Consider the following 57,671-nt stretch of genomic DNA (forward strand, 5'->3'; position numbering starts at 1 on the left):
GCGTGTGCGGGGCGAACGACGGCAACGGCCAGTACTACGGCGGCGGCTACGGATCATCCCCGCGTGTGCGGGGCGAACGCCTTGGCGGCGTTGAGGTCGGCCTGCGAGGTCGGATCATCCCCGCGTGTGCGGGGCGAACGACGGCAACGGCCAGTACTACGGCGGCGGCTACGGATCATCCCCGCGTGTGCGGGGCGAACAGGGTCAGGCGCTCCTTGAGGCGGATCGCGACCGGATCATCCCCGCGTGTGCGGGGCGAACCATGCTCCAACGCAAAGCCTACGCCGCCGGAGCGGATCATCCCCGCGTGTGCGGGGCGAACAGTCTGATTTTATGCCGAAATGGCGACTGCTTGTTCACTGAAAAAATCGATTCGCACAGTCGTTTCCTGTCAGCTCCGGCAACTCAATATTCAATACGCAATGCTCAGCTCAATGCTCAATACGTGATGTATCCAACATATCAACAAACGCGCCGTCAGCGTCCGAACCTGCGATACCGGGACGCCTTGCTCCATCCGGTTTTCCGTGCTCCGTTCCGCCGTTGCTGCTGGCTTGTATTCGGTCGCATAATCAATTCCAATCCCTCATAGTCCACTGGCTCCCATTCCTGACCATGGGTACGGAACTCCAACCCCTGTTCATTATCGGACGGGAAGACCATTATGGCCCGACCTGTTCCGATATTGTCCAGAATCTGCTCCCACAGCAGCGATCGAACGCGCGCGGTCACCTTGCCCACGTAAACGCCGGGCGAGATCTCAAACAGCCATCGAGTCAAATGCCCGCGCAATTTGGGCGGGGCAACGGTCAATACGATGACTACCATTCCACCTCCTCGTGGAATTCCTCATATGCGTCATATACGTCCATGTCATCGCCGTCGCTGGCGTCACCGGTCGACTGCGGTTCCGAAGAGTAATTCCGCCCGCTTTCCCGATACCCGGAAGCTCCCGCCCACAACTGCGTAGTGATATCCTCCACCTCCAGATGGTCGGTTTCCTCCTCCTCGTCAGTCAGCAACAATGAGCGGACATCCTTAACGCATCTTTGCAGGAATTTCCCGTCTTTCATCCGATCTCGCACACCTCGGCGGGCTGCGGTGGAGACATCCGCCACTTGGTCGGCCACCAGATCGAATGCCAAGGGAATCGTGATATCGACCTTGTACAAATCCGCGATGTCGTATACGAAACTGCGTTCGTTTCTCGCATGGACAAAGCCCAATCCCGGTGAACAGCCCAAGGCGACGATCACCGCATGAACCACACCGTATAAGGCGGTGTTCGCGGCGGATAGCGCCCTGTTCACCTCATCGGCGTCATCGAAATCGGTCACCTTGTATGACCGGCCGCTCCAGGGAACTCCAGTTCTCGCCGACTCACGCTCATACGCACGCCGTACGCGAGTGCCCTCCTTTCCCAGCAACTGCTGCATGGTAAGACCATCGGTCTTCTCATCGGGAAAACGCATCGCGTACATACGTCGCGCCACCTTGACGCGCGACCGCTCCGATGACACCAAACGGGCCTGAGCTTCCAGCAATCGCGTCGATTGGGCGAGAGACACCCCATGACAGTAGTAGCGGACCCCACGCTCTCCGACCCATATGCAGGTCGACCGTGATTCAGCCAACAGGCAGATGGCAGCATAGGTGATATTGCTGCCGGGGCCGAGCATCAGCACGCTCAACGCGGCCGCCGGCACATGTACGGTGCCCCGCGAATCGGTAATCGTCACGGCATTGTCCGCACGGTTCACCACGCAATGTTCCGCGTACAGGAACGTCAATCGGTCCTGTACGCGGACCAACGACGGCAATGACGGCGGCCGTACGCCCGGCACGGCGGTCACATCCTTGCCTCTCCACATTGATTATCGGCCAACGGGACCAAGGTCATCAATCCGAATCCATATCCCTTCGCCCTGCCGATGCCTTCGACGAGCGCACGACGCAACAGATCCGGATCATCAACGACAAGGACTCCGTCAAACGTCGCCGACGCCAACGTCACCGAGGATCCCTTGCGGTTGAACCGTATTTTGCGTGATTCCCGTACCACCACCTCAGGCATTTCCAACCGATTGATCGGCATGTGGAAACCCGCTCGTCGCGCCTGTTTGAACAGCCACTCCTGCTGATCCTCGATGTTCAGGATGCCTTCGCGTCTGCCACGCTGTCCATGTTGACCGGATGGTTCGGAATGGGTTGGATTCGCCTTGAAGCGGAATCCCCATTCCTGCCCGGTTTCCAGTCGTTCAAGAAAAGGTTCATATGAGCATGTCGCGATGGAGGATGAAGGTACGCCCAATTCCTCGGACAACACCTGCTTATCCGGAGCGACCGAGGCGACGATATACATCCTGCTCAGGGATCCATTCCGTCCCGCATCCAATCTCCACAGCACCCTCGAGGCGCCCGTCCGATCCGGATCGACGGAACGGGCCACGATGGCATGCAGTCGTTCCAACGACGCCATCGCATAGGCGGCACGTCGGTGCCGGGAATCGATGATGATCCTGCTGAATTCGGTCATAGCTCCTCCGTATCCGCACCCGTGTCCACGCCGCTGACCGTCTCGAAAAACATGTCATCGTCGAATGCCGTGTTCCGCACCTCGCCTGATTCCCGCTCCTCAGACGACCCAGACGGCCCAGACGGCTCACCGTCGGCGACATCGATATGAACCGTCGGCTGAGGCGGAATCCCACCACCAAGACGCATATATCGACGTAATGTCCAATCGCGTCGTCTCGGATCGAAGCTGACCGGTTGGTCGCGCAACTCGTCCACGAACCCGTTGGCTGTTCCCTCTTCAACCGTCGGCTCGACCACGATGGACAACATTCGGAGATTCCCAAGACCGCCACGCCGCAGTACCGAACGCTGATAGCGTTCCGACGCACGCCACGGCGCATGACGCAACGCATCCTCCAGACCTTCGTCCGTCAGCCACGTCTGAATCGGCCCGTCAGGTGGGCATGACCGGCGCCCCAGGAAGAGCTGATAGTAGGGAGCGGCCAGCGCCTGTCGGTACGATTCCAATTCCTCTCCGTCCGCGCTTTCCAATGCGACGAGGAACACTGCATCCTGCAAGTAGTACCGTCGCGACAACGGAAGCATGTCCCCGTTATCCATACGCGCCGTCTGGAAATCGGACATCAGCGTACCAGGCTGATCGATACGCACACCGAACCGCAATCCCATGAAACGTTCCAACGACTCGTCCCGTTTGACGCCCAACGCGGCGGCGACCATGCCAATGACGCCGCTTTTGGTCGGGCACATCTCGGTCTCACGTCTGGTGAAACGGCTGCTGGACCCCCAGGACTGCATGGGAGCCGCCAATCGCATCAGCAATACCGGCATGGCTCACTCCTGCGTCGAGCGATCCTGCGTCAGTCGATCGCTCACGACCTGTTCAACGTCCGCGACCAGTTCCCTCAGGGAGATGGGCCCCTCCCCTTCACCGAGCAGTTCATCCGCGGCCGCGGTAGCGTCTCCGACGCGCACGACCCACGTATGCACCGGATTGATGCCGTAAGCCTTATCCACGTCCTGCTCCCGGCGAACCAACGCCTCGGTCGCATGCTGAACGTAGCTGGGAGCAACAGGCCGTTCGAACGCCCCGACCAGATTCACCGCCTGGGTGTCACGCAGGTTGACCACTACGAGATCAGGCAGCGTGCCGTGCGCGAAAGTATTGATCTTGCCTTGCGGCATGCTGGTGATGAATGCCTGGACGAAAGCCGCGACCGCCTTGGCCGTCGCCGCTCCATCACCCAAAGTGTCATACAGACGATCGGCATCGACGTTCGCGTACCGGTAGAAGGTCGCGGCGTTGAATTCGATCTGCCCGATCATCGCGGCTCCGGCGTCACCGGCCTCGTCCTCGCTGCGGGTTTTCCTGTCGTCCACGGCGGTGAAGAAATCCGATTCGGAATCGACCGCCTGCACGCTGATCGCATGGGCGACCTGAGCGCAGGCGTCAACGTTCAGATCGGCATCGTCGGCGACCATGCGGCCGAACAACGCCACGTCGATGGATCGATCGTCGGAGACGATAGCCTTGATGGCCTTCCTGTCTCCCTTGATGGCCTTGGCGGCGTCTCCCGTGTCCAACGCCTTGACTGCCAGATCGGCCAGCCGATCGTATTGACGATTGCCGAGAAACAGCAGATACTGCGACTGCTTGGCACGATCGTCATCCGAATCATCGGCGCTCTTCCTTCGGGGTTTTTCCAGTTTGATGCCGGCTCCGTTGTGCAGAACGTTTTCGGCGAGTTCATTTGCCTGCGCAATGTCCAGCTCCGGGCGACGCTGCACGATGCGTCCCGCCAGCTCTTCGACGACGTGTTTCGTGCGCACGCCCAGATCCTTCGGATCGACCAAATCTTCGAATAACTTGCGCGTGGGACGCTTCCACGCCTGACTGGAGACTCGCGCCCGGGTCACTCCACCGTATTCAACCGTTTTGGGACTGCCGGTATCGTCGCGGTTGAGATTGCCTGCGGCGGTCGTTTCCAGCGCGTGGATTTCGATGATGGTGCGGTTGCCGATAGTGGTCATGATTCTTCCTTCCAATGCTGTCGCAACGATTGGTTGTTGCCATCGTTTAGTTGTTGTAGTTGTTGCCATCGTTGATTGTGTCGTTGGTTTTCTGCGCTCCTACATACCCGCGTTGGAAGTCGCGCCCCCACCGCAGCCGGACCCGATTGGCGGATTCCCTGCCGGACCGCAATCCCAGCAGATCCTGCGCGAACATCCCGTAGTTGATGGCGATATGTTCACGCTTGAGCAAACTGATCAGATCCCTTGCGTGCCGGATGAGTTCCTTCCACCCATTCGAGGTCTGCAGCTGAGCGAATCGGCTGCGGATGCCCTTCTCATTGAAGTTCCCGTATGCCATACGCCCTATCGCGTATCCGAGGGAGACGTTCGACTCCGTATACATCGGCATATCGTGGATCGATTGCTGATGCGCCGCGAACAAGGTGATCGCCGCATAGGCCGCACGTTCACGAGCAGTCGGCTCCCCAGTGGCAGAAGATCGGGAACCGACGATATCGGGATCATCCGTTTCGGGCAATGTCCATGCGAGAAGACTCGGATCGTCGCCGATTTCCCGTCCGACACCATGGCGCAGCTTCGCTATCGCAGCGGTTGCAAGGGGATCATCACCCATATATCCCTTCCGACCGCCGCCCGATGATGGCTGACGACCAGTCATCAAGGTGACGACCTGTCTGGAAACCCAACTTCCGAAAGGTGTCAGTCTCGTTTCCCGTGACCGCTCCCGGCTTCGTTGTTCGATGTCTTGTCGTTCCATGGATCATTCTCCTTCGTTGGGGACAACCGGAATAAGCCTGCGGATCTTGTTCCTGTACCAGTTCTCCGCGGCGGCCACGCTGTAGTATGTCGTGGTCGCGACGCCGGTTTTGGGATTCTTGAAGGTGACGGCGCGACCCACAATCGCCTGTGATGGCGCCGCCGCCGCGAGCCGGCCGCCGAGCTCCAGCAAGGTGCGACGTGCGGTCGCGTTCCATTCCCGCTCCGCGCTTTCCGGATCCTTCCCGGAATCGAGGCCGCCCACCCATTGGCGGAACACGGTATCGAACGTGGCGTACCCCGCCTCCCCTGCCTGACGGCGGAACGGTTCCGAGGGAAGCCCCGCCGCGTTGGCGATGTTCCCCGCCAGATTGCACAGCTCCCTGATGCCGTCGTCCACCATTGCCACCGCCTGACACACCGCCTGCCCCAGCTGCGGAACTTGTGAGGACAACACCAGCAGATGCAGATCGAGCACGTCGTCCACCGTGGCGTCGACCACGGCTTCGTTGCTGCCGTACTCGACGCCGAAGGCGTGCAGACGAACCGGCAGATCATTGATACGAACTTTGTCGGACAGCCATCGTAGCGTCAGCGGGCGCAAAGTTTCGGCAGGCCCATCGCCATGTGCTTGCTCGTACTGTTCACCGATGACCAATGTGGGAAGTCCCCTCCACAGCGCCCGTTCGGGATCATGTTTACGGGGCATATACACCACCGGCATCTTCAATGCCTTCTGCTGCGGCTCACTTCGCCGCCACGCGGTCATAGTCTCATCCATGTTGGCGTTCTGCGGTTTCAGACGATCGCCGTTGCAGATGAGCGCACCAGTGACGGTCTCGCCATCGTGCGCCAGCAGCATGCGTCGCGACTGCCAGGTCATCAGTGTCACAGGGCCATGGAAGTAGGAGGTGCCCCCCGTCCTTTCCTGCGGCTGGTCGTATCCGATCTCAGCCGATTCCGACAACGTCGGACGCTCCCATACCGGTACATCGAGCGCGTCACTCCACCCGGCATCGGGGTTATCGATGCCGAACACCTCGGAACCCACGTAGTTCAATATCAGCGTCTGCCACAGGTTCTCCCCCTCAACCAGATATCCGCCCAGATGCCCGGACCAGGCCACACCGATCGGATAGCCTTTGCCTCCCTTGACGCGAGGATCACCGACGGCGCCCGATTTAATGCCGGAAGGGTCAAACGCCTGATCGGTCACCAACCATCTGGCGGCTTCCGCGGCGCCCATCGTCGAAAGCCCCGTTCCACTGCGCGTGGTGAAGAACGGCGCCCCGGACGGGGCATCCAGCACCAGTCGCTCCAATCCGAACATCTCGTTTTTGGCGGTATGCAGCCCCGCCACCTGGTAGAACGGCGCATCGTCGTCGAACAAATCGAAACGATGCCGGTATGCCGAGCAATACTCCGACAATGCCTCCTGTACCGAGGAATCACGAGGACCGGCATCAAACAACGCATACCATTGGTCGACCGATGGATTATGGCCGAACGTCGCGTATACGATGGCGATCAGCAATCTGGTCAGCGCGAAACGCTGCAGGGGCATATCCCCGTCAATGCCCCGAATCAGATCAGCCTGCTCGAAGACCTCCCTGATCGACAGTTGCCGATGCGACCCATCGGTCATGACGACAAGAAGCCATGGCCGATCCATGAGATTGAATGAAACGTCAGTTGCGGACATCCGCCTGCCATCCTTTCTCCTTCGAATAGTGAATGGTCAGTGCCGTATAGTTTATTATGTCACCGCCATCATTCTTTTGGGGGATTTCATAGGCGGCACTTCCCTGATCGTCCAATGCGACCAACAGTTGGCCCGCAAGACCGCGGTCGGCCTGCATGTAGTCGTACCAGCGTTCGGGAACGGCCGCCTCCATGGCGCCGATCACCGAATCAAGATTCAGATAACCCAATGAGGTTCGACTCAACGCGATCGAGCACGAGAGGATGTCACGCACCTGACGGCGGCTCAGAGACGCCACTCCGTTGGGCAGCGGCTCTTCGTCGGGGAAATCTCCCCATGCCGGCAACGACAGTTCCCCGTCGTGCTGCTGCAGCACGATGACCTCGAACGAATCCTCTCCTTCTCGCACCCCGGCGCGTGCGGCGCGTTCCGTGCCGGTTCCCGGAGCTTCGGGATCGGATACGCCCTCGCGCAGCCAATTGTTCAAGTCGAATGGCTGATCGGCGTATTGGGGCTGGAAGATCCTGAATCGGCTCGCCGTGTTCCGGCTGCTTCTCATGTCCTCCTCCATTGCCGCCATCGACTCGATCTCACCATGCCGACCCTGCCTCCATGATTCCCGACAAATCGGATCGCGGCCGTATACGGTCTGCACCAACCGGGGTATGTCCCCCGGTACGTTCACCTGTCGAGTCTTGCCGGGTTCGACGCCCAGCGCCGATAGGGAACGCAGCAACAGACACCGCTGATAGACATTGCATATTCCAGAGGCAAATTCCGGTGGATCGCCCGAACTCCATTTGGCGATTCCGGTGATGGCGAGTGCGGCTTTGCGCAGCGGCTCCGGCCGGTCGCATTCCCCCTCACCTCGATGATGGCGATGCAGACGCCCGGCACGCTGCAGAATCAGATCGATCGGGGCGATATCGGTGATCATCAGATCGAAATCCACATCCAGCGACTGCTCGACGACCTGAGTCGCCACGACGATGCCGGTTCGCGATGACTGCGAACCATGTTTGCCGTATCGTGCGAGCAGTTCGCGGTCGATGCGCGCACGATCGCAGGCGAGGAACCGGGAATGCGCCAGCATGATGTCGACATCGCGCCCCATCTCCTGCCGCAGCATCTGATAAGTGGACTGGGCGCGGGAGACCGTGTCGCGGATGACCACCGCACAACCACCGTCGCGCAGCTTTTCCCTGAGTGTTCGGACCAGCACATCATCGTCATCCGTCAGCATCGACACGTCGATGTCGATGGCGCGGCCCGACGGCTTCGGCGTCGACGGCTCATGCACCCGAGATGCCGTCGCCAACGAGATCAGCGGATATCGCAGATCGACCGCATCGGAGCCATCCACCGGCGTCTGCACGGTTCCTTTCCTCGGATGGTCACGATGCGGCAACGTCGAAACGCGGCCTCTCGAAGGCAGCCGTGATGGCAGTCTCGATGGCAGTCCTGAAGAACGTTTTGGAGACAACTCAGGTTCGGTAGCCGCGTTGTCCGTCCTTGCCTGTGTCATTCCAGAGTCCATGGACTTCACGGCATTCGCGGCACGCGCACCATCGCGGTATGCCCGCAGGAATTCCTCGCGCCGCTCCTGCGGCAACGTCGCGCTGAGCATGATGACCGGAACTCCGTATGCGCCCAACCACGAGAGCACGGTCGTCATATAGACGTTCATATATGCGGTGTTGGAATGAATCTCATCCAGAATCACGACCTTGCCGGCGAGCGCAAGATGCCTGAGCACGACATATTTGCTTTTCAGTCCGGTCATCAATATCTGGTCGATGGTGCCGACGACAAAGCAGGAGAGATTGCCTCGTCGTCGTCCCGTCAGCCATGAGTTGACAACCGCCTGCAAGGCGGCGTGGCTGACATACGCGCTGTCGTGGCGGCCATGGCCGGGATCGTTATCATCGGTGTCGACGATTCCGATGGAAGGCACGTTCCAGACGGGATCGTCATCCAGACAACCGCCATCGTCGAACCATTGCTCGCGAAGCCGCTCGTAGTCGTCGTTGAGTTCGTTCTTGCCGTGCGCCAGATACAGGGATGCCGTTCCCGGCCGATTGTCGACCGGGAGCCGACTTATCCACGAGAGCACACGCGCGAACATGGCGTTGACCGTCGCCTGGCTCGGCAGGGCATAGTAGATTCCGCCGCAATGGAACCGGTTCGCGAGAATCTCAGCGGCGATCAATGCCGCTTCGGTTTTGCCCTCACCCATGTTGGCTTCGACGATCATCAATCCGGGGGATTCCATGGTTTGTGCCAATCGCGCGGCTTCTCGCTGCACCGGGCGCAGACGAGCACCGGGTATGACGAATCGGTCGGCGAACATCTCGTCCGGGGAGAGTTCTGGCGTATGCGCATGCCACGGCTCGGGAAGACGCAGCATCCGCCATGCACGGCCCGCACGCCGAACCGGGTCAAAGGACACTTCGTCCGACATCCCCTCGTTCAAGGGGAACAGACGGCTGTCGCTGGCGATCCAGTCGGCCACGACCACCAGCGAGGTCAGGATGATCTGCGTCCGTCTTCTCATTGGACGGTTCTGAAGCGCTTGCAACGTCGGGATCGCACCCGTTGTGTCCGCCACCCAGTCCAGCAGTTCGTTGCGCACTGTGTTCCACGCATCATCGCCGATGAACTTGGCCATGCGATAGCTCGTTGAAGGATCCACAAGGTCCTTTTTCTCGTCTGTCAACGAGGTGCCGTGATGCCCTGCCACGACACACGCCATATCGTAGGCGAATGTTCCCGGCGCGACCGGGAATCCCTGTCTGCCGAACCATTCCAAAACAGCTACATACCCCACCAGTTCGTGACGATACGACGACCGCTCCCGGTCCACGGCGACGATCGGATCGATACGCAGTCCCGTTCGCCTCGTCTCGTCCGCGAACCTTTCGCTTTGCACGACGAACGCCGGCGAGGCTTTGCCGATGTCATGGACCGAGGCGATGAACCGGTATAGTTCGCGGGCCGCCTGCCGACTGCCGATATCGTCTGTCAGCATGGCTTTGATGTCGTCCGCGACGAACTCGTCCCACACGTGCAACGCTGTTTCGCCGGTGTCACTCAGATGCTGCGTCAGCCGCAGATACCGGTCATCGTCCACTTGCCCGCGATAGACCGTCTTCGCCCAGATGGATAACGCGCGTCGTGAAAGTCCTGGGCGCCCTTGAGGAAAATGCTTCGTCATACGCTCAACTCCGCCTCAATTGTGCCGCATATTCATCCAATACCCCCAGAATGCCTTTATGCTCCCATACGACGTTACGGCGTCCTCCCGTACTTTCTACGAGTACCCCATGCCCTGTAAGCGTTGTGAGGGCACGACCCGCCGTCATCGACGAGATTCCCAACGTGCGTTGCAGATATGCACGATTAATGATCGGCTGCTCGATCAGCTTCGGCAAGACTCGCCAAACTGCGGAATCCTTACGTACCCCTTGTAGCCGCTGACGTGCCTTATCCAGTTCGACTTCCAAAGCGTCGATCAGTTTGACGCCCGTCGTTCCCGCATAACGGCATGCATCGGCGAAACATTCCACTATAGGACGGGCATCACCGGTACGATACTCTTGCAGTGCCTTGAAATAGCGTGCTGTGTCAGTCAGCAGTCCCGCCGATACCGGTGGCGTGGTGTGTGTAATCAACCCTTTGTTACGCAATACCGCATGCACCAAGGCACGACCGACTCGTCCGTTGCCGTCGACGAATGGATGAATCGTCTCGAATTGAGCATGTGCGATGGCACATTGCATGACGATAGGTAGATCGTCCCGCTGCAGAAAAGCCAGAAGATCGTCCATGCAACGAGGAATCAACTCAGCTTGAGGAGCCACATGGGTGGCGTCACGCGGACTTCGACCGCCCACCCATACCAATTGATCACGATACCGTCCGGCATATGCGGAGAATCCGTCCTGTACGGATAGCAACGCTCGATGCATGGCAAGCAGATGAGACTCACCAAGATCCTTGGCGAAATCCAACGCCGTTTCCATGGCATGAACATTGCCTACCACCACACGAGCGTTGCCGCCACGACTTTCGCCTTCACCCAATTCCTGCAAAGCGAGTTTCTTCGCCCCAACAGTAAGGTTCTCGATCTGTGAGGAAGACGTGGATTCCGTACGCAGCAAAATGGACGCCATCGGACTCAGCTCGCGATCCGTTGATTCGAATTTGGTTGCCGCATATGCATCAAATCGGCTCAGGGCTGAAGCAGCCTCCTCCAGATTCGCACTGATATCAGCGGGCACATCGAATAGATAGCCAGCGATCGTCGTCGGTATAGTTGAGTCATATGCTCCGGTTTGTCGTTTCCGTTCGGTCCTTGACATATACGAGTCGAACGCCGGATGCCAGATATGCGTCTCATGTCCTACTGGCGGCACTGTCAGAGGTGCTGCATCATCTGTTACTGCCATATGTCTTCCTTAACACATAATCACTTAACTGTTAGATGTAACTTAAACAAAAACTACTACTCTTTCTATAGGAAGATATTACCATACAACGCCGTCAACAACACCCCCGCCTATGCAGGGACTACTGTAACCAGAAACTCCTACTCGGCTCACCCCCGCGCTTGCGGGGCAGCATGCACAGCTTATAAGCCAGTGGCTTCGCTACGCATCAGCATAGCGAAGCCACTATGGCTTGACAATGAGCTGTATCCGCCTGTCAGGTATCGGTACAGTCGACCAGCTCACACCACTCAGGCAGGCTCAGGCCTTGGACACCTCGGCCTTGAGCTCCTCGCCCTCGGCCACCGCGAAATCGGCGGCGGCGAGCGTGGCGGAGGCGATCAGGTCGCGGAAGGCCTCGACCTTCGCGACCTCGGCGGCCGGCACGGTCAGGGTCAGCGTGACATGGTCGGCCACGTCGAGGCCGGCCTCCTTACGCGCGTCCTGGATCACGCGGATCGCGTCGCGGGCGTAGCCCTCGGCCTCGAGCTCCGGCGTGAGCGCCGTGTCGAGGATCACGAAGCCGCCGGTCGGCAGCGCGGCGGACACGGACACGGCCTCCTCGGCGGCGTCCTTCTCCTCCACGCGGTTGATGAGCTCGTACTCGCCGTCCTCGAGCGCGATGTCGCCGTTCGGGGTCTCGACGACCGGCGCGCCGTTGGCGGAGTCCACATGCCAGGCGCCGGACTTGGACGCCTTGATCGCGAACTGGACGTCCTTGCGCAGGCGCTTGCCGGCGACGCGCGCGTTGACGCGCAGCTCGTGCACGATCTTGAGGCCCTGCGAGGCGGCGTCCTCCAGCGTCGAGAACTCGAGGTCCTTGACGTTGAGCTCGGACTTGAGCAGCCCGTCGTAGGCACGCACCGCGTCCACGTCCTCGGCCACGACGGTCAGCTTGCTCAGCGGCTGACGCACGCGGATCTTGGCGGCCTTGCGCAGCGACAGGGTGCCGGAGACGACCTCGCGGACCTTCTCCATCGCGGCGACCAGCGCCGGATCGTCGACGAGCACGCGGCCCAGCTCGGTGTCCTCGCCGGTCTGCTCGTCCACGACGAACGGCCAGTCGGCCAGATGCACGGATTCGCCGCCGGTCAGGCCGCGCCACACCGACTCGGCCTCCATCGGGGCGAGCGGCGCGAGCACGCGCATGAACGCTTCGAGCACGGTGTACAGCGTGTTGAACGCGCTTTCGTCCTTGTTGAGGAAGCGGTCGCGGCTGTTGCGGATGTACCAGTTGGTGAGCACGTCGATGAAGTCGGACGCGGCGTCGCACGCGTCGGAGATCGCGAACTCGTTGAGCGACTTCTCGGCGGAGAGCACCAGACGGCGGGTGCGGGCCAGCAGGTAGCGGTCCATCTCGGGCAGGGAAGCTACCTCCTCCGGGCACAGCTGGCGCGCGTCGTAGCCGGCGGCGTTGGCGTACAGCGTGAAGAAGTAGTAGGAGCTCCACACCGGCAGCATGACCTGGCGGACCGTGTCGCGGATGCCCTCGGCGGTGACGATGAGGTTGCCGCCGCGGAGGATCGGCGAGCTCATGAGGAACCAGCGCATCGCGTCGGAGCCGTACTTGTCGAACACGCCGTTGACGTCCGGGTAGTTCCTCAGGTGCTTCGACATCTTCTGGCCGTCGGAGCCGAGAACGATGCCGTGGCAGATCACGTTCTTGAACGCCGGACGGTCGAACAGCGCGGTCGCCATGACATGCAGCAGGTAGAACCAGCCGCGGGTCTGGCCGATGTACTCGACGATGTAGTCGGCCGGGAAGTGCTGCTCGAACTTCTCCTTGTTCTCGAACGGGTAGTGGAACTGCGCGAACGACATGGAGCCGGATTCGAACCAGCAGTCGAGCACGTCCGTGATGCGGTGCATGTGGCTCTTGCCGGTCGGGTCGTCCGGGTTGACGCGGGTCAGGTTGTCGATCCACGGACGGTGCATGTTGATGTTGCCGTCCTTGTCGCGCGGGTAGTCGCCGAAGTCCGCTTTAAGCTCGTCCAGCGAGCCGTACACGTCGACGCGCGGGTGCTTCGGGTCGTCGGAGACCCACACCGGGATCGGCGAGCCCCAGAAGCGGTTGCGGGAGATCGACCAGTCGCGCGCGTTGGCGAGCCACTTGCCGAACTGGCCGTCCTTGACGTTGTCCGGGATCCAGTTGATCTCCTGGTTGAGCTCCAGCAGGCGCGGCTTGATCTTGGTCACGGAGACGAACCACGAACTGACCGGCTTGTAGATCAGCGGCGTGGCGCAGCGCCAGCAGTGCGGATAGGAGTGCACGTAGCTCTTCTCCTGGAAGAGGATCGCACGGCGATCCTCCGGGATGGAGGCGAGCGGGCCGTCGCCGGCGCGCAGGTTCCTAAGGATCGGCAGATTGGCGTCGAAGACGAACATGCCCTCATAGTCAGGGCACTGCGCGGTGAAACGGCAGCCCTCGTCGAGCACGTCGGTGCTCTTGATGCCCTTGGCGTTGAGGGTGTTCATATCGTCCTCGCCGTAAGGCGCCTGATGCACGAGGCCGGTACCCTCGACGGTGTCGACGTAGTCGGCGGTGAAGATCGTGTAGCCGTTCGGGCCGGGCACGTGGCCCTCGGATTCGGCGGTCTCGCCGGCGAAGTACGGGAAGACCGGGTAGTAGCGGCGGCCGGCGAGGTCGGAGCCCTTGAGCTCGCGCACGATCTCGTAGTTCTCGCCGAGCTCCTTGGCGTAGGAGGCGAGCAGCGGCTTGCCGAGGTAGAACTTCTTGCCGGCGAACTTGCCTTCGGTGGGCCTGACCTCGACGTAGTCGATGTCCGCGCCGACGACGATCGCGAAGTTGGTGGGCACGGTCCACGGGGTGGTGGTCCAGAAGACGGCGTAGGCGTCCTCCTCGTCACGCAGCTTGACGGCCACGGAGACGGTGGTGTCCTGACGGTCCTGATAGACGTCGGCGTCCATGCGCAACTCGTGCGCGGACAGCGGCGTGCGGTCCTTCGGGCAGTACGGCAGCACGCGGTAGCCCTGGTAGGCGAGGCCCTTGTCGTAGAGCTGCTTGAACGCCCACATCACGGACTCCATGTACGGGATGTTCAGCGTCTTGTAGCCGTGCTCGAAGTCGACCCAGCGGGCCTGACGGTGCACGTAGTCCTGCCATTCGTGCGTGTACTTGAGCACGGAGGCGCGGCAGGCGTCGTTGAACTTGTCGATGCCCATCTTCTCGATCTGGTCGACCGAGTCGATGCCGAGCTCCTTCTGCGCCTCGAGCTCGGCGGGCAGGCCGTGGGTGTCCCAGCCGAAGACGCGGTTGACCTTGCGGCCCTTCATCGTCTGGTAGCGCGGGATCACGTCCTTGGCGTAGCCCGTGAGCAGGTGGCCGTAGTGCGGCAGGCCGTTCGCGAACGGCGGGCCGTCGAAGAACACGAACTCGTTCTGGCTGTGGTCGCCGGAGGGGTTGCGTTCGACGGACTTCTGGAAGGTGTCGTCCTTGTCCCAGTAGTCGAGGACGGTCTCCTCCATGTGCGGGAAGCTGGGGTTCGGCGCGACGTGCGCGGTCTCGCCGCCCTCGTTCGCCTTGGGATATACGTTGTCGCTCACCGTGTGGTTCTCCTCGTATATGCTTCGTTGGTTTCATACGAGGACGACTTTGGTTCCGACGACGCTGCGCCGCCGGTCCCGCCACCGCGGTACCACCTCGCTTGTCGCGCGTGCGTCCGGGCGATTGCCCCGGCGCGTTCCGCGTGACCGCTTGCGTTCGGCTGTCTCGGGCCGATCCCGTCGGTTCTACTGAGTCCGATCGACGCCGAGACGTTACCGCCCGGACGTGCGCATGGACCGTTCTTCCGAAGGCTCCCCGCTGATGACGGATCATTGCCTGACTGCGATGCACATCGTAGCACGGCGCGGCGCCAAATCAAGGTGCCGGTTTCATGACGGTTCCATCCGGTCGATCAACTCAAAAACCGGCTCAGCCGGCGCTGCTGCGGCCCCATGCCGTCCTTGGATCGCGCGTAGGACAGGTGCAGCGTGTCCTCGGCGCGGGTGATGCCGACGTACATGAGCCGCCGCTCCTCCTCGAGCTCGTCGCCGGGCATGGGCGACCCGTACGGCATCAACCCCTCGGAGCAGCCGATGAGGAAGACGTGCTTGAACTCGAGGCCCTTCGACGCGTGGACCGTGGAGACCGTGACCTGTCCGAGTCGCGCGGCCCACGCCCGCGCCCGTTCGCCCTCGGTGGAGGTTGTGGACGCCGAACCGTCGGACATCGGACCGTCGGACGCGGTCGACTCCGACGACGACGCCTCCCGCAGCGCCTCGACCATCGCGATGCGCTGCGCCGCGTCCAGATCGGCGACCGGCGTGGACGCGGGGCCTCCCCCGTCGCGCTTGACCCGGTAGCGCAGTCCGGCGTGCCGCAGCGCCGTGCAGCACACCGCCTGCTGCGCGTTGATGCGCGTCAGGATCGCGCAGTCGGCGGGACTCACCCCCTTCTCCATCAGGCGCAGGATGCGCGCCGCGACGCCGCGCGCCTCGTCGAGGTCGGTCTCGTACACCGTGCGTTCGATGCGATGCCCCTTCTCCCGGCCCGACTTGAGTTTGAGGTACTCGTGCCTGACCGGCGATGCGGCGAGGACTCGATTCGCGTACGAGACGATCTGCGGGGTGGACCGGTAGTCGGTGTCGAGCGAGACGTCGGCGGTCAGCGGCGCGAACTCGTCGGCGAAGGAGAGCAGGTCGTAGCTGGAGGCGCCGGCGAACGAGTAGATGGTCTGCGCCGGATCGCCCACCACGCACACGTCGCGGTTCTCGTCGCCGAGCCACAGGCGCATCAGCCGGTGCTGCAGCGGCGAGACGTCCTGGTACTCGTCGACGGTGAGCCATCCGATCGAACGCCGGATCGTAGCGGCCGCCTCGTCGAACCCCTCGAGCACATGGCATGCCATGAGCAGGATGTCGTCGAAGTCCATCGCGCCGCGCACGGTCTTCTCCTGCTCGTACGCGTCGTAGATGTCGGCGAACCGCTCGGGGTCGAGCCCGGCGGGGCGGCATCGGTCGGTCACGGCGGCGACGCGCGCCGTCTGGTCGGGCGCCACGAGGGAGATCTTCGCCCAGTTGATCTCGTCGCGTATCGTGCGCACGGCCAGGTCGTCCGTGTCGATGTCCGGGTCGACGCGGTGCATCGCGCGGGCGACGATGTCGCGCGCGTCGTCGACCAGTCGGGGGAACGGGGCGTCGCACACGTCGGACCACACGCGACGCAGCTGGTGGAGGGCCGCGGAGTGGAACGTCGCGGCCGTGACCGTGTCGCCGATGCCGAGCGACGACAGGCGCACGCGCATCTCCGCCGCCGCCTTGACGGAGAACGTGACGGCGAGCGTGCGCACCGGGTCCCACACCCCGGTCGCGCAGGCGTAGGCGATGCGGCGCGTGACGGTGCGGGTCTTGCCGGCGCCGGCGCCGGCGATGATGCGCACCGGCCCCTCCAGCGCCGTCGCGGCGACCAGCTGCGCGTCGTCAAGCCCTTCGAGCAGCTCCCTGGCCGATCCCTGATACCCCGCATCCATGCCTTTCATTGTGGCAAGTGGCGTGGCCATCGTGGTCCCTTGTATTACTGTGGGAGTGTGACTGAACGTAATGAACTGATGCTGGCGGCCCTCACCTCGGCCGCGCTGCCGTCCGTGATCGTGGCCGGCGTGTTTCCGGGCGCCACGCACATCGGCGGCATCGATCAGGCGCAGGTGCGCGACCTGACCGGCAAGACGTATGACGTGTACGCCACCGACGACGAACGGGGGCGCAAGCGACTCGCGGCGCGCGTGAAGGCGGCGAAGGCGCTGGCCGACGCACGCGAGCCAGGCGGGCTCGGCTTCGCCTTCGACCGTGTGCTCGCGTTCGTGCCCGGCGACAATCCGAACGGTCCGACCGGCACGACCGCGGTGATGGTGGCGATGCATCAGGACGGCCGCGAGCGCGACCTCAACCTGCTCACGCTGGACGACTGCGCGTCGATGGGCACGGCGATCGGCGCGATCCACCGCCTGAACCCGATGTTCCTGACCAAGGCCGGCTACCCGGTGTTCGTCACGGAGCAGATCAGGGCGCAGCTGGTCGCCTGGATCGCGCGTCTCAAGCACGCGGGCCATGTGCCGCCGGAGATCACGAACAGCTGGGCGAAGATCCTCGAGACGGAGGGGCTGTGGTCGTTCCGCACATGCCTCGTGCACGGCGGCTTCGAGGACGGCGACGTGCGTTTCGACAGCTCGACGATCACCGCGATCAACAACTGGCAGAACATGCAGGTCAACGATCCGGCGCGCGATCTCGCGTGGATCTTCTCCAAGCTCGACGAGGACCATCGCAACGCGGTCCTGACGGCGTACGGGCGCATGATGGGCAACCGTCTGGACGACCTCATCATGCTGCGCGCCAACCTGTGGGTGCAGATGGAGCAGGTGGGCGAGTTCATCCAGGCGCTCAATAAGGCTGACACGCAGGGCATCATCCGATTCAAGGCGCAGGTGGACCGTCTGGCGCACCAGCTGGGGGTGACCTCGCGCGCGGTGGACGACAGCCAGGCCGCGGCCAAGGCGCGTCGGGCCGGGGCCGCGGGGGCCGCCGGCGCCGCGGGCGCGGACGTCTCCGACGACACCAACGACAATCCGCCGTCGACGATCACCGTGGGCACGCTGCTCAAGGACGGCGAGCGCCGTCGCGCGGCGGCCAAGGCCGCGGAGGAGGCCGCGCGCCGCGCCCGTGGGGCTCAGGGGGCGCAGGCTGGCGCGGACGAGACCGCCGAGTCCGACAGGACCGGTTCGGCGAACATCGCCGCGGCCGGGCGCATCGCGGTGCCGACCGGCAACGACGACACGATGGATGCGCCGATCGACGCGCCGATGGCGACGGTTCCGCCGAGCTTCCAAGTGGGTGCGGTCCGTCCCAAGTCCGGCGCCGCCGGAACGACCGGCTCGACCGGCTCGACGAAGCCGCAGCCGGCCGCCGCATATCCCGACATGCCCGCGCCGCAGTCCAGCGAGACCATCACGATGAGCCCGTTCGACGCCCCGTCCGCGGATTCCGATCAGAGTGATGACGACGATGACGACACCGGCGAGCGCGACATCCGCGCGGTCGGCGATAAGCCTGCGTCGGATGATCCGGCGCCGGTCTCATTCCCGGTCGCGGCGTCGGTGGCGCACGGCTCGTTCGGCACCGACCGGCTCATGGACCCGCCGGAGTCCGAGGATGCGCGTCCGCAGCGGGATCGCGCGAGCAACACCGCCACGATCGTGATCCCGCTGCTCGAGCGCGAGGAGCGGGCGCTGCGCGACGCCCGAGCCGGTCTCGAGTTCGACGACGAGACCTTCGACGAGGCACCGTCCGCGGCGTCGGACGAGTCGGTCGCATCGGCCGAGCCGGCATCCCCAGCCACGGCCGCCGACGTGCGCGACGAGGCCCCGGACGAATCGGACGACACCGACTCGAAGCCGGTCGTCGCGGTCACGAGTGAGCCCGACGAACCTCACAACTTCGACGAGACGTCACGGCCCGAAGGTGACGATCGAGACGATGCCGACGCACCGACGTATGGGTCCGACATCGAACCGGATAAGGACGACGACACCGCGGACAACGCACCGATCGCAGCCGAAACGGTCGCAGCCGAGGTCGAGGTCTCGGTCGAGGAGACGGACGAGGCCACCGGAGACGGCACCGAGGACGACGACACCGGCGAGGCGAAGACCACGCCGAAGGCGTAATCGCGCCGCGACCCGCACGCCCGGACCGGCGGACGGGCACAATGGACAATCAAACGGAAACAACCGAACATCACCGAACACGGATGTACACGGACACCAAGGAAAGGAACCACATGGACATCGAACTGGGCATCAGGAACGTCGCTCGCGCCGTCACCTTCAGCACCGAGGAATCGGCCGACTCGGTCAACGAGACGATCGCCAAGGCCGTCGCCGAGGGCCAGCCGATCGAGCTGACCGACGACAAGGGCCGTCGCATCATCGTGCCGGCCGACGCGCTCGGCTACGCGATCGTCGGCTCCGAGACCAAGCACGCCGTCGGTTTCGGCGCGCTGTGACGCGCTCGTCGCCGCAGTTTCGCCACGCTGAAGGGGATGACTCCAAAAGGAGCCATCCCCTTTCCTGTATCTGATCGCCGTATCCGATCGCCGTATCCGGTTGCCGTATCCGATCGCCAGTATGCGGCCGCCGCGTCACCGCACCAGCGAGATCGCACCCCGGCGCACGATCTCGCGCACGGTGGCGTCGTCGGTGAGGTTCTCGCCGAGGCGATTCGGCTTGCCGGCGCCGTGCCAGTCGGATCCGCCGGTGACGAGCAGGCGGCGTGACCGCGCGATCGCGAGCAGACGTTCGCGTTGTTCGGGGGGATTGCCGCGATGCCACACCTCGAGGCCATCCAGCCCCTCGTCGACCAGTCGTTCGATCTGTTCGTCGGACAGCAGACGGCGGTTGCGGCTCAGATCGCCGGCGTGGGCGATGATGACCACTCCCCCGGCCTCGCCGACCGCGCGCACCACCTCGTGCGTCGTGGGCGAGGGCGTGGGGATGTAGTACTTGGATTCGGCGCTCACCGCGTCGGCGAACGCGTCGGAACGGGTGGCGTAGACGCCAGCGGCCACGAGCGCGTCGGCGATGTGCGGGCGTCCGACGGTGGTTTTGCCACCCTCCTTGACCTGCGCCAGCACCGACTCCCAGGAGATCGGGAAGTCCTCGGCAAGACGCGCCACCATGCGCTTGGTGCGGGCGAGCCTCGCCTCGCGCGTGGAGGCGAACAGCTGCGAGATGTGCACGTTGCGCGGATCGTACTGGAGTCCGAGCATGTGCACGGACACGCCGTCGTCCTCGGCGGTGATCTCGGTGCCGCGCAGCAGCGGCAGTCCGGCCTCGCGCGCGGCCTGCTCGGCCTCGTCCCATCCGGCGGCGGTGTCATGGTCGGTGATGGCCACACCGTGCAATCCGCGCGCCTTCGCCTGCGCCACCAACCCCGCAGGAGTCTCGGTGCCATCGGAGAACACCGTGTGGCAGTGCAGGTCCCAACCGGTTCTCGGCGGGGCCATCGGCGTCTCGTACTGTGTCATACCCTCTATCGTAACCGCTCCGCCGCGCGTCTCGCGCACGCGGGCGACGCGGGCACGCGCACGACGCGGGGTCGGGCGGAATCAGGCGGAATCAGGCGAACAGCGCGGCGCCGTCCTTGACGACGATCAGCGCGACGATCGCGACCACCCACACCACGTCGACCATCAGGTCGTAGTTGAGACGGTAGTAGGTGTCGAGTCCGCGGGTTCGTCCGCCCGCGCCGGGCAGCCGCTGGACCGTGACGGTCGCGTGCGACAGGGCCATGAACTGGATCGTCGTCGAGAACATGAGCGCGAGGCACCACGGACACAGCGCGCGGATCACGAACAGTGACTGCGTGGTCAGCCAGTACGAGTACAGGATCGCCGCGAGCCCGCCGAACCAGGTGCACGCGGCGAACCACTTCGGCACCTTCACCCGCGCGAGACCGATCACGGCGATCGTGACGAACACCGATTCCGCGGCGATGCCGAAGAACGCGTTCGGATAGCTCAATCCGCCGAACTTGACGATCTCCGCCTGCCACGACTGGGCGACGGCCGAGCAGGACAGCGTGGAGTTCACGTCGCACGACAGCTGCTGGCCGGGGTGACGCGCCAGTTCGAGCGTCTCCGCGGCGAGCACGAACGAGACGACCAGCGCCACCGCGGAGGCGATGAGCGTGATCAGATACGTCCATGTCGCCCCGTGGCGGAAGCCCGTGGGACTCGGATCCACCCCTGTCACGCCCGTTTCCGTCTCGTCGATCCGTTCGTCGATCGTCTGGTCGACCGTCGTATTGTTCGTATTGTGTCCGGCCATCGGTACTCCCCTCTTCGTATCCGATTCGTCGTCGTTATATCCGTGATATTCGTGATGCCGATGTCGCTGATGTCGTGTCGCGCCGTCAGCGACGACCCAGCAGCGTGATGTCGCCGACCAGCGTCGCCGAGCCGGTGAGCGTCACGTCCGTGCCGGTCACGTCAACCCGCAGCGTACCGCCGCGCACGGTGATCATCCAATGGTCGACGCCGGTCTTCGCCCTGAGCGTGATCGCGGTGGCGCACAGGCCGGTGCCGCACGACAGGGTCTCGCCGCAGCCGCGCTCGTTGACACGCATCGTGGCCTCGCCGATGCCGGTCGACTGGTCGATCTCGTCGACGCGCACGAACTCCACGTTCTGATCCGATTCGATGACCGGGGCGACGACCGGCTTGACGGCGAGATCGAGCGCCTCGACGTTGGGCAGGCTGGAGAACGCGTCCTCGACGACGGCGACCACATGCGGGTTGCCCATGTCGACGAACGTGCCGCGCGCCGAACCGTCCGTGCCGGGGATCGTGACCTCGTACGCGTCGAGCTTGCCGCGCCTCCACGCGCCCATCTCGACGCGGAACACGTCCCGGCCGAGCCCGTCGACCTCGCCCAGAGAGGTCAGGGTCTTGACGCCGGCGCGCGTGCCGAGACGGAACACGCCGCCGTCGAACAGGCCGTGGCGCTGCGCGAACAGGGTGATGGCGCGCGTGCCGTTGCCGCACATCTCCGCGAGCGAACCGTCCGCGTTGCGGTAGTCCATGAACCAGTCGGTGTCGTGCGCCTCGCAGTCGGCCACCTGCGCGTCGCTCAGGTCGGACACGTCGCGCGGGTGGGCGAGACGGATCAGACCGTCGCCGCCGATGCCGAAATGACGGTCGGCGAGGAACCTCACCTCGTCCTCGGTGGGTTCGAACGCGCCGTCCGGATCGAGGTAGACGACGAAATCGTTGCCGGTGGCGTGCGCCTTGGTGACATGCTGCGGAATGCTCATGGGGCACAGCATACTCGTCGGCCGGTTCGAGTCCGGAAACGGTGTCGGTTCGGTGTCGGTTCGCTTCCGGCTTGGCGTGCGCGACGGCGGTGAGTAGTCTTGTGACGCGTACGGCAAGGCGACGTCAGGGAGGAATCAGAATGTCTTCGACGGCTCCGATCGGTGTGTTCGACTCGGGTTTGGGCGGTATCTCCGTGGCGAAGCAGCTGGTGCGTGACATGCCGCACGAACACGTCCTGTACTTCGGCGACTCGGCGAACGCGCCATACGGCACGAAGACCCCGGAGCGGGTGCGCGAGCTGAGCTTCGCGATCGTCGAGCGCTTCGTGCGCGAAGGCGTCAAGGCCGTGGTCATCGCCTGCAACACGGCCACGTCGGCCGCGGTCAACGACCTGCGCGACACCTACGACATCCCGATCATCGGCATGGAACCGGCGCTGAAGGTCGCGTGCGACCGCGGCGGCGTCGAATCCGACCCGGACCGCACGCCGCAGCGCGTGATCGTCGCCGCCACCCCGCTGACGCTGCGCGAACGCAAGTTCGCCATGCTCATGGACCGATTCGACTCCGACAACGAGATCTTCAAGGAGCCGTGCCCCGATCTGGTGGAGATCGTCGAATCCGGCCGTCTCGGCGACCACGACCTCGTGATGGGCACGCTGCACCATTATTTCGACAAGTACGATCTCGACCGCATCGACTCGGTGGTGCTCGGCTGCACGCACTTCGTGTTCTACCGCGACTACTTCCGCGAGCTGCTGCCCAGCAGCGCCGCGATCATCGACGGCAACGAGGGCACGATACGGCATCTGGGCGTGGTGCTCGAATCGCTCGGCAAGCTCGCGCCGGAAGACGAGGCCGGCTCGGTCGAACTCGCCAACTCCGATCACTCGCAGCGCATCGCGACGCTGTCGAAATCGCTGCTCGACGCCTGATCGCGACCTGCCCAATTCCCTCACGATTGTCCCGGATCGGGGCGTACGCTCGCTCCAGATCGGGATTCGGATCGGATGGTTCCGGACGATTGTCCCGGACGATCTTCAGGGAGGGAACGATGGCGAACAGGACTGCGCTGATCGACGTGGGCGGCGGATTCCGCGCGATCTTCGGCTGCGGCGTGATGGACTACATGCTCGAGGAGGGCATCGACGTCGACATGTGCTACGGCATCTCGGCGGGCGCCGCGAACATGACGTCGTTCATCGCACGCCAGCACGGGCGCAACCACACGTTCTACACGAAGTACGCCTTCCGCAAGGAGTACGCGAGCGCGGAGAGCTTCTTCAGGAACCACAACTTCGCGAACCTCGACTACATCTACGGCACCCTGAGCAACCACGACGGCGAGTATCCGGTCGATTTCGAGGCGTTCGAGGCGAACCCGACCGGTTTCACGGTCGTCGCCTGCAATGCCGAGGACGGTTCGACCAAGTACTTCGACAAGTCGCGCATCCACTATGACGACTTCGACGTGGTCAAGGCGTCGTCGGCCGTGCCGGTGGCGTGCGAGCCGTACGTGGTGGACGGCGTGCCCTATTTCGACGGCGGCATCGCCGATCCGGTCCCGGTGCAGAAGGCCTTGGACGACGGCTACGATCGCGTGGTGCTGATCCTGTCACGCCTGCGCGACGAGGTGCGCCAGCAACGCCACGACCTCGCGCCGGCCCGCATCCTGGAACGCTCGTATCCTGCGGCCGCCGAACGGCTGCGCATGCGCTACAAGACCTACAACGACGAGATCGAACTGGCCAAGCGATACGAGGCCGAGGGGCGCGTCCTGATCCTCGCTCCCGAGGACCTCTACGGCCTCAACACGCTGAAGAAGAGCTTCGAGGGCCTCGAGATGATGTACCGCAAGGGCTACGCCGCGGCCGCCGCCGCAACCATCCCCGCCTTCCTCAACAGCTGAGCGGCCCAGGGAATCCGAGACACCCGGGGAATCTAAGACACCTGGGGAATCCAAGACGCCCAGAAATCCAAGCCGCCCAGAGAATCCAAGACGCCCTGTGACGTCCTTCATGCCGCCACCTATGCCGCGGTCCGGATCCCAGCGTCAGGTTCTCTCGAAATCACCCCATATCTCGAGAAAACCTGACGCTGGTCTCAACTCAGCGACGGGTTCTCTCGAGCAATGGGCCGTTTTCGAGAGAAACCGTCACTGACCATCACTCAGCGTCAGGTTCTCTCGAGATCTCCCCGACGCGGCCGTGATTCGCCGGGTTCATCCCAGTTTCGGTACTCCGACAGCGGTCAGCTTCTCCTCAAGCCGCCACGGCGACATCACATCCTCGTAGAAGATATGGGCGACACCGGTGACGCCCTGAGCCCGCAGATGCTTCTCCCGTCTTCGCTCATATTCAAGTTTCGCCTGCAAACTGGCGCGTCCGGGGTTGCTGGCGTCCGCGTACTTCGCCATCCCGTCATACTCGGCGACGATGATCCGGCCATCGGCGAGCCTCCAGCAGAAGTCGACGCGATACGGCATCGATGGAGCATCCGGATTGTCGAACTCAACCTGCAATTGCGGCTCGGCGAACTTCCGTTCGAGGATCCGGCCACGTGTCATCGATTCGCCGCCGTTCTCGCTGAGCGGGTTCGCGCACCGCAGCAGTTTGGATACGGCTTCCTCATCGCAGACGATGCGGATCATCAAAGTCCGCACTTCCTCTATGGTGACCGTCCCCGTCCTCAGCGCCGAATCGTATATGGCCAGTGCGTTGGCGAAGGGATAGGGCGCGCAATCGATCAATGTCCGAGCCGGTGACGTCATGAGGACGCCCAGATCATCTCTCTTCCATCGCGTAATGGTGTTCATATAGATGCGTCGAAGCTTGTCGCAGTCCCTGCCTGTGATCCCGCCGGTGCAGGCGATATGAACGGTGCCGTCATGCAAGGAATACGCATGGTCGAAACCGTATAGGCATGCGGCGCTCAGCCCCGCGAACACCCAATCAGGGTGCATTCGGGCCAACGTCGCGATGAGATGCAGCGAGCGTTCCTCGGCATTGAGACCGTTCCAGTACACGCTGTCGATATAGGTGTTGCGATACGGCGACACCAGTTCCCCAGCCGCAAGCCGCCTTCGACAAGCCTGCTGAATGGCCTCGTCACCGCCGATGACGCATCGTCGTTCCCGCTGTGCCTCCCGCAACATCGCGGCGAGTCGTTTGTGTGTCTTCATACGGCGAAGCTATCGCCATCGCTCCCACATAGACAACCTCGATGGGGCATGTGGACGAAGCCCCGATGACCAACCGGCATCCACAAAGATTCCGCCGCCGTCCAGTATCCGGTATCCAGTCACCGTTCGAATCCTCCATCATCGTCTTTGGCGCTCAGCGACGGGTTCTCTCGGAATCGCCCCATACTTCGAGAAAATCTGACGCTGGCGTCGGCTCAGCGACGGGTTTTCTCGAGCAATGGACTGTTTTCGAGAGAACCTGACGCCAACCACCACTCAGCGACGGTTTCTCTCGAGAATCCCCGTTCCGTGACTCGTAACCGGGCGGCCGCGCGATTCCCCTCCGACGCTGATACGATGGAATCAGCAGTCATGGCCGACGGCGGCCGTGACGTGTTGGAAGGGAAAAGACAATGATCGGTGAGGTATTCGGGACCATGACGCTGTTCGTGGTGCTCATCGTGATCCTCCTCGCGCTGTTGTTCTCGGCGATCTTCATCGTGCCGCAGCAGCAGGCGTTCATCATCGAGCGGTTCGGCAAGTTCAAGTCGGTGCAGTTCGCCGGCATCCACATGCGCATCCCGTTCGTCGACCGCATCGCGATGAAGACGAACATGCGCGTCAACCAACTCAACGTGCAGCTGGAGACCAAGACGCTCGACAACGTGTTCGTCACCGTCGTCGCGTCCACCCAGTTCCGCGTCAACCCGGAGAACGTGGCCACCGCGTACTACGAGCTGCGCGATCCGGCCGGCCAGCTCAGAAGCTACATGGAGGACGCACTGCGTTCCGCCATCCCGGCCCTGACGCTGGACGACGCGTTCGCCCGCAAGGACGACGTCGCCTTCGACGTGCAGAAGACCGTCGGCAACGAGATGAGCCGCTTCGGCTTCACCGTCGTCAAGACCCTGATCACCGCGATCGACCCGTCCCCGCAGGTCAAGAACGCGATGGACTCGATCAACGCGGCCCAGCGCGAGAAGGAGGCCACGCGCCAGCGCGCCGAGGCCCAGCGCATCCAGATCGAGACGCAGGCCGCCGCCGAGGCCGAGAAGACCAGGCTGCAGGGTGAGGGCCAGGCCAACTACCGCCGCGAGATCGCCAACGGTATCGTCGACCAGATCAAGAGCCTGCAGGCCGTGGGCATGAACATCAACGACGTCAACAACGTCGTGCTGTTCAACCAGTACCTCGACGTGATGCGCTCGCTGTCCGAGTCGAAGAACGCGAAGACCGTGGTGCTGCCGGCCTCCACGCCCGGCGGCTATCAGGATCTCTACGAGCAGGTCACCAAGGCCATGCTCACCGCCGCCGAGACGCAGCCCGGTTCAGGCGCGTCCGCGACCGGCACGTCCACGACCGGCGCCCACGCGAGGTAACCGCGATCGGCCATGACCGTCCTACACTGGGGGTCATGACCGAAAGCAACGAACGCAACGCGAACACCGCGAACAACGCGAACAAACTGATCGTCAACTGCCTGCCGCTCACCGATGAGGAGCGGCAGGCTTTTGTTTCCGCGGCCGGCGACGTGCCGCAGGAGTTCGTCGGCAATCCCGCCGAACGCGGCACGATGGTGTGGCGGGCGCAGGTCCCCGACGAGCTCAGGTCGCGCGCCACCGCCGTGATCGGCAACATCGCGCCGGACGAGTGCGCGCAGTACCCGAACCTCGCATGGCTGCAGACGTGGAGCGCCGGCGTCGACAAGTACGTCGCGCCCGGCGTCCTGCCGGAGTCGACCCGCGTGACCAACGCCTCCGGAGCCTACGGGCAGACCGTCTCCGAGCACCTGTTCGCGATGATGTGGTCGCTGATGAAGAACCTGCCGATGTACGCGCGTCAACAGGGCGAGCATCGCTGGCATGATCTGGGACGTGCGTTGTCGCCCGAGGGCGCGACCGTGCTGGTCGTCGGCACCGGCGACATCGGCTCGCATTTCGCCGGTCTATGCAAGGCCGTGGGCGCGCACACGGTCGGCGTGCGTCGCAACCCCGCCAAGCCCGCGGACGGCATCGATGAGATGCACGGTTTTGACGAACTCGACGAGCTGCTGCCGACCGCGGATGTGATCGCGCTCGTCGTGCCCGCCGCGCCGGACACGTTCCACCTGATCGACGGGCGTCGCCTGACGATGATGAAGTCCACGGCGATCCTGCTCAACGCGGGCCGCGGCACCGCCGTCGACCCGATCGCGCTTGCCCGCGCCCTTTCGGAGGACCAGCTGCACGGCGCCGGCCTCGACGTGACCGAGCCCGAGCCGCTGCCGAAGGACAGCCCGCTGTGGGATGAACCGCACTGCCTCATCACCCCGCATGTGGCCGGCGGCAACCATCTGGAGGCCACCGAACGCCGCATCGTCGCGATCGCTCTGGAGAACGTGCGCCGCTACGCCGCCGGCGAGTCGTTGACCAACGTGCGGCGGTAGCGGCCGGCAAAAGACGGAGTCTTCGAGAGAAACCGTCGCTGAGCCGACGCCAGCGTCAGGTTCTCTCGAAAACAGCCTATTGCTCGAGAAAACCTGACGCTGAGTCAGCCCCAGCGTCAGGTTTTCTCGACGAGTCGCCTCAGTACGCGCCGGCGATCGCCTGATCGAGGTCGGCGATCAGGTCGTCGGCGTCCTCGAGGCCGATGGACAGGCGGATGAGGTTGTCGGTGACGCCGGCGGCGATGCGGTATTCGGCCGGCACCTCGCGGTGGGTGATGCGCGCCGGATCGACGATGAGCGATCGCGCGTCGCCGATGTTCGGCACATAGGAGAACACCTTGACGCCGTCGAGGATGCGGCGCACGTTGCTCTCGTCGCCGTCGACCAGGAACGACAGGATCTGCCCGACGCCCTTCGGGAAGTACTTGGGCAACAGGTCGAACTGCGGGGTGTTGCCGAGTCCGGAGTAGTTGACCTTGATGACGTGCGGCGTGCGGGTCAGATGCTCGGCGATGCGACGGGCGGTCGCCACCTCGCGCTCCTCGCGCACGGCGAGCGTCTCGAGGCCGATCAGCGACAGGTACGCGTTGAACGGGCTCGGCACCGCGCCGAACGTGCGCAGGTACTTGATGCGGATGCGTCGGATGAACGCCTCCCTGCCGTACCGGCTGACGAAGCTGTGCTCGACGCCCGCGCGTTCGTCGGAGACGACGAGCTCGGGCGTGGTGAACTGCGGGAATCGCCCATTCGCCCAGTCGAAGTTGCCGGCGTCGATGACCACGCCGCCGATCGAGTTGCCGTGGCCGGTGATGCCCTTGGTGGTCGAGTGGACGACGATGTCGGCGCCGAACTCGATCGGGCGCAGCAGATACGGCGTGGGCACGGTGTTGTCGACGATGAGCGGGATGCCGTGCTCGTGCGCGAGCGCCGCCAACGGCTCCAGATCGGTGATCTCGGTGGACGGGTTGGCGACCGATTCGGCGAAGATCGCACGCGTGTCCGGGCCGATCTTCGAGGCGACCTCGTCGAGATCGTTGATGTCGTGTACGAAGTCGGCGTGGATGCCGAACTGCGGGAAGAAGCTCTCCATCGCATCGACCGAGGCGCCGTACAGGTTCGACGGCGAGACGATGCGACCGCCGCCCTCCGCGGCGCACAGCAGCGCGAACGACACGGCGGCCATGCCGGAGGCGACCGCGACCGCGCCGACGCCGCCCTCCAGAGCGGCGAGTCGCCTCTCCAGCGCGTCCACGGTAGGGTTGGCCACACGCGAGTAGGAGAATCCCGCGGCGGTGCCGGCGGCGAGCGCGTCGCCACGCACGGCGTTCTCCATGTCGAACGCGGCGCTCGCGTAGATGGGCGGCACCACCGCGTCGCCGTTCTCCAGATAGTCGTAGCCCGCATGGAGCGCCGTCGTGTCGAAAGCCTGAGTCATGGTCTCCTCGTCCGTTCCCGTCTCTGCGCCCACCTGTGCGCGTTCACAATTGCGTTGACGCACCCGAGGGCTCACTCGTATTCAATGTTCCCAAGTGTAGGAACGCGGATGACACAACACGGGCCACGCGGTACAGACGTTGGTTATCGCACGGTATCAGCGGGGATGATACTGGGGTGACGCAGGACGATTCGGCGCTTACGGGCGGACCGCATCCCATTCATCCAGCGCGCGCGTGGCGATCGCCGCAAGGAAGCGCGCGCCGCTGATGATGCCGGCGGGGTCGGGTCGGAAGGTCGGCCCGTGGGCGGCGCCCGTGTCGCCGGCGCCGATGTGGACGAACAGTCCCGGCGCCTTGTCGAGATAGTAGGAGAAGTCCTCGCCGCTCAGCTGCGGGCGGTCGACCGCGACGGCGAGTCCCTCGTCGAGCGCGACGCGACGGCCGAAGTCGGCCCAATCGGGGTCGTTGACGACCGACGGCGAACCGAAGAACCATTCGACGTCGGCACTCGCCCCGTACGCGGCGGCGGTGTTCTCGATGATGGCGATGGCCCGGTCCTTGGCGAGCGCGCGATCCTCGGGTTCGGTGGTGCGCACGGTGCCTTCGAAGAAGGCGTCCTGCGGGATCACGTTCCATGAGCTGCCCGCCTCGATATGCGTGACGGACAGCACGCGCGGGTGCGCCGGGTCGATGTTGCGTCCGACGATCGACTGGAGTCCCTGCACGATGTGGGTCAGGACGAGGATCGGGTCGACTCCCCCGTCGGGTTCGGCCGCGTGCGAGCCTTTGCCGTGGATGGTGACCTGGAACTTGTCGACGGCGCCGGAGACGCCGCCTTCGCGGATGCGGATCGACCCGACCTCGCCAGGGCCGTCGTGGGTGCCGAAGAACGCCTGCACGTCGTCGAGGACGCCGGTGTCGATGACCTGCACGGCGCCGGTGGGCCGGGTGGCGGTGGCGCGCCCCTCTTCGGCGGGCTGGAAGATGACCTTGACCGTGCCGTTCAGGCTGTCGTTGTCCGCTTGCCGTTTGAGCAGGATGGCGGCGCCGAGCGCAACGGTCAGGTTGAAGTCGTGGCCGCAGCCGTGCATGAGGCCGGGGTTTTCGGAGGCGTACGCAAGGCCCGTGTTCTCGGTGATCGGCAGGCCGTCGATGTCACCTCGCAGGGCGATGACGGGGCTGGAGGCGCCGTCTTCATCGCGCCCGCGTCCGTGCCCATCCCCACGTCCGTGTCCGCGGATGATCGCGACGAGTCCGGTCTTGAGGCCGGAATCAAGGATCTCGATGCCGTGCGATTCGAGGATCCGCCGGATCCGTGCCGTCGTCTCGAACTCCTCGTAGGAGGGTTCGGGATGGCGGTGGAACCAGCGGTAGTGCTCCTGCAGGGCGGTATCCAGCGCGTCCAGCGTGGTCACCCCGGTCAACCCGGTCAACTCAGTCACCCCGGTCAACCCGTCTTGCGAATCCGTCGCATCAGTACGTTCGTTCGTCGCGATCGGCGCGTTCACGTCGTCTCTGTTCCTTTCGTCTGGTGGTCTGACGGCCTGATGATCTAATGGCCGAAAACTCAGGCCCGGTAGTAGTTGGAGTATTCGCCGAACTTCCACAGCTCGTAGGAGCCACCGACGCCGGGACCGGAGTAGAACTGGGAGCCGGTCAGATCCTCGCGGCCGGCGGGTTCGAGCCAACGCTCGTAAAGCGCCTTGCGTTCGTCCTTGACCGACTGGGGCGTGGTGCCCTCATCGCGGGTGAACGGGTCGCGCGTGTAGTTGCCGTCCTCGTCGGGCGTGTATCCCAGTTCGAACAGCTCCGGTTCGTCGATGAATCCCGGGGTCTGGAACAGGTCGCGCGCGTAGGCCCACAGGTTCGGGTAGTCCCACACGTGCACGATGTCCTCGGTGCCGAGCGCGCGGATGAAACCGGGACGGTAGCCGAGTTCGAACGATTCGAGGGTCTGGAAGAGTCGCACGTCGGAGTCGGTGTAGTTCGCGCCGAACAGGTAGCGACGGGAGGCGAGACGGAAGTCGTAGTCGGCCAGACGCGCCTTGAAGATCGTGTAGGCGGCCTGCGCGGCGCCGCGCGTGGTGGCGAAGTTGACCTTGTACGTGCCGTTGTTGACGTCGTCGAACAGCTGCTGGTTGAGCAGGTCGATCTCCTGACGCAGCTCCTGCGGGTACAGGTCCGGCGCGCCCTGCTTGTGGAACGGCGCCCACGCGGTCTCGAGGTCGTTGCTCAGGATGTGGTAGTTGTTGGTCACGACCTTGCCGTTGGACAGGTCGATGACGGTCGGCGACGTGCCACGGCCGGTGAAACGGTCGCCCACGGTACGGCGGTAGAAGTCGTTGAGCCGGTCGTAGCCGAACAGTTCGGCGACGCCGCCCGGCGTCTTGGTGAGCTTCCAGCCGTCCTGGTCACGGCCGTAGACGATCTCCGGCGTGAACGCGTCCCACAGGCCGAGCAGTCGGATGACGATGCGCTGGCGACGGTTCCATCCGCAGCCGAGCGCGCCGAGGACGTGGTATCGGCCCGCCTCGACCGGCGCCTGACCGGGCTGGTCGCCGAATCGCACGGTGAACGCGTTGCGCTGGCGGCGGAACGCGCCGTCCGGCGTCTGCTCGACCGTGGTCTCCTCGAACGGGCGGTCGAACTTGTCGTGGCCGGGTCGAGGCTGGGTCGTCGGGGTCGGGGCCGGGGCGGCGGATGCGGCGACAGGCGCGGTTCCCGCGGGACGCACGCCGCACGCGTCGGCGGCGACGTCGGAGGCCTTGAGGCTGATGGATGCGTTGGTAAGTGTCATAGGTGGTTTCCTTCGATTACGTATGCGCACAACTACGGATGCGCGTATCGTCTGATAATTACTTCGAGAGACGTTCGCTTGCGATGCGCGCACCCTCAGCGAGTGCTTCAAGCTTCGCCCATGCGATATGCGGATGGACACGGCCACCGAGACCGCAGTCCGTACCGGCGACGACACGCTCCGGACCGACAAGTCGCGCATAACGTTCGATGCGCTGGGCGACGAGTTCGGGATGTTCGACGACGTTCGTGGAATGGCTGACGACACCCGGCACGAGGATCTTGTCCTCGGGCAGTTCGACATCCTGCCAGACCGCCCATTCATGCTCGTGGCGCGCATTGCCGCCTTCGAGCAGATAGGCATGCACATTCGCCTTGAGGATCACTCCGACGATGTCCTTCAACGGGATGTCCGTGGTGTGCGGGCCGTGCCATGATCCCCAGCACACATGCAGGCGAACCTGTTCGGCGGGGATGCCGCGCAGCGCGTGGTTGAGCGCCTCGATGCGGATGGCGGTGAACTCCTGATAGTCCTTGACGCTCGGTTCGGGGTTGAACTGGTCCCAGTTCTCCGCGAGGGACGGGTCGTCGATCTGCAGGATGAAGCCGGCGTCGGCGATGGCCTTGTACTCCTCATGCAGCGCGTCGGCCCACGCCCACAGATGCTCCTCATCTGTCTTGTAGTATTCATTGTCGATGCGCGAGGCACTGCCCGGGGACAGTGAGGAGATGAAGCCGGTCGCACCCGGATGGTCGGCGAGCGCAGCCTTGAGGTTGGCGATGTCGCGGTTCACGTCGTCGTAGCCGACGTACTTGACCGGTCCGACGACGCGCGGGAACTTGGTCTGGTGATTGATGCGCACGCCGCTGGTGGGGTCGGTGTATACGTCACGGAAGATGACGCGGTCGCGACGGTCGCTGAAGTCGCTGAGTTTCAGTTTGCTGCGCGTGGAGGGAGCCCATTCGTCACGCGGCTGCGGCTGGTCGAACGCCTGCCAGCCGGTGACGCGCTGTTCGATGTAACCGAACCATGCGTGAGCGTCGATGTTGCTGACCACTGACTTGCCGTATTCACCATCGTTGACGATGTCGATGCCGGCCTCGATCTGATGGTCGACGACCTTGCGGACGCTTTCAGCGATGATCTGGTCGTATTCGGCGGTCTGCTCTGGGGTGATGCCGTCCTTCGAGAGCTTGGCTCTGCGGGCGTTCGCCTCGGTCAGCTCTTCGACACGGGGCAGGCTGCCAGAATGGGTGGTCTTGATCTTGACGCTCATTGAGTTGGTTCCTTCGTGTGTGTGATGTTTGGTTTGGTCTGATATCCGATTGAATCTGGGTATGGCGCAGCCACGCGCTCACTCGTCAAGCCAGTCGAGGCTCGGGCCTTCAGGCACGATGCCGTTCGGATTGACGGGGCGTTGCGTGTTGTAGTAGTGCCATTTGATGTGCGCCGTGTTCGTGGTGGAGCGGAACGCATCGAGCCGGTAGAGCTCCTTGACGAACCTCGCCACGTTGGCATAGTGCAGGAGGTTGTGGCGGTTGAGCTTGAAGTGCACCTCGTAGACGGTCCACCACCGGTAGAGCGACGTCCACAGGTTGATGTCTGCCTCGGTCAGTTCATCTCCGAACAGGAAGCGGCTTTTGGTCAGGATGCCGTCCACACGCTCGATCGCGTCGAAGAATCGCTTTTCCGCGAACTCGTAATCAGCCTGGGTCCGGGCGAAACCGGCATCATACGGACCGCCGTTGATGGCCTCGCCGATCCAGCGCTCCGTCTCGTCGATGTCGCTTCGCAGGGATTCCGGATAGAGATCAACTTCCGGATGTTCGGCGAACTCGCGCAGTTTCGCGAGTTCACGTGGGATTACCGGATAGTAGTTCGATACGATCGTCTTTGTTTTCTTATCCCAAAGCACAGGCACCGAAATGCGATGCTCGTACGTGCCGCCGACCGTTTGGTCGTACGCCTCGCGCAGGAACGCGAAGCCATTGCCCGCGGTGTCCAGCGTGGCGCCGTCGACCTCGCGGAACGCCCATCCGCGGCCGTCACGCAGCGGATCGACGACCGACAGAGTGACGACATCCTCCAATCCCAGCAGTTTGCGGGTGATCGCGGAACGATGGGCGATCGGGCATGCCCAAGAGATGTACAGGTGGTATCGGTCCTTTTCCACGGGATGATCGGGATCGCCGATGTGACCGTGGATCGGATACGCCTCCTCGAGGGTGGGCTCGTGATGGACCAGCGAGCTCGCGGGCGGCACGTTCTTCGGATAGTAGATCGTGCCGTACGTCTCGTAGTCGACCGGAGATGCCGCACCGGGAGCGGCGAGCCATTCGGGCTTGATGTTGGGATCGTTGGAACGATTGGCACCGGTGTCCGTCATCGAATCTCACCCCTTCTTCAGATTCGCGCTCAGGTCGGCGCCGAACCACTTCTCGTTGAGTTGCTTGGAGGTGCCATCGGCGATGACCTCCGCCAAAGCCTTGTTCACATCCTTGACCAGCTGCTCCTCGCCCTTCGGGAAGATCAGATAGCAGTAGGAATCACGTCCCATGGCCGCATTGAATTCAGCGCCGCCCTTAATGGCCTTGAGATTGAACTTCTGCTTCTTCGTGTAGTAGGTGAACAGCGGCAGATCGTCGATGGTGAAATCGGCCTGGCCGCCTTCCACCTGACGGAACTTGCTGGAAATGTCGGACCCGGTGCCGGTGTACTTGGTGACGATCTTCTTATCAGGGTTCTTCTTGTTCCAGTTCTCCACTGCCGTCGCCATGGCGGTGCCAGGATCAAGCAATGCGGTCTTACCCGCAAGATCACCGAGCGTCTTGATCTCATCGGCCTTGATGTCGGAGTCCTTCGGCACCTCGACCACATATTCCTCGGAGTAGATCGGATCGCTGAACAGGTACTTCTGTTCGCGCTCCGCGTTCTTGGCGAAGCTGTTCACGCCGATCTGGTAACGCCCGGAGTCAAGTCCGGGGAACAAGGCCGTGAAATCGGCGGTCTGCCACTTGAGGTTGTACTGGGGAAGCTTCTTGAAGATGGCCTGCACCAATTCGTAGTTCTGGCCGGTGATCTGATCGCCCTCGCGGAAGATGTACGGGGCCGGTGAAGCGCCGGTCACCGCGGTGATCGTGCGCACGTTGCCGGAATCGCCGTTCGCCGTGGTGGATCCCTGCGCAGCGCTTGCGTTACCGCATGCGGCCAGCGGAAGCGCCATCGCGGCGACAGCCGCCAGTGCAATCAGTTTCTTCACCAATTTGATGCTCATAGTCGTGTCTCTCCCCGAAAATGTTTCATTTTCCCGATTACGTCCGCGGTGCCTCCCACCGCGGTTGCGTATGACGATAACCCCTCGGGAATCGCACCACACCCCTTCCGCAAACGTGATTACTTATACCCCGCTATCAACGCTACGTCGTTTCGCGCTTTGATAGCGGGGTATAAGTTCAACCAATCAATGGAAAGAGATCCGATCCCAGCACCTGAGGCATGGAAACGACATCCTCAGATTCCCCCCATATAAAGGCGTTCAGCTCAGACCTCAAGCCAGCTGAGATCCGGCCCCTCCGGCACAATGCCATTCGGATTAATGGGTCTCATCGTGTTGAAGTAGCACCATTTGATCTGACGGGAATTGGTTGTGCTACGGACAGCATCAAGCTGGTACAGCTCTCTGACGAATCGTGTCACGTTCCGATAGTGCAGCAGATTATGCCGATTCAATCGGAACAGGACTTCATACACGGTCCACCACCGATAGAGCGACGGCCATAGGTTGATATCGGCCTCAGTCAACGTATCCCCAAGCAGAAATTCATGTTCCCCGAGAAGATTATCCACCCGTTCGACCGCGTTGAAAAACCGTTGTTCGGCGAACTCATAATCGGCCTGAGCACGCGCGAAACCTGCGTCATACGGACCGCCATTGATGGCCTCGCCGATCCAGCGCTCCACCTCATCGATCTCTTCCCGTAACTCCGAGGGGTAAAGATTTACCTCCGGATGCGTTGCGAACTCACGCAGTTTCGCGAGTTCACGCGGAATCACCGGATAGTAGTTCGAAACGATCGTCTTCGTCTTCTTATCCCACAGTACCGGTACGGAGATGCGGTGCTCGTACGTGCCGCCGACTGTTTTGTCATACGCTTCACGTAGGAATGCAAAACCATTGCCCGCTGTATCCAGCGTGGAGTCTTTCACTTCGCGGAACGCCCATCCACGGCCGTCACGCCTTGGATCAACGACCGACAAAGTGACAATGTCCTCCAATCCCAACAACTTGCGAGTGATCGCGGAACGCTGGGCATACGGACAACCCCACGAGATGTACAGGTGGTATCGATCGGCCTCGATCGGATGATCCGCATCGCCGATGTGCCCATGTATCGGGTATGCCTCCTCCAGCGTCGCTTCGCGATGCACGATGGAGCTTGCCGGCGGCACGTTCTTCGGATAGTAGATCGTGCCGTACGTCTCATAATCGACAGGCGAGGCCACGCCGGACGCAGCCAGCCATTCGGGCTTGATGTTGGGATCATTGAAGCCAGGCATCGTAATACACCTACCAATTTGCCGATTCGAATCACTTCGTCCCAGACTCTGGGATCCAGACCGGACCTGAATCACTTACCGTCCTGTTTGGCGGTGAAATCCTTACCCAGCCACTTCTGATTGATTGAGGCGGAGTCACCATCCTTGACCACTTCGGCGAATGCCTTGTTGATGTCCTTCGCCAACTGCTCCTCCCCCTTGGGGAAGATAAGGTAATGGTTGGGATCCGTTCCTGTGATGGATGTGGCGGCGTCACCACCGATGGTGATGGACCGGATATCGAGTCCGGCCTTCTTGGAGTAGTAGCTCAGCACCGGAGCATCATCGATGGCGAAATCAACCTTACCGGAAGCTAGAGTGCGCAACTTACTGGTCAGATCCGAGCCAGTACCCGTGTACTGCTCGTTGATCTTCTGGTCTGGATGAGCCTCATTCCAGTTCTGCACAGCGGTAGTTGCCGCGGTACCGGGATCCAGCAACGCGGTCTTACCAGCGAGATCACCGAACGAGTCGATCTCCGTCGCGGTGATCTTCGAACCCTTCGGGACCTCGATCACATAGGGAATCTCGTAGATAGGATCACTGTACAGGTATTTGGCCGCTCTCTCCTTGTTCCATGCGAAGTTATTGACACCGATCTGGTATCGGCCGGAATCAAGACCGGAGAAAATGGCTGAGAAATCGACGATATCCCACTGCAACTTATACTGCGGAAGCTTCTTGAAAATCGCCTCCACAAGTTCCACGTTCTGCCCGGTAAGCTTGTTTCCATCACGGAACACGTAGGGTGCCGGGCCACCACCGGTAACAGCGTGGATGGTGCGCACCTGACTGTTGTTGCTTTCGGCGGCGGATGCCGTCTTTTCTGCCGAACCGGAGCCGCAGCCGGACAGCGCAAGCACCGCCGTCAAAGCGAGAGCCACTCCCGCAATCAATCGCCTCCTCAGCGTGGTCTTCGTGTTGTTCATATCATTCACCCTTCTTCTTGTACGAAGAACATTTCCCCGAATAATTGTTTTTCTTTTAATTTCGAATTCCGTCAGAACGGCCTTCGAATATAGCGAACTCCGATACATATACCCCTATATACATCGGTGATATTTGATACTACAGGAACAGGTTATTCTCCACACCTGCAGACCCATCGGTTTTTCCTATAGTGTGTTATTCACACCCTATTGCCCTTTACGTACGCCAGACACCGCGAGGCGCAGCCGATTCACCCCCTCGATCAAATCCTCCTTGGACGAGTGAGCGAAGGAGAAACGCGCATAACGGGTATCCGCGGTTCCAACGAAGAACGAATCACCCCGTACAGGATTAATGTTCTGTTCCGCCAGCGCGCGTTGCGCGTCCGGATCATCCAGGTGGAACCATTCCGGCAACCGCGCCCACAGGAAATACCCTCCCTGCGGATCATCGAATTCGATATCGTCCCCAAGCCCGGAACGCAGGGCCGAGGCGAGCGCCGCGGCCTTGTCCGCATAGAACTCTCGCTCTCGGAAGAGCAACGCGTCGGCCCACGATTCCCGTTTTTCATCTTGGTCCGGATCAACATGCGAACCCGCATCCAACAACCGCGCCAGCGCATACTGGGTGGCCGACGACAATCCGCCGTCGACACCCAACCGATACGCGGCGATCTTCCTGACATACGCTGGATCGGCTATGACCCATCCGACGCGCAGACCCGGTCCAAGCCATTTCGAGAACGATCCGACCTCGAACAGCGGACTTCCCTCCGTACCACGAAATTCTCGCGGGTATTCCTCCGGTTCCTGTTCGAACCACAGTTCCCGATAGGGGTTGTCCGCAATGACCGCGACGCCGTATTGCGCCACCAGTTCCAGTAGCCGATGTTTCACCCGCCCAGAGGCGAGCCGTCCTGTGGGATTCTGGAAATCGGGAATCGTGTAGATGGCGCTGTACTGACGTCCCTCACGCGCAGCTTCGGCAAGCAGTCGTTCGACTTCGTCCACGTCGATGCCTTCCGAAGTCAATCCGACCGTTTCGATATGCGCCCCGAGCCGTTGGAATGTCTTCACACATTGCGGGAACGCAGGGTTCTCCACCAGCACCCGCGATCCGGAATCGACGGTCGCCGCCGCACTGAGGAACACGCCCTCCATCGCCCCGTTGGTGATGATCACGCTTTCCGGATCGACACCACGTTGTCCGGCGACGATCCTCCGCAGCCGGTCTACCCCGTACGGCGACGAATAGGACAACGCTGAGAAGTCGCCCGAACTCCGGTCTTCTCGGGACCCTCCCCCTATGACATCGGCGAAGGCGCAGGCGATGCGCTCATACGGCAGGATCGCGGGATCCGGCAGCCCCGCCAGAAAATCGATGGGACGCTTGTCCGAACGCACACGCACGTCCGCGCCCTTGAACACGGACGAATTCCCACTGATGGACGAGAACAACGCGGAGGGACGGATCATCTCAACTTCCCCTATGATTGCGGACGTCATATCTCACACCCACTTTCCGGGATTGAGGATGCCACGCGGATCGAGGGCACGCTTCAGCGTTCGTTGCAGGTCAAGGTTGTCTTGCCCGATCTGCCTGACCAACAGATCCTTCAGTTCAAGACCGACGCCGTGTTCGCCGGTGATGGTGCCACCATTGGCGAGCACGTAGTCATAGAGCTTCTCCTTGGCAAGGCGCAGCGCTTCCGGGAGTTCCGTCTCCCCCTCTTTCTTGGGAAGGATGAATCCCGTGTGTGTGTTGCCATCGGCCGCATGTGCCATGATGGTCAGCTGCGCGTGAGCCTCATTCGCCAGACGTTCGAGCACCAGCAGGAACTCGCCGAGCTTGTCCAGAGGAACGGCCACGTCGCTGCCCGCCATCCACGCGGTACCCCGTGGAAACGCACGTCCGGTCTTACGTAGAATGAAGAACGTCTCGGCCTCATCCACCGTGGGACGAATCAGTGAGGCTCCGGTGGGACGCAACGCCTCCAACACCGTCTCGGCATCCTCCTCGGCAGCGCGCCCATCCGTCGTCACCTCGATCAGCCATTGCGCATCACCAACAGACTCGACGAACTTGTCGGGGTAGGTCTGCTCGTACGGCACGGACATGAGTTCCAGCGACGCCGGCTGCACGCCGGACGCCAGCACCGCCTCGATCACACTACCTGTCTGTCCAAGGTCGCGGGCGAATGCAATAACCTTGGCAACGCCCTGCGGAATCGGACGAAGACGCACGGTCGCCGCAATGACGGCGCCCAGCAATCCTTCCGAACCGGTGAACAATGACGTCAGATCGAAACCGGCGACGTTCTTCATGGTCGGTCGTCCCGTCTCGATGATGCGCCCATCCGGCAGCACAACGGTGAGAGACAGCAGCGAATCGCGTGTGACGCCATATTTCGCGCACTTGAATCCACCCGCATTTGTCGCCACGTTGCCGCCGATGGTGGACAGTTCGAAACTGGCCGGATCCGGCGGATAATACAGACCGTATTCCTTCGTCGCCTCGTTGATACGTGCATTGATGACGCCGGCTTCGACGACCGCGTAATGGCCGATGGGATTGATTTCGCGGATGTGGTTCAGCCTGTCAGTGAGCAGCAAGATCCCGGGAACGGTGATGGTCGACAACTGCCCGAGTCCTGTGCCGGCCCCGCGCGTAAACACGGCGATGCCGTATTCATTGGCCGCGCGCAGTATGGAGCTTGCCTGCTCGGCTGAATTCGGCAACAGTACGGCGAAGGGCAGCTTCTCCTCACTGAACCGGTGATGATGCTTGTTCACGATCTCACTGATCGACAGCGGATCGGTCACTATGGCGTCGACGTCAAGCGACTCTCCGATTTCGGTCAGGAATCCCTCCCGACGGGTGACGGTCACGTCACGCACGTCACCGCCCAGAACCCTGTTGCCTAATGTTGCGGTCATGTTTCCCCTTTATCTGTATGAATTCACGCCGGTGCATGCCTTCATGGCACGCCATGTATTCCGGATGGACATCCCCGACGCGGATTATTCCGCGATGATTCGTATTACAGCAGAAAAAGCAATCCGCCACACTATCTTGGACAACGGGATAATCTATGACACGTTATTCAGAAAACACGACTCAAACTAGATTCAGTCAGTTATAAGCGTCATGAAATATAAGGTAATGATGGGGAAAATATTACGGAAATACAAACGGGTGACGACGCCTATCGCGTCATCACCCGTTCCTTGTCCGCTCCTCAGGTCATCAGACGAAAAACGCCCTGGAATCACCCCGATCAGTCGATGTCGTAGGTGAACACCAGCAGCCTCTGGCCGCCGTCGACGACGAGCGTTTCGAGCTCGCGGTGGCGCACGAAGCCGCAGCGCTGGTACAGCCGGTGCGCGTACGGCATGTTGGGGCCGGAGTGGATGAGCACCTTGCGGTAGCCGTACGCCTTGCCGACGGCGATGCTGTGCTCGACGAACGCCCTGCCAAGCCCGTGACCACGACCGATCGGCAGCACGCCCATCGTGTTGAACTCGAACGTGGGTTCGCGGTTGAACGCCGGCTTGACGGTGGTGCAGGCGCCGTACAGCGTGCCATCCCCGTCAACGATGACCCAGATGTCCTCGGCCTTGGCACGGTCCGGGATGTCGAGCAGGCGATGCTTGTAGAACTCGCTCATCGGCCCGTTCGTCTTGAACGCCTCGTACAGGGTCTCCCCCACCGCCACGTACTCCGACGGGTCGGCCAGACGCAACGTGAGCCCGTCGCCCAGATCCTTCACCAGCAGGTCCGCGGGCAGCGAAGTCGCGTCCGTCGCGGTGATGGCGATCCCGGACGCGGTGTCAACAACATCCGCATCCAGACCTGTGCGCACGTCCTCGGCCACAGCCACATTCCCCATATCTCATTTCCTCCGTTCAGCATTCAATCCCGTTCAGTCCCATTCGGTCCCATCCGGCTTTCGACCCGATGATTTCGGCCCGATGATGATTTCGACCCGAAATCACCCTTCATACGGCGCCACGTTCCGCGCGAACTCCCACAGCTCGTACGATCCGCCGCAACGATCCCGCCGCGGAATCCCAGGAACTCGCTCAGATGAGCTGCTCCTGCTTGACCGGGAAGATGGTCGGCGTGCGCGGCACGATCACGTTGATCGGCGTCTTGGCCTGCTGCGCCACCGCATCGGAATCCTCGACGTTCGCGTACTCGTTGAACGAGTCGAGGAACTCGCGCAGACGCGGCGTCTTGGGCGCGGAGAACACCTCCTCCGGCGCGCCCTGCTCGACGACCTTGCCGCCGTCGATGAACAGCACGCGCGTGGCGATCTGACGCACGAACCCCATCTCGTGGGAGACGAGGAGCATCGTGTTGCCCTCCTTCGCCGCCTTGTCGATCGTCTCCTGCACCTCGCGCACACGTTCCGGGTCGAGCGCGGAGGTCGGCTCGTCGAGGAGCAGCAGCTGCGGATCCATCGACAGCGCGCGGGCGATGGCGACGCGCTGCTGCTGGCCGCCGGACAGGTGCTGCGGATAATGGTCCTGCCATGCCTCCAAGCCGACGTTGCGCAGCTCGGCGAGGGCGCGTTCACGGGCCTCCTGCTTCGACACCTTCTTGACGACGGTCAGCCCTTCCATCACGTTCTGCAGGGCGGTGCGGTTCTTGAACAGGTTGAACTGCTGGAACACCATCGCGGTGGAACGTCGGATGGCGACGGTGTCCTTCTTGGTGACCTTCGCGAGGTCGTAGGTGCGTCCGTCGATGGTCAGCTCGCCCGCGTCGGGCTTCTCGAGCAGGTTGATCGAACGCAGGAACGTGGACTTGCCGGTTCCCGAAGGACCGATCAGCGCGACGACCTCACCCTTCTCGATGTCGAGGTCGATGCCGTCGAGCACGGTGTTCTTGCCATAGGTCTTGACCAGACCGCGGATCTTAATCATTTGCCAGCACCTCCTGTGCGGTGGCTTGCTTCAAAGCGGGGGATTCCTGCGGGATGGACAGCTTCTTCTCCAGCAGGGAGCTGAGGAACTCGAGGATCAGGGTGATGATCCAGTAGATGATCGCCAGCGAGCAGTACATCTCGAAGTAGCGGTAGGACGATCCGGCCATGATCTGGCCGGCGGCCGTCATCTCGACCACGGCGCACACGAACGCGAGCGACGTGCCCTTGATCAGTCCGATCAGCGAGTTCATGAGTCCCGGAAGGGCGATGACGCCCGCCTGCGGGAAGATGACGCGCCTTCTGACCTGGCCGGGGGTCATGCCCATCGACTCGGCCGCCTCGATCTGCCCGGGATCGACGGCGGTGATGGCCGCGCGGATGATCTCGGACATGAACGCGGACTGGTTGAGCGCCAGGGCGAGGATCGCGAACAGGACCGGCGGGACGCCGTTGATGTCGAAGTTCGTGCCGTTCCAGTAGTTGATGTACTTCAGCAGGATCGGGATGCCGAAGTAGCTGATGTACAGCTGCACGATGATCGGGGTGCCGCGCAGGAAGGAGATGTACACGGTGCTGATCTGGTACAGCACCGGGACGCGCCTGATGCGGATCATCGCGATGATGAAGCCCAGGATCAGGCCAATGACGCCCGCCGCCGCGGTCAGCTCCAGTGTCACGGGCAGATACGCCAACAGCTCCGGTATCTGCGTGAACACCAGTCTGATGTCGAAAAGGTCAGGCATTGTCTCATCTCCACCTGGATTGGGGACCGAACGATCCCGTGCGATTCTGTAGATTCTGTACGTGCCGGCCCGATCGGAAGTCCCCTGCTCGAACCGTTATCCAGATGGTATTTCGCCGCTGCTCGCGATTGCAATCCCGCAGTAATCGGCGTTGGTTATAGGCTGCTATCAACCGTTTCCGGCATGGGCGATGGGGGGCATCCCGATCACCCGGAATACCCCACCAGTCACGTCCACGACACGCCGCGCGGCCTGTGCACCCCTACCCCTTAACGCGATCCAGCACAATGCCGGTCTGATACGCATCCTCGCGATGAAAGGACCCGACGCCGGTGACCGTGAATACCGGAATACGGTATTCGTCGGCGATCGCACGGACGCCGGCATCATCCTCAACGGATTGCACGCCGACGATCCCCAGAGGCAGCTCGCACCCCAAAGAGAACCCCGTGTGACGGCAGAACGCCATTATCCCCCGCTCGTCGGTGTGCAACGCCAGCCAAGGCAACCGCTCATGCAGTGCGCGAAAGAACCCGGTCCAAGACCCTGGCGTGTTCTCGGTGGACGGGATCACACGATCCCTTTCGAATCGGTTCACCGCGGGATCATACCGTACCAGCGCATCTGGGATGTCGTAGATGTATCTCAGCAGACGGTGTCCCTCATGCAGACGATGCTCCTGCTCAGGATGCCTCACGAAGCCGATCGACCTGTATAGATGTATGGCATGCGTGAGCGGGAATCCCGTATAGATCCCTACGCGCGGCACACCCAAACGTCCGATCTCAGCGATGGAATGATTGACGAGCATCCGGCCGATACCCCGTCCTTGTGCTTCGGGCGACACCGACAGGAACCGAAACATGCGTTCGCCACGCATCGAGGAGATCAGCGATTCCGGTTTCTCTACAGCCGTACGCGGTGTGAGCACAGCGCCAAAGATGGCGCTTCCCGCCCCATCGGCATTTCCACCGCCTGCATCGGTTGCGATCCACACCGTCCATCGCGCACTGTGCCGTTCCAGCGAACGCATGTCCCGCTCGTACGCTTCGGAAACGAACAATCCAGTCCGACGGAACGAATCGACCATCATGTTCTCAATGAGCGGATACTCATTGCGCCGGGCTTGGCGGATGGCCACGTCTGAGGCCATGTCTGCGTCGATATTCACCTTCACACCAGCGTCCTCATGGCAGTATGGCTCACTCATGTCCCAACGGTTTCTTCTCACCGGCGGTGACCGCGAACGGTAAATGGTTCTGCAATGGGGCGAACGGACAGGTGCAGAACGGCGTGTATGCACATGGCAGGTTCAGGGCGTGGTTGAAGTCGAGCGTGCGCAGCGCATCGGGATCGAGGTTCCCGATGGTGATGATGCGCGAACCACCATATGTCTCCTTGCCGGAGGTTGCGTCGCGGAACAGGATGATGCCGGAGTTGTCATGGAATCCCTGGAAGACGGTCAGCGGATATTCCCTGCCGTCGACGGTCAGGTTGAGCACGCCCACGACGTGCTCGTTATGGCTCAGCCCATCCACGGATGCCGGGACCGAGACGATGGTGTCCTTGTCCTGCGCCGGTTCGAAACGTGCGGGGACTATCCACTTCGGATCGGGCTCGAAGTACGGCGTGCCCGCATAGTCGGCGATGAGTTTCGACTTGGGGTCGCGCACGCGCACCGCAAACGTCCGCGTGCCGCCGATGCGTTTGATGAGCTCCGCCTTGACATCGTTGAAGGTGAGGATGGCCACATCGGCGTCCTCTTCCGCCTTGACGATGTATCCACGTTCGCTCAGCACAGGCAATCCGTTAATGTTGATGACCCGGTTCGGATCCGGAGTGTAGGTGATCGTGTCGCCGTCCTGCCACCAGCTTCCCGGAAACGACGGAACCGTGACGTCCCCGTGATCGGTCAACCATGTGAGGTCGACGATTGACAGGAACCCATGCGGGGAGGTGAGAATCTCCTCACGCCGGCTGTGCCATTGAAGCCATTGCTCTTTGTATTCCAGATATGCGGTGTCGTCGGTAGCGGTATCCACCGCACTGTTCCCCGTTTCGTGTGCTCTCATGCGTATCTCCTGATTCTTTTTTGTTTTTGGTCTGTGTTTCTATTTCCGGCTCGCGTGGACATGCATCGGGTGGCCACACATCAGGTGGCCACACACCGATTCACGCCGTTCTGGTCAAAGGCGTGTGTTGGATGACTCGTTCGAGGAACCGCTGAGTCCGCTCATGCCGTGGATCGGTGAAGATCTGCTCCGCACTCCCCTCTTCGATCACTTCGCCATCGTCCATGAACATCACATGGCTCGCCACCTCACGCGCGAACTGCATCTCGTGCGTGACGACGATCATGGTGACCTGTTCGCGCGCGAGTTCCTTCATGATGTCCAGCACATCTCCCACTCTCTCGGGATCGAGTGCGGACGTGGGCTCGTCGAAGAAGATCACCTTCGGCTTGACCGCGATGGCACGAGCGATGCCGACACGCTGCTGTTCACCGCCGCTCAGCTCCACCGGGCGCTGGTTTGCATGGTCGGCCATGCCGACCTTCTCGAGCGCCTCCATCGCAATGTCATGCGCCTGTTTGTCGGGAATGCCATGCGCTTGGGTGAGAACCTCAGTCACATTGCCCAGCGCGGTGCGGTTCGGGAAGAGGTTGTAGTGCTGGAACACGAATCCAGTGGCCCTGCGCAGACGAAGGATGTCCCTGCGCTGGTACCGTGACACGTCACGCCCTTCTCCATTAAACCCGATGACACCGGAATCGGCTTTTTCGAGGAAATTCATCGTCCTCAGAAATGTGGTCTTGCCTGAACCTGACGGTCCGAGGATGACGTTCACATCGCCGGCCTCCACGTTCAGGGAGATGTCCTTCAGCACTGTCTTTCCATCAAACGACTTGGCGATGTTGCGGGCTTCGAATAACGGCATATCCGCCTTCCTTTCATTGATGATTCATTGCACGGGATGACATGGCACAGGGCCACGCACATTACGCGGTTCTGTTCCGCTGCACGTTCAGCCGTTTCTCCACGAATCCGGTGATGCGGGCCAATACGAAGCAGGAGCACCAATAGATGACCGCAAGCGCGATGTACACCTCGAAGAAGCGGTAGCCGGACGAGGCGATGATCTTGCCCTGCCCCATGATGTCCACCACGCCGATAGTGAAGGCCAGCGAGGTGTTCTTCATCAACATGAGCAGCATGTTGCCGAGGTTGGGCATGGCGATGAGGAGCGCCTGCGGCAGGATCACCCGAAGCATCGTCCTTCCACGGGTCATACCGAACGCCTCCGCCGCCTCGACCGAGCCGCGGTCCACCGCCTCGATGGCGCCGCGGATGGTTTCGGCGAAATATGCTCCGTCACCGAGTGAATACGCGATGAAGACGCTCAGCAGTGCGGGCACACCGTGCGTGGGATAATCCGTACCGAAATTCGCGTTCCATAGCCGGATGACCACAGGGATGCCAAAATAGATGAGATAGAGCTGCACCAGCAACGGGGTACCGCGGATGAACGAGACATATGCGTCCACGATCTGCAGCAGTACCGGGATACGGTACACCTTGACGATCGCACAGCCGAGTCCGATCAGCAGGCCGCATATGTAGGCCACCGCGACGATGAGCAGCGTGATGGGGAAATACGGCATGAGTTTGCCGAACGAATCCAGCATGAACTGCACGTCGAAGATGGTGTTGCTATTGCTCATGGATCGCCTCTCTGAGGGTAAGTGACCGAAGATGCCGGTGGCAGGTCACTGTCCGGAGATGTCCTTTCCGAAGTATTTGAGCGAGATGTCGCTGATGGTACCGTCTGCCTTGAGCTCCGCAATGGCTTTGTCGAACAGTCGCTTCGCGCGTTCGCCGCGCTGGGTTCTGCCGAAAAGGTAATATCCATCATCCGCTTTGCTTCCCTCGCCACTGGTGATCGGAATGATGGCGAGACTGTCGTCATGACGTTCGTGCTCGTAGGCGTAGACCGCGGTATCGCCCACCACGGTGGCGTCGATCTGCCCGTTCCTGACCGCCGTCACGAGTTCGGTAATGCCATAGTCGCCGTGGTTGAGATCGATGGGACTGCCCGCATGGTCCTTGTTGTACTGCTCCAGTAGCAGCTGGTCGGAGGCCCCAGTGGAAAACGTCCCCACCTTCAGTTTCTTTTCGGCCACATCATCCAGCGAGGTGATGCCGCTGAACTTGGACTTGTCGTAGATGATGACATGACGGTTCACGGCGACCGGCTCGGCGGAGTACAGGTATCGCTGCTCGCGTTCGGGCGTTTTGCTCATCATGAACGCCAGCACGTCGTCCTGTCCTGTCGTCAGCGCCTGCGATGCCGCAGCGAAGTCAGTCACATCCCATTCGACCTTCACATCAGGCAGTTTGTCGTCGATGGCGTTGGTGAGGTCCACATAGTAGCCGGTCAGTTTACCGGTATCCGGATCCTTCCATGCGAACGGCGTTCCGGTGCCGGTGGTCACCACTTTGATGGTTCCCGAGTCCTCCGATGCCTCCACGCCCGACGCCTTGGGCGCATCCGTGTTGGTGCAGGCTCCCAGGGAGCCTATCATGAGCGCGGCAACGAACGCGGCGATCACGCGCCTCGCCATACCGGACCGCTTCCTACGTACCAGCCCGTACGACGATCCCGCCAATGCATCGATTGCTGTTCCGAACATGTCTTCCCCTTTTCACCATGTCTGGATCTTCTTGATTCCCGGATACCATCCGGCTCTCAAATGAGCCGCCCGCCGCCATCGACGGTGATGTACTGCCCCTGCACGAAACTGGAGGCGTCGGACGACAGGAACAGCACAGTGCCGTTCAGCTCGTCGACATTCGACACACGGCCGGCCGGGATGCGGGCGATGAGCGCCTTTCTGACATCCGGCCGCTCATAGTATCCACTGCCGGTTCCGGATGTCCCACTGGTCATGCCGGTTTGGAAATAGCTTGGCGCGATCGCGTTGGCGGTGATGCCGTAACGGGCGTAACGGGCGGCGATGTTGATGGTCAGCCCCAGCACCGCGGCCTTGGAAGCGTGATAGGAGTCGCATGCGTGGTCGATGGTCATGTTGCCGTGCAACGCGGCGATCGACGAGATGTTGACGATCTTGCCGTATCGGTTCTCCTTGAAGTGCGGCAGCAGGAAACGCAGGACGTTGCGTATGCCGGTGACGTTCACCTCGAACACCTCGTTCCACGTGTCCAATGGATCCACTTCGATGTCGTCTTTACGATTGATGCCGGCATCGTTGAGTACGATGTCAATCCTTCCATAATGCGCGATGGCCTCATGCACCGCACGTTCGACCTGCGACTCATCGGTGACGTCCGCCGTGAGGGCAATAGCCTCATGGCCGGCGTTCTCCAGAGTTTTCCGGACTCGCTCGAGTCCGTCGGCATTAACATCCAGCAATGCAAGTGCCGCACCGGCGTCCGCGTATGCGTACGCGGCCTGCTCACCAAGCCCGCTGGCGCCTCCAGTCACCAACGCGACTCGTCCGGTCAGATCGAAATAGTTCCTTACCATTGCACATTCCCCTTCTTGTGTAAATTTATTAACTACATGTGATGCTCACTGATAGTAGCCCCACAATGCATCACATTTGGCCGGCACATCATACGGAAAAGGAATAGCCGGCTATCAGACACCGTGATTACAACGATTGCAACACCAACAAACCGCACAAACCCCTCGATCGCGACCGAAGCCACAATCAAAGACATCGCATCATGAATCAGTCATTAACGCGACTGTTATGTAGCTCTAAGATTTACATATGATGATCACGGCACAGCATTTGCACGCCACCCCTAGCATGAACCATATGAGCCCTCACGCTTATCGCGTCATCAGGGCATCATCAGGAAGCATCACAAGAAAGGATGAGCATATGTCCCTCGTCAACAATCCGACCATCGACGTCCTGCTGCGCAGGAAATCGGTCCGCCGTTTCGCCGATACCCCCATTCCGGACGACATCGTCGAAACGTTGGAAACCGCCGCCCAACGCGCGGCGACCAGCCAATACCTGAACTCCTGGTCGGCGATCCGCATCACGGATCCAGACATCAAGAGGCAACTGTCCGAACTGTCGACCCAGACATTCGTCGCCGATGCACCACTGCTGTACATCTTCGTCGCCGACCAGCATCGCAACACCCGGATCGCGCACGAGGAGGGCGTGGATATCACGTCCGACGATCTGTATTTCAACTCGCCCGCCGCTTTCGGCCAAGCCAAGGATGACGCAGTGCTTGCCCTGCACGCCATGGAGACCGCCGCGTTTTCGCTGGGACTCGGGGCGGTGATCATGGCGGCCATCGTGATGCATACGCGCGAGGTCATCGAGCTGCTGCACCTGCCCAAGCTCACCTATCCGATTCTCGGCATCGCGCTCGGAGTGCCCGAGGAACCGGTCACCGCCCCCGCTACCAAGCCACGTCTCCCCAAGGACACGCAATTCTTCGACAACACCTACCCGACCGCCGACGAGGAGCGTCTGCTGGACCCGCAGCTGAACGAGTTCGACAAACAGGTAGCCGAGTTTTACCGTCAGCGCGGCGGCGCCGCTCCGGCCTCGTTCAAGGCATGGCTCGCCAGCCGATCCGTCCGTCCGGGCCTGTCGCAAAGGGAACCCTTCTCCACAATCGCCCGCGATCAGGGGTTCGGCTTCTGAAAGCCTTTCCGGAATCACCCAACACCATCGGATGGTTACCGCCCGACGAGCCGCCGGCCAGACGCAATCACGCGGCAGCCGGCGGTTCGTCTCCCCCAAACAGAAGGCGGGCGTGATAGTCGTCGACCATCTGAGACAAAGTGATCGACGACATGGCTTGGGCCGCCGCCTGCTCGACCCGCTCATACGCGGGAGTCAGCACTGCGCGGATGTTTTTCGCTATCGGGCAGGATTGCCCCACATACTTGTGCATGCCGATCATCGTGGACAGACCTTCGGGCTCGACCGCGTTTTGAATGTCGAGCAGAGTTATGTCCTTCGGGTCACGGATCAGATGCGCACCCCCCTCGCCCCGATTCACATCGATGATGCCGGCCTTCTTCAACGAGCAGAACAGGGAGCGAATGCTTGCCGCGTTACATCCGGTGCTCTCGGCCAGCAACCGGCTGGTCACCCGATGATCGCCCGCCTCGTTCATAAAGATCAGGCAATGCACCGCCACGGAGCACTTCATGCTGATATGCACAGGCAAGCCCCCTCGTTCAAACCATTCGATTCTCATTACCTTTCATCACGAACCATATCCCAGTGCCGCGATATGGTTTATATGTAATTCTAAATATTACATTACTGGGTCGCCGGAAATCCAACACCTGCGGAATCGAAGAAAGGACGCGCCACCATGCGAGCAGCGCAGATCAACCGTTACGAGAAGGACGCCGCCAAGGCCATTGCGGGGGTTGAGGTCAACGAGATCCCCGAACCGTCCATCGGCGACCGCGACATACTGATCCGCGTCAAGGCGGCGGCCGTCAATCCGCTGGAATTGCTGGTCGCCGCCGGCGCAGTCAAGCTGATCCAGGATTATCCGATGCCGGTCACGCTCGGCAACGAGGTCGCCGGCGTCGTGGAACGCGTGGGCGATGCGGTGCGCGGATTCCAGCCGGGTGACCGCGTGTACGCCCGCACGCCGATCGACCACCCCGGCGCGCTCGCTGAATTCGTCGCATTGCCCGGAGACGCTGTGGCGCCGATGCCCGAGGGATACGATTTCGACGAGGCCGCGACCATCCCGCTCACCGGTCTGACCGCGTGGCAGGCGTTCACGGAGGTCCTGGACGCCAAGCCGGGGCAGGGCGTCCTCATTCCCGGAGGCTCGGGCAGCTTCGGACGCATGGCCGTGCCGATCGCCAAATCGCTGGGGCTGGACGTCACCGTCACCGGCAACGAGCGCTCGCGCGACGAGATCCTCGCCCTCGGCGCCGACAGGTATCTCGACTACCGTGCGGAGGATTACTGGCAGGCCGGCGTCAGTGTCGACTACGTGATCGATACGCTTGGGCCGGCAGAGTTCGACCGTGAGCTGTCCGTGCTGAAACCCGGCGGCACGCTGCTCAGCCTGCGCGGCGTGCCCAACAAGGCATTCGCCGAACGCATGCGGATGCCGTTCCTCAAGCGCACGCTGTTCTCGCTCGCCGGATCGAAGCTCGACAAGAAGGCGCAGACGCAGGGCAAGCGGTACGAATTCATCTTCGTGCGGGCGGATGGCGAACAGCTGCGTCATATCACCGACATCGTGAAGGAACGCGATGTGCACCCCTCCATCGACCCGCACATGCTCCGCCTTGACGACATTCAAGCGGCGCTCAAACTCGTCGCCGGCATGGGAGGACACGCATCAGGCAAGGTCGTGGTCCGGTTCTGACCACGGCACGATCCGGAAGTACATGAAAACCCACAGGAAGCATGGAAGATGCACCCCACGCGCTTTACACGCGACTGTCAGAGCACGCCGTCGTACCCGACTCCGAGCCGATCTGACACGGTTTCAAGCGACGCGACCGTCCCGGGGTCGAGCGTCACCGTACCACGTACCGTGCGTTCCCGATACGCGGTCTCCTCCTTGTCACCATGCACATACACGCGACTGCCGGACGCCGCGGGGATGCGGCGGATCTCGTCCAAGTAGTCGGAGAACCGGGCGATGATCGCGTCCGGGTCCCCGAAGATCGCAGGATCGATGGCGGCGAAGCAGTGACCGACGCCGTGATGGATGCCGAGTCCGTCCACTTCGCTGGACTTGTTGCCCTTCACCCGAATGTGGCATAGCAGACAGCCGCACATCGCCCGCTCATCGCCCCGAAAACACAGTCATTCCGAGCGATATCCGACGGTCGGTGACGGTCATCTCTTGCTGCACAGGGCTCTTGCGAGAGATCTCCGTCACTGATGCGCACGGATCTCCCGCCGGAACGCTCCCAGCGAGAGATTGACCGCCATAAGGTACCCGATACCTCTCGATAGGAGGGACCCCAGCGAGAGATCGATGCCATACGGCACCGGGCATCTCTCGGCAGGCCGACTCCAGCGAGAGATATGCGTCAGTTACCGACACACATCTCCCGCAGAATCGCCCCGACAGCCGCCAACGGCGGCACAGCGGAGGCAAAACAGCGGCAAAACAAACGGAACCGGTGCACGCACACCACGGCCGTGGGCGCGCACCGGTTCCTGGGAACGGATACGGGATGATGAACGGTGATCGATCGAGCCTCAGGACAAGGACTCGACCTCGCGCCGGCTTTCGGGACTTGCGGAGATGATCGCACCGACGTGTGACCCCGCATCATCCGACATCCGCAACGTGTATGGACGGATGAGTTTAACGCCTATGACCGGAACATGGACCGGCCACAGGCTACATCATTCGGAAGGCTCCCGCGGCGGCGCCCGTCGTGACACGCACCCTGACGCTGATCATGACAATCCCCTTTCTGTCATGGTGATGGTTTCCTCTTCCCCCATCGCCGCCGGCGGATCCCCCAACCCGCCGACGACGAAATCCTAATGTGGCCCGCGAACTCAGGCGAACACGCCCGACGTAAGCTGTGCGAACACATCGGCGTCGGAGTGACGCTCGATGTACTTCGAGTACGCGATGTCGAACGCCTGACCCAAGTCCTCGATGAGGTCGGCCGCGTCCTCGATGCCGACGGCGAGACGCACCAGCTCGTCGGTGATGCCGACCTTGAGGCGCTCCTCGCGCGGCAGTTCGAAATGCGTCATCTTACACGGCAGTTCGGCGAGCGATTCGACCGCGCCGAGCGAGACGGCCAGACGGAACACATGCAGGTTGTCGAGCACGTCGGCCGGGTCCACGCCGGGCACGACCTCGAAGCTCAGCACGCCGCCGGCGCCCTTGAGTCCCTTCTCGCGCAGCTCGTCCTCGTGCCCGGGCAGCCCCGGATAATGCACGGTCTTGACCAGCGGATGCGCGAGCAGGTACTGCGCGATCGACTTGGCGTTGGCCTGCTGACGGTCCATGCGCAGCGCGAGCGTCTGGATGCCGCGGCGCACCGCGTCGCATTCGAGCGGGGCGAGCACGCCTCCGAAGCGGTTCTGCGCGAAGTAGATCCTGTTGCCGACCTCCTCGCTCAGCGTCACCACGAGTCCGGCGTTCACGTCGGAGTGTCCGGCGAGGTACTTGGTCGCGGAGTGGATGACGATGTCGGCGCCCAGATCGAGCGGGCGCTGCAGGTACGGGGTGACGAACGTGTTGTCCACGATGGTCAGCGCCCCGTATCGGTGGGCGATGTTGGCGATGCCGCGCACGTCGTTGACATCGAGCAGCGGGTTGGTCAGGACCTCGAAGTAGACGGCTTTGGCCGGCGAGACGCCGTGCTCGCGATCCCCGGCGACCGCAGTTTCGAGCGCCTGGAAATCATGGGTGTCGACCGATTCGATCGTCAGCCCCCAGCGGGAGAAGTAGTCGTGGAACAGCGAGTAGGTGCCGCCGTAGATGTTCTTGCCGACGATGATGCGGTCGCCCGGCTCGAAGATGCTCAGGGTGGCGTGGATCGCGGCGAGTCCGGAGGCGAACGCGAATCCTCGCGTGCCGTGCTCGAGCTGCGCGATCTGACGCTCGAGGAACTCGCGGGTCGGGTTGCCGCTGCGCGCGTAGTCGTAGCGGGGCATGGCGCCGACCTCGTCGAAAGCATATGTGGTCGAGTTGTAGATCGGCGGGTTCACGGCGCCGGTGGCGTTGTCGCCGAGCGGAAGGCCGTGTACGAGCTGAGTGTTGAACCTAGTCATTGCGCACCCCCTATCGTGTATCGCGCGGATTGATATTGCGTTGTTCTGTTGTTCCGTGTGTTCTGTTGTTTCCTGCCGCCTGTCCGGGGTGTTCCCCGTGCGGTTGGTTATGACGATAACGCAAGTCGACGTGCGACGGAACGGTGTCGCTATATGCGTTGGTTATGGGATGTTATGAGTGGGCGTGAGCGGGCGACATCAGGCGACGTTGGGCGGCATTATGGGTCCGCGACATTCGACGCCTACACTGGGGAATCATGAAGATCACCAAGGCTTTGACGCGTCTGACCGGCTCCGCGTCCGCTTCCTCCGCTTCCTCTGATTCCTCCCCGGTGTTCGTGCTGCTGCACGGCTGGGGCTCCAACGAGTACGACCTGCCCGACCTGCTCAACTACTGCGGCGCGGGTTCGGCCGATTTCGCGAGTCTGCAGGCCCCGATCGCGTACGGCATGGGCTACACATGGTTCGGCGACTGGGCGCACGAGGGCGTGCCGGAGGGTGAGTCGCTGACCCGTCAGGCGTATGACGCGGCCGCCGCGATCGACGAGTGGGTGAAGGCCAACATTCCGGCCGACTGCACGGTGGTCACGATGGGCTTCTCGCAGGGAGGCCTGCTCGCGGCGCACATGCTGCGCTTCGATCCGGCCCGGTACGCGGCGGCCGTGAGCTTCTCCGGCTGGCTCGCGCCGGGTGTGATGGACGGCGACAAGGCGCTCGAAGCCTCACAGCCGCCGGTCTTCTACGGCCACGGTTCGATCGACGACATCTTCCCCGCCGCCGACGTCGCGGCGATGAGCGCGTTCTGGCGTGCGCACGGCACGCTGAGCGAGCACATCTACCCCGGCATGGCCCATTCGATCAACATGGACGAGCTGCGCGACGTGCGCCGCTTCCTCGAATCGCACGACCTGATCCGCCCGCAGATCCCGTGATCCGGCTGATCCGGCCGAGCCCGCCGATCCGGCCGGTTGCCGCCTCTCGCCCTCACGCCGTCGCGTAGTCGAGGTGCATGAACTCCGGCACCTTGTACCACTTGACCGGGTATCCGGCGCCGTGCGCGCAGAACACCGAATCGGGCGTGTTCTCCAGATCCGATTCCGGGTCATACGCCGCCTGCTCGATGACGCGTGCCTGATCGTGGCACGGCCGGTAGCCGCCGAACGTGGCGGAGAACCGTCCGCGCCCGTGCGTGTACGCGTTGACGTCCATCGCGTAGTCGCGCATCTCGGATACGGGAGCCGCCCCTTCGATCAGCGCGTAATCGCCGTCCATCGTCGCCGGGGCGAACGTGCCGGACATGCGCTGGATGTCGCTCATCGCGCGGCCGAGCATGTCGGCGGGCACTTCGAGGCGGAACCGGTACCACGGTTCCAGCACGACGCAGTTGCCCGGGTCCGCGGCCACGGCCTTCGCCATCCGCGCGACCGCTTCGGCGCGTGCGTCGGCGTCCGGCTGCGTCCCATTCGTCGTCGCGTCGCCGTTCGACTCCTGCGATTCCTCGTCCTCGTCGATCTCGTATTCGGGCCGAACCGTGTCATGTCCCACGACCGCATGCCCGACGACGCCGGATCGCGCCTCCATCAGCCCCTGACGGATCGCGCGGTAGGTGGCCTGACGGAAGTCGCCGCCCTCAGTGTGCTTCAGATGCGCTTTGCCTGCGACCAGGGTCATCTTCACGTCGGTCAGCGGCGAACCGGTGAGCACGCCCAAGTGCTCGCGTTCGATCAGATGCGTGAGGATCAGGCGCTGCCAGTTGCGGTCGAGCTCGTTCGCGGACAGCGCGGAGGCGACGTGCACGCCGCTGCCCGGCTCGTCCGGCTCCAGCAGGATGTGCGCCTCGGCGTAGTGGCGCAACGGCTCGAAATGCCCCACGCCCTCGATCGGTTTCGTGATCGTCTCCCGGTACAGGATCGACCCCGCGCCGAACGACACATCCAGTCCGAAGCGCTCGTGCAGCGTCTGCTGGATGATCTCCAGTTGGACCGCGCCCATCAGCTGCACATGGATCTCCTGCACGCGCTCGACCCAGACGACGTGCAGCAGCGGGTCCTCGTCCTCGAGCTCGCGCAACGCGGTCAGCACCCGGTGCAGGGTGAGGTCGTCGAAGCACGGACGCGCCGCGGGAGTCGACCCGTCCGTCTCCGCCGCGTCGCCCGATTCGCCTGTACCGGACGCCGCTGGACCGGACTCTCCGGCGCCGGCCGGCAGCACGGTGTAGGTGAGGACCGGCTGCATCGCGGGCGATTCGGCGTCCGTCTCGGCGCCCAGCCCCTCGCCGGGGAACGTATGCTCCAACCCGGTGACCGCGCACACTGATCCGGCGGGCAGTTCGGTCGCGATGTCGAATCGCGCGCCGTTGTAGACGCGCACCTGATCGATCTTCTCGACCGATCCGGTGTCGACGAGTGATTTCGCCCTGAGCGTGCCGCCGGTCACCTTGAGCCAGGTGAGCCGGTTGTGTTTGTCGTCGTGCGAGATCTTGAACACGCGGGCGCCGAAGTCGGCGGGCCACCGCGGTTCGCGGGCGTAGACGGCGAACCCGTCGAGGAACTCCTCGACGCCGTCGAGCTTCAGCGCGGAGCCGAAGAACACGGGGAACAGTTCGCGCGCGGCGATCATCGCGCGCACACGGTCGAGCGTGATCACCCCGGAATCGAAGTACTCGTCCATCGCCTGTTCGTCCAACGCGGCGACGTCCTCGATCTCATCGCCGAACGGCACCGCGACATCGCCGGACGAGGGACCGACGACCGCCGGCAGCGGATGCACCGCGTCGCTCAGACGCGAGCGCAGCTGGGCGAGCGTCGCGTCACGGTCGAATCCGGGCGCGTCGCACTTGTTGACAAACAGGAACACCGGCACCCCGTACCGTTCCAGCAGCCGCCAGAGCGTCTCCGTATAGCCCTGCACGCCGTCGGTGCCGGAGACGACGAGGATCGCGTAGTCGAGCACGCGCAGCACACGTTCGGTTTCGGCGGCGAAGTCGACGTGTCCGGGGGTGTCGAGCAGGGTGAGTTTGAGGTCGCCGTGTTCAACGAGCGCCTGATGCGCGAAGATCGTGATGCCGCGCGCCTTCTCGAGCGCGTTGGTGTCGAGGAACGCGTCGCCGTGGTCCACGCGGCCGAGTTTGCGGATCTCGCCGGTGCGGTAGAGCAACGCCTCCGACAGCGTGGTCTTGCCGGCGTCCACATGCGCCACGATTCCCGCCACGATCCGTGTCATGGTCCGTGTCATGGTCCGCTCGTCTCCTCTCGTTTCCCATCTTCGGCTTCCGTCGCGTCCGATATGGTTCACCAATATAGCCCGATGCCCGAGTCGGTCACACGTCGGTCTCCATGTGCGCATCTACTCGTGCATCTACTATGGATTGAGCATTTCAGGGTAGCGCCCGGCCGCCCTGTCCGGTGTTGTCCGGTTACAGGGGCGTGGCACGCATGACGCGACTCGGCAGAAGGGCCCGC

The 57,671-nt window shown here is 62.5% G+C and carries 46 protein-coding genes, 1 pseudogene and 1 CRISPR repeat array (1 of these 48 running past the window's edge); of the genes and pseudogenes, 9 read left to right on the forward strand and 38 right to left on the reverse strand.

The annotated features are described in order from the left end of the window. Positions 1 to 322: direct repeats of the CRISPR family, unit length 29 nt; unit sequence CGGATCATCCCCGCGTGTGCGGGGCGAAC; it begins 1,441 nt to the left of the window's first position. A gap of 155 nt (positions 323 to 477) precedes the next feature. The 11 genes from cas2e to CSQ85_RS05210 form a co-directional block, all read right to left on the reverse strand. Beyond that, entirely contained in the window at positions 478 to 828 is a 351-nt protein-coding gene (cas2e, locus tag CSQ85_RS05155; RefSeq protein ID WP_150383157.1) for a type I-E CRISPR-associated endoribonuclease Cas2e, read from the reverse strand. Further along, positions 822 to 1,853 (reverse strand): type I-E CRISPR-associated endonuclease Cas1e, encoded by a 1,032-nt coding sequence (cas1e, locus tag CSQ85_RS05160; protein ID WP_223846853.1) that lies wholly within the window; start codon positions 1,851 to 1,853, stop codon positions 822 to 824. The genes cas2e and cas1e overlap by 7 nt, the downstream gene beginning before the upstream one ends. After that, positions 1,850 to 2,536, reverse strand: coding sequence for a type I-E CRISPR-associated protein Cas6/Cse3/CasE (gene cas6e, locus CSQ85_RS05165; protein ID WP_150383158.1), 687 nt, complete (start codon positions 2,534 to 2,536; stop codon positions 1,850 to 1,852). The genes cas1e and cas6e overlap by 4 nt, the downstream gene beginning before the upstream one ends. Continuing rightward, positions 2,533 to 3,369 carry a type I-E CRISPR-associated protein Cas5/CasD gene (gene cas5e, locus CSQ85_RS05170; RefSeq protein WP_150383159.1) on the reverse strand — a complete coding sequence of 279 codons (837 nt, stop codon included), beginning with the start codon at positions 3,367 to 3,369 and terminating at the stop codon, positions 2,533 to 2,535. The genes cas6e and cas5e overlap by 4 nt, the downstream gene beginning before the upstream one ends. A 3-nt stretch (positions 3,370 to 3,372) precedes the next feature. Continuing rightward, entirely contained in the window at positions 3,373 to 4,569 is a 1,197-nt protein-coding gene (cas7e, locus tag CSQ85_RS05175; RefSeq protein WP_150383160.1) for a type I-E CRISPR-associated protein Cas7/Cse4/CasC, read from the reverse strand. Positions 4,570 to 4,615: 46 nt separating this feature from the next. Next, positions 4,616 to 5,329 carry a type I-E CRISPR-associated protein Cse2/CasB gene (gene casB, locus CSQ85_RS05180; protein WP_150383161.1) on the reverse strand — a complete coding sequence of 238 codons (714 nt, stop codon included), beginning with the start codon at positions 5,327 to 5,329 and terminating at the stop codon, positions 4,616 to 4,618. 3 nt (positions 5,330 to 5,332) lie between these two features. After that, positions 5,333 to 7,030 (reverse strand): type I-E CRISPR-associated protein Cse1/CasA, encoded by a 1,698-nt coding sequence (gene casA / locus CSQ85_RS05185; protein ID WP_150383162.1) that lies wholly within the window; start codon positions 7,028 to 7,030, stop codon positions 5,333 to 5,335. Then, positions 7,017 to 10,244 carry a CRISPR-associated helicase Cas3' gene (gene cas3 / locus CSQ85_RS05190; protein ID WP_150383163.1) on the reverse strand — a complete coding sequence of 1,076 codons (3,228 nt, stop codon included), beginning with the start codon at positions 10,242 to 10,244 and terminating at the stop codon, positions 7,017 to 7,019. Before cas3 ends, casA begins: the two co-directional genes overlap by 14 nt. Before the next feature lie 4 nt (positions 10,245 to 10,248). Then, positions 10,249 to 11,478 (reverse strand): Fic family protein, encoded by a 1,230-nt coding sequence (locus tag CSQ85_RS05195; RefSeq protein ID WP_190972898.1) that lies wholly within the window; start codon positions 11,476 to 11,478, stop codon positions 10,249 to 10,251. A 300-nt stretch (positions 11,479 to 11,778) separates the two neighbouring features. Continuing rightward, entirely contained in the window at positions 11,779 to 15,081 is a 3,303-nt protein-coding gene (gene ileS, locus CSQ85_RS05200; protein ID WP_150383164.1) for a mupirocin-resistant isoleucine--tRNA ligase, read from the reverse strand. A gap of 353 nt (positions 15,082 to 15,434) precedes the next feature. Continuing rightward, positions 15,435 to 17,057, reverse strand: coding sequence for an ATP-dependent helicase (locus CSQ85_RS05210; protein ID WP_150383249.1), 1,623 nt, complete (start codon positions 17,055 to 17,057; stop codon positions 15,435 to 15,437). A 69-nt stretch (positions 17,058 to 17,126) separates the two neighbouring features. On the opposite strand from CSQ85_RS05210, the pseudogene CSQ85_RS05215 reads away from it, so the two are divergent. Both CSQ85_RS05215 and CSQ85_RS05225 read left to right on the forward strand, forming a co-directional pair. Next, a pseudogene (locus tag CSQ85_RS05215) lies at positions 17,127 to 18,530 on the forward strand (phosphotransferase); the annotation flags it as partial. Positions 18,531 to 19,354: 824 nt separating this feature from the next. Then, entirely contained in the window at positions 19,355 to 19,579 is a 225-nt protein-coding gene (locus CSQ85_RS05225) for a DUF3107 domain-containing protein (protein WP_150383165.1), read from the forward strand. Between the two features lie 135 nt (positions 19,580 to 19,714). Here CSQ85_RS05225 and CSQ85_RS05230 read toward each other — a convergent pair whose 3' ends face one another. From CSQ85_RS05230 to dapF, 3 genes are all read right to left on the reverse strand, one after another. Beyond that, entirely contained in the window at positions 19,715 to 20,608 is an 894-nt protein-coding gene (locus tag CSQ85_RS05230; RefSeq protein WP_150383250.1) for a PHP domain-containing protein, read from the reverse strand. A gap of 82 nt (positions 20,609 to 20,690) precedes the next feature. Then, the gene (locus tag CSQ85_RS05235) at positions 20,691 to 21,401 is read right to left on the reverse strand and encodes a vitamin K epoxide reductase family protein (RefSeq protein WP_150383166.1); all 711 of its coding nucleotides are present in this window, start codon (positions 21,399 to 21,401) and stop codon (positions 20,691 to 20,693) included. An 85-nt stretch (positions 21,402 to 21,486) separates the two neighbouring features. Further along, a complete protein-coding gene (gene dapF / locus CSQ85_RS05240) occupies positions 21,487 to 22,386 on the reverse strand; it encodes a diaminopimelate epimerase (RefSeq protein ID WP_150383167.1) in 900 nt (299 codons plus the stop codon). Between the two features lie 140 nt (positions 22,387 to 22,526). Between dapF and murI the strand changes: the two genes are divergently transcribed. Further along, on the forward strand, positions 22,527 to 23,321 hold the full coding sequence (gene murI, locus CSQ85_RS05245; protein ID WP_150383168.1) for a glutamate racemase: 795 nt from the start codon (positions 22,527 to 22,529) through the stop codon (positions 23,319 to 23,321). Positions 23,322 to 23,440: 119 nt separating this feature from the next. Continuing rightward, positions 23,441 to 24,295, forward strand: a complete 855-nt coding sequence (locus tag CSQ85_RS05250; RefSeq protein WP_190972899.1) for a patatin-like phospholipase family protein — start codon at positions 23,441 to 23,443, stop codon at positions 24,293 to 24,295. Between the two features lie 312 nt (positions 24,296 to 24,607). Here CSQ85_RS05250 and CSQ85_RS05255 read toward each other — a convergent pair whose 3' ends face one another. Then, positions 24,608 to 25,567 carry a hypothetical protein gene (locus tag CSQ85_RS05255; protein ID WP_150383169.1) on the reverse strand — a complete coding sequence of 320 codons (960 nt, stop codon included), beginning with the start codon at positions 25,565 to 25,567 and terminating at the stop codon, positions 24,608 to 24,610. A 437-nt stretch (positions 25,568 to 26,004) separates the two neighbouring features. On the opposite strand from CSQ85_RS05255, the gene CSQ85_RS05260 reads away from it, so the two are divergent. Both CSQ85_RS05260 and CSQ85_RS05265 read left to right on the forward strand, forming a co-directional pair. Then, positions 26,005 to 26,946 (forward strand): SPFH domain-containing protein, encoded by a 942-nt coding sequence (locus CSQ85_RS05260; RefSeq protein WP_150383252.1) that lies wholly within the window; start codon positions 26,005 to 26,007, stop codon positions 26,944 to 26,946. A 35-nt stretch (positions 26,947 to 26,981) separates the two neighbouring features. Continuing rightward, positions 26,982 to 27,992, forward strand: a complete 1,011-nt coding sequence (locus CSQ85_RS05265; protein WP_150383170.1) for a D-2-hydroxyacid dehydrogenase — start codon at positions 26,982 to 26,984, stop codon at positions 27,990 to 27,992. A gap of 139 nt (positions 27,993 to 28,131) precedes the next feature. On the opposite strand, the gene CSQ85_RS05270 is transcribed toward CSQ85_RS05265, so the two are convergent. The 19 genes from CSQ85_RS05270 to CSQ85_RS05360 form a co-directional block, all read right to left on the reverse strand. After that, complete coding sequence (locus CSQ85_RS05270) at positions 28,132 to 29,427, reverse strand: O-acetylhomoserine aminocarboxypropyltransferase/cysteine synthase family protein (protein WP_150383171.1); 1,296 nt, start codon at positions 29,425 to 29,427, stop codon at positions 28,132 to 28,134. Between the two features lie 198 nt (positions 29,428 to 29,625). Next, positions 29,626 to 30,936 (reverse strand): amidohydrolase, encoded by a 1,311-nt coding sequence (locus tag CSQ85_RS05275; protein ID WP_223846854.1) that lies wholly within the window; start codon positions 30,934 to 30,936, stop codon positions 29,626 to 29,628. Positions 30,937 to 30,995: 59 nt separating this feature from the next. Beyond that, complete coding sequence (locus CSQ85_RS05280; protein WP_190972900.1) at positions 30,996 to 32,225, reverse strand: glutathione S-transferase family protein; 1,230 nt, start codon at positions 32,223 to 32,225, stop codon at positions 30,996 to 30,998. Positions 32,226 to 32,283: 58 nt separating this feature from the next. After that, on the reverse strand, positions 32,284 to 33,501 hold the full coding sequence (locus CSQ85_RS05285; protein WP_150383172.1) for a cobalamin-independent methionine synthase II family protein: 1,218 nt from the start codon (positions 33,499 to 33,501) through the stop codon (positions 32,284 to 32,286). Positions 33,502 to 33,579: 78 nt separating this feature from the next. Beyond that, positions 33,580 to 34,611: a glutathione S-transferase C-terminal domain-containing protein gene (locus CSQ85_RS05290; RefSeq protein ID WP_150383173.1), complete on the reverse strand. Its 1,032-nt coding sequence runs from the start codon at positions 34,609 to 34,611 to the stop codon at positions 33,580 to 33,582. Between the two features lie 6 nt (positions 34,612 to 34,617). Further along, positions 34,618 to 35,499 carry a transporter substrate-binding domain-containing protein gene (locus CSQ85_RS05295; RefSeq protein WP_150383174.1) on the reverse strand — a complete coding sequence of 294 codons (882 nt, stop codon included), beginning with the start codon at positions 35,497 to 35,499 and terminating at the stop codon, positions 34,618 to 34,620. Positions 35,500 to 35,765: 266 nt separating this feature from the next. Beyond that, entirely contained in the window at positions 35,766 to 36,782 is a 1,017-nt protein-coding gene (locus tag CSQ85_RS05300; protein ID WP_150383175.1) for a glutathione S-transferase C-terminal domain-containing protein, read from the reverse strand. A gap of 71 nt (positions 36,783 to 36,853) precedes the next feature. Beyond that, entirely contained in the window at positions 36,854 to 37,750 is an 897-nt protein-coding gene (locus CSQ85_RS05305; protein WP_190972901.1) for a transporter substrate-binding domain-containing protein, read from the reverse strand. 207 nt (positions 37,751 to 37,957) lie between these two features. Continuing rightward, the gene (locus tag CSQ85_RS05310; RefSeq protein WP_150383177.1) at positions 37,958 to 39,256 is read right to left on the reverse strand and encodes an aminotransferase-like domain-containing protein; all 1,299 of its coding nucleotides are present in this window, start codon (positions 39,254 to 39,256) and stop codon (positions 37,958 to 37,960) included. A gap of 3 nt (positions 39,257 to 39,259) precedes the next feature. Beyond that, positions 39,260 to 40,687, reverse strand: coding sequence for an FAD-binding oxidoreductase (locus CSQ85_RS05315; protein ID WP_150383178.1), 1,428 nt, complete (start codon positions 40,685 to 40,687; stop codon positions 39,260 to 39,262). A gap of 341 nt (positions 40,688 to 41,028) precedes the next feature. Further along, positions 41,029 to 41,640, reverse strand: a complete 612-nt coding sequence (locus CSQ85_RS05320; protein WP_150383179.1) for a GNAT family N-acetyltransferase — start codon at positions 41,638 to 41,640, stop codon at positions 41,029 to 41,031. Positions 41,641 to 41,833: 193 nt separating this feature from the next. Continuing rightward, positions 41,834 to 42,679 carry an amino acid ABC transporter ATP-binding protein gene (locus tag CSQ85_RS05325; protein ID WP_150383180.1) on the reverse strand — a complete coding sequence of 282 codons (846 nt, stop codon included), beginning with the start codon at positions 42,677 to 42,679 and terminating at the stop codon, positions 41,834 to 41,836. Next, positions 42,672 to 43,424 carry an amino acid ABC transporter permease gene (locus tag CSQ85_RS05330; protein ID WP_107041315.1) on the reverse strand — a complete coding sequence of 251 codons (753 nt, stop codon included), beginning with the start codon at positions 43,422 to 43,424 and terminating at the stop codon, positions 42,672 to 42,674. The genes CSQ85_RS05325 and CSQ85_RS05330 overlap by 8 nt, the downstream gene beginning before the upstream one ends. Positions 43,425 to 43,686: 262 nt before the next feature. Further along, the gene (locus CSQ85_RS05335) at positions 43,687 to 44,634 is read right to left on the reverse strand and encodes a GNAT family N-acetyltransferase (protein WP_150383181.1); all 948 of its coding nucleotides are present in this window, start codon (positions 44,632 to 44,634) and stop codon (positions 43,687 to 43,689) included. Next, complete coding sequence (locus CSQ85_RS05340) at positions 44,627 to 45,466, reverse strand: DUF1684 domain-containing protein (protein WP_190972902.1); 840 nt, start codon at positions 45,464 to 45,466, stop codon at positions 44,627 to 44,629. The genes CSQ85_RS05335 and CSQ85_RS05340 overlap by 8 nt, the downstream gene beginning before the upstream one ends. A gap of 130 nt (positions 45,467 to 45,596) precedes the next feature. Next, positions 45,597 to 46,361 (reverse strand): amino acid ABC transporter ATP-binding protein, encoded by a 765-nt coding sequence (locus tag CSQ85_RS05345; RefSeq protein ID WP_107041312.1) that lies wholly within the window; start codon positions 46,359 to 46,361, stop codon positions 45,597 to 45,599. Positions 46,362 to 46,422: 61 nt separating this feature from the next. Further along, positions 46,423 to 47,145: an amino acid ABC transporter permease gene (locus CSQ85_RS05350; protein ID WP_150383183.1), complete on the reverse strand. Its 723-nt coding sequence runs from the start codon at positions 47,143 to 47,145 to the stop codon at positions 46,423 to 46,425. Between the two features lie 45 nt (positions 47,146 to 47,190). After that, positions 47,191 to 48,114 carry a transporter substrate-binding domain-containing protein gene (locus CSQ85_RS05355; RefSeq protein ID WP_150383184.1) on the reverse strand — a complete coding sequence of 308 codons (924 nt, stop codon included), beginning with the start codon at positions 48,112 to 48,114 and terminating at the stop codon, positions 47,191 to 47,193. Between the two features lie 56 nt (positions 48,115 to 48,170). Beyond that, on the reverse strand, positions 48,171 to 48,968 hold the full coding sequence (locus tag CSQ85_RS05360; protein ID WP_150383185.1) for an SDR family NAD(P)-dependent oxidoreductase: 798 nt from the start codon (positions 48,966 to 48,968) through the stop codon (positions 48,171 to 48,173). A gap of 364 nt (positions 48,969 to 49,332) precedes the next feature. Here CSQ85_RS05360 and CSQ85_RS05365 point away from each other — a divergent pair, with 364 nt between their 5' ends. Next, positions 49,333 to 50,118, forward strand: a complete 786-nt coding sequence (locus CSQ85_RS05365) for a nitroreductase family protein (RefSeq protein WP_190972903.1) — start codon at positions 49,333 to 49,335, stop codon at positions 50,116 to 50,118. Positions 50,119 to 50,185: 67 nt separating this feature from the next. Here CSQ85_RS05365 and CSQ85_RS05370 read toward each other — a convergent pair whose 3' ends face one another. Next, complete coding sequence (locus CSQ85_RS05370) at positions 50,186 to 50,644, reverse strand: RrF2 family transcriptional regulator (RefSeq protein WP_150383187.1); 459 nt, start codon at positions 50,642 to 50,644, stop codon at positions 50,186 to 50,188. 156 nt (positions 50,645 to 50,800) lie between these two features. Here CSQ85_RS05370 and CSQ85_RS05375 point away from each other — a divergent pair, with 156 nt between their 5' ends. Further along, positions 50,801 to 51,823, forward strand: coding sequence for an NADP-dependent oxidoreductase (locus CSQ85_RS05375; protein WP_150383188.1), 1,023 nt, complete (start codon positions 50,801 to 50,803; stop codon positions 51,821 to 51,823). A 77-nt stretch (positions 51,824 to 51,900) separates the two neighbouring features. Here the strand turns inward: CSQ85_RS05375 and CSQ85_RS05380 are convergent, their stop codons facing one another. Then, the gene (locus CSQ85_RS05380; RefSeq protein ID WP_223846855.1) at positions 51,901 to 52,212 is read right to left on the reverse strand and encodes an Ldh family oxidoreductase; all 312 of its coding nucleotides are present in this window, start codon (positions 52,210 to 52,212) and stop codon (positions 51,901 to 51,903) included. 768 nt (positions 52,213 to 52,980) lie between these two features. Then, the gene (locus CSQ85_RS05385) at positions 52,981 to 54,210 is read right to left on the reverse strand and encodes a trans-sulfuration enzyme family protein (RefSeq protein WP_150383190.1); all 1,230 of its coding nucleotides are present in this window, start codon (positions 54,208 to 54,210) and stop codon (positions 52,981 to 52,983) included. 257 nt (positions 54,211 to 54,467) lie between these two features. Here CSQ85_RS05385 and CSQ85_RS05390 point away from each other — a divergent pair, with 257 nt between their 5' ends. Beyond that, positions 54,468 to 55,142, forward strand: coding sequence for an alpha/beta hydrolase (locus tag CSQ85_RS05390; protein WP_150383191.1), 675 nt, complete (start codon positions 54,468 to 54,470; stop codon positions 55,140 to 55,142). A 52-nt stretch (positions 55,143 to 55,194) separates the two neighbouring features. Here the strand turns inward: CSQ85_RS05390 and CSQ85_RS05395 are convergent, their stop codons facing one another. Then, entirely contained in the window at positions 55,195 to 57,432 is a 2,238-nt protein-coding gene (locus CSQ85_RS05395) for a GTP-binding protein (protein ID WP_150383254.1), read from the reverse strand. Between the last annotated feature and the right edge of the window lie 239 nt (positions 57,433 to 57,671).

Origin of the sequence: Bifidobacterium rousetti (genome assembly GCF_008698235.1) — a bacterium.
Lineage (GTDB): Bacteria > Actinomycetota > Actinomycetes > Actinomycetales > Bifidobacteriaceae > Bifidobacterium > Bifidobacterium rousetti.

What these genes read in the sequence shown, in the direction of transcription:
- cas2e (WP_150383157.1), bottom strand. Translation starts at nt 828, where the DNA reads ATGGTAGTCATCGTATTGACCGTTGCCCCGCCCAAATTGCGCGGGCAT.
- cas6e (WP_150383158.1), bottom strand. Translation starts at nt 2,536, where the DNA reads ATGACCGAATTCAGCAGGATCATCATCGATTCCCGGCACCGACGTGCC.
- cas5e (WP_150383159.1), bottom strand. Translation starts at nt 3,369, where the DNA reads ATGCCGGTATTGCTGATGCGATTGGCGGCTCCCATGCAGTCCTGGGGG.
- cas7e (WP_150383160.1), bottom strand. Translation starts at nt 4,569, where the DNA reads ATGACCACTATCGGCAACCGCACCATCATCGAAATCCACGCGCTGGAA.
- casB (WP_150383161.1), bottom strand. Translation starts at nt 5,329, where the DNA reads ATGGAACGACAAGACATCGAACAACGAAGCCGGGAGCGGTCACGGGAA.
- casA (WP_150383162.1), bottom strand. Translation starts at nt 7,030, where the DNA reads ATGTCCGCAACTGACGTTTCATTCAATCTCATGGATCGGCCATGGCTT.
- cas3 (WP_150383163.1), bottom strand. Translation starts at nt 10,244, where the DNA reads ATGACGAAGCATTTTCCTCAAGGGCGCCCAGGACTTTCACGACGCGCG.
- CSQ85_RS05195 (WP_190972898.1), bottom strand. Translation starts at nt 11,478, where the DNA reads ATGGCAGTAACAGATGATGCAGCACCTCTGACAGTGCCGCCAGTAGGA.
- CSQ85_RS05210 (WP_150383249.1), bottom strand. Translation starts at nt 17,057, where the DNA reads ATGAAAGGCATGGATGCGGGGTATCAGGGATCGGCCAGGGAGCTGCTC.
- CSQ85_RS05225 (WP_150383165.1), top strand. Translation starts at nt 19,355, where the DNA reads ATGGACATCGAACTGGGCATCAGGAACGTCGCTCGCGCCGTCACCTTC.
- CSQ85_RS05235 (WP_150383166.1), bottom strand. Translation starts at nt 21,401, where the DNA reads ATGGCCGGACACAATACGAACAATACGACGGTCGACCAGACGATCGAC.
- dapF (WP_150383167.1), bottom strand. Translation starts at nt 22,386, where the DNA reads ATGAGCATTCCGCAGCATGTCACCAAGGCGCACGCCACCGGCAACGAT.
- murI (WP_150383168.1), top strand. Translation starts at nt 22,527, where the DNA reads ATGTCTTCGACGGCTCCGATCGGTGTGTTCGACTCGGGTTTGGGCGGT.
- CSQ85_RS05250 (WP_190972899.1), top strand. Translation starts at nt 23,441, where the DNA reads ATGGCGAACAGGACTGCGCTGATCGACGTGGGCGGCGGATTCCGCGCG.
- CSQ85_RS05255 (WP_150383169.1), bottom strand. Translation starts at nt 25,567, where the DNA reads ATGAAGACACACAAACGACTCGCCGCGATGTTGCGGGAGGCACAGCGG.
- CSQ85_RS05260 (WP_150383252.1), top strand. Translation starts at nt 26,005, where the DNA reads ATGACGCTGTTCGTGGTGCTCATCGTGATCCTCCTCGCGCTGTTGTTC.
- CSQ85_RS05265 (WP_150383170.1), top strand. Translation starts at nt 26,982, where the DNA reads ATGACCGAAAGCAACGAACGCAACGCGAACACCGCGAACAACGCGAAC.
- CSQ85_RS05270 (WP_150383171.1), bottom strand. Translation starts at nt 29,427, where the DNA reads ATGACTCAGGCTTTCGACACGACGGCGCTCCATGCGGGCTACGACTAT.
- CSQ85_RS05280 (WP_190972900.1), bottom strand. Translation starts at nt 32,225, where the DNA reads ATGACACTTACCAACGCATCCATCAGCCTCAAGGCCTCCGACGTCGCC.
- CSQ85_RS05285 (WP_150383172.1), bottom strand. Translation starts at nt 33,501, where the DNA reads ATGAGCGTCAAGATCAAGACCACCCATTCTGGCAGCCTGCCCCGTGTC.
- CSQ85_RS05290 (WP_150383173.1), bottom strand. Translation starts at nt 34,611, where the DNA reads ATGACGGACACCGGTGCCAATCGTTCCAACGATCCCAACATCAAGCCC.
- CSQ85_RS05295 (WP_150383174.1), bottom strand. Translation starts at nt 35,499, where the DNA reads ATGAGCATCAAATTGGTGAAGAAACTGATTGCACTGGCGGCTGTCGCC.
- CSQ85_RS05300 (WP_150383175.1), bottom strand. Translation starts at nt 36,782, where the DNA reads ATGCCTGGCTTCAATGATCCCAACATCAAGCCCGAATGGCTGGCTGCG.
- CSQ85_RS05305 (WP_190972901.1), bottom strand. Translation starts at nt 37,750, where the DNA reads ATGAACAACACGAAGACCACGCTGAGGAGGCGATTGATTGCGGGAGTG.
- CSQ85_RS05310 (WP_150383177.1), bottom strand. Translation starts at nt 39,256, where the DNA reads ATGACGTCCGCAATCATAGGGGAAGTTGAGATGATCCGTCCCTCCGCG.
- CSQ85_RS05315 (WP_150383178.1), bottom strand. Translation starts at nt 40,687, where the DNA reads ATGACCGCAACATTAGGCAACAGGGTTCTGGGCGGTGACGTGCGTGAC.
- CSQ85_RS05320 (WP_150383179.1), bottom strand. Translation starts at nt 41,640, where the DNA reads ATGGGGAATGTGGCTGTGGCCGAGGACGTGCGCACAGGTCTGGATGCG.
- CSQ85_RS05325 (WP_150383180.1), bottom strand. Translation starts at nt 42,679, where the DNA reads ATGATTAAGATCCGCGGTCTGGTCAAGACCTATGGCAAGAACACCGTG.
- CSQ85_RS05330 (WP_107041315.1), bottom strand. Translation starts at nt 43,424, where the DNA reads ATGCCTGACCTTTTCGACATCAGACTGGTGTTCACGCAGATACCGGAG.
- CSQ85_RS05335 (WP_150383181.1), bottom strand. Translation starts at nt 44,634, where the DNA reads ATGAGTGAGCCATACTGCCATGAGGACGCTGGTGTGAAGGTGAATATC.
- CSQ85_RS05345 (WP_107041312.1), bottom strand. Translation starts at nt 46,361, where the DNA reads ATGCCGTTATTCGAAGCCCGCAACATCGCCAAGTCGTTTGATGGAAAG.
- CSQ85_RS05350 (WP_150383183.1), bottom strand. Translation starts at nt 47,145, where the DNA reads ATGAGCAATAGCAACACCATCTTCGACGTGCAGTTCATGCTGGATTCG.
- CSQ85_RS05355 (WP_150383184.1), bottom strand. Translation starts at nt 48,114, where the DNA reads ATGTTCGGAACAGCAATCGATGCATTGGCGGGATCGTCGTACGGGCTG.
- CSQ85_RS05360 (WP_150383185.1), bottom strand. Translation starts at nt 48,968, where the DNA reads ATGGTAAGGAACTATTTCGATCTGACCGGACGAGTCGCGTTGGTGACT.
- CSQ85_RS05365 (WP_190972903.1), top strand. Translation starts at nt 49,333, where the DNA reads ATGTCCCTCGTCAACAATCCGACCATCGACGTCCTGCTGCGCAGGAAA.
- CSQ85_RS05375 (WP_150383188.1), top strand. Translation starts at nt 50,801, where the DNA reads ATGCGAGCAGCGCAGATCAACCGTTACGAGAAGGACGCCGCCAAGGCC.
- CSQ85_RS05385 (WP_150383190.1), bottom strand. Translation starts at nt 54,210, where the DNA reads ATGACTAGGTTCAACACTCAGCTCGTACACGGCCTTCCGCTCGGCGAC.
- CSQ85_RS05390 (WP_150383191.1), top strand. Translation starts at nt 54,468, where the DNA reads ATGAAGATCACCAAGGCTTTGACGCGTCTGACCGGCTCCGCGTCCGCT.
- CSQ85_RS05395 (WP_150383254.1), bottom strand. Translation starts at nt 57,432, where the DNA reads ATGACACGGATCGTGGCGGGAATCGTGGCGCATGTGGACGCCGGCAAG.